Origin of the sequence: Paenirhodobacter enshiensis, assembly GCF_000740785.1 — a bacterium.
Lineage (GTDB): Bacteria > Pseudomonadota > Alphaproteobacteria > Rhodobacterales > Rhodobacteraceae > Rhodobacter > Rhodobacter enshiensis.
On the sequence record NZ_JFZB01000012.1, the window covers coordinates 57,672 to 112,626 of the forward strand.

A 54,955-nucleotide genomic window follows, 5' to 3' on the forward strand; every position below is an offset into this window, starting at 1 on the left:
CCGCTCGCGCCCTTCTCCATCGCGCGTTTCGCAAGCCAAGATGCCAGCACAACACATTGATTTCTCAACGCTTCAACCAACCTGAAAAGGAGACTCGGAATGACCGAGATCAAGCGTCATCTGCCCACCCGCATCAATCATCGCGTCGTCGAGGTGAACGGAATGCTGCATTTCGGCGGCCTCGTCGCCGATGATTTCAGCCTCGACATGAAGGGGCAGACCGAACAGATCTGCGCCAAGATCGACGCGATCCTCGCGGGCCTTGGGTCGAGCAAGGACAAGCTCGTCACCGCGATGATCTACATCACCGATTTCGACCAGAAAGAGGGGATGAACGAGGCCTGGCTGAACTGGCTGCCGGCCGATCGGCTGCCGACCCGCGCCACCATCGGTGTCGCCGAACTCGGCAAGGGCGTGCTGATCGAGGTCGTGGTCTCGGCCGTGCGCTGAGGCCGCCGCCCTGCCCCGAGGATCTGTATCGCGCCGCCCGGTCCCCGCGCAGGGACCGGGCGGCTGTCTGTAATCCCCCCTCCCCCCGCAAAACGGCGTTGACCGATATGAGTAAATATATTTACTTATATCGGGGAGGAGACAATCATGCGGGCGATTACCCTGACCACACGCGGCGCGGCGGGTGTCGCACTGCGCGAAATTCCCCGGCCCGCGGAGCTGCCGGGCCATGTGCGGGTGCGGATGCTGACGGCCTCGGTCAACCGGGTCGACCTGTACATGCGCGACAGCGGGGCGGGTATCACACACAGGCTGCCGCAGGTGATGGGAGTCGATGGCGCGGGCGAGGTGATCTCCGCGCCCGCGGACAGCGGGCTTGCGCCGGGCACACGGGTTGTCCTCTATCCGGCGGTCTTCTGCGGTCTGTGCCGGGCCTGCCTCTCGGGCGAACAGGCGCTGTGTCATCACGTCCGCATTCTGGGCGAGCATCGTGACGGCACTTTCGCCGAGGAAATCTCCGTCCCGGTGCGGGCCGTGCTGCCTGTTCCCCCCGAAGCGGATCCCGTGCAGGCCGCGGTTCTGGGCGTGGCCTATCTGACCGCCTGGCGCATGGTCTTCGGCCCGGGCGCCGCGGCCGGGCCGGGCCGGACGGTGCTGGCGATGACGGGGGGCGAAGGGGCCGATCTGGTGGTCGATTCGGTGGGCGAGCGCAGCTGGCCCGCCTCGCTTCGCGCGGCCGCGCGCGGCGGCCATGTCGTCACCTGCGGCGCCACCACCGGCGGCCATCCCTCGGCCGAGATCCAGCGCCTCTTCGTGCGTCAGCTGAGCGTGCGCGGCTCGACCCTCGGCAGTGTCGAGGAGTTCCGCCGCCTGCTGCGCTGCTGGCTCGACGGTCGTCTGCTGCCGCGCATCGACAGTTGCTTTTCCCTGGCCGAGGTGCCGCGTGCCTTCGACCGTCTCGACGATCCGGCCCGTCTGGGCAAGATCGCGATCCGTATCGCCTGAGAGGTTCCATGCCCGATTTCATCCTGACCGAGACGCACGGCTCCGTGGGGCTGATCACCCTCAACCGCCCCGAGGCGCTGAACGCGCTGAGCCGGCAGATGACGGCAGAGCTGTCGCAGGCCGTCGCGGCGTTCGACGCCGACCCCGCGATCGCGGCGCTGGTCGTCACCGGCTCCGAGCGCGCCTTTGCCGCCGGGGCCGATATCCGCGAGATCAAGGACAAGACCTTTGCACAAGTCTGGGATGAAGAGTTCATCACCGCCACCTGGGAAGGGATCGCCCGGGTGCGCAAGCCGGTGATCGCCGCGGTCTCGGGCCATGCCATCGGCGGCGGCTGCGAGATCGCGCTGATGTGCGATATCGTCATCGCCTCGGAGACCGCGCGCTTCGCCCTGCCCGAGGCCACCATCGGCATCATCCCGGGCGCCGGCGGCACCCAGCGGCTGACCCGCATCGTCGGCAAGGCGGTGGCGATGGACATGATCCTCACCGGACGCAGCCTGAGCGCGGCCGAGGCGCTGGCGCTTGGCGTGGTCAGCCGCGTGGTGCCTGCGGGCAGCCAGGTCGAGACCGCTCTGGAGATCGCCACCCGCCTCGCGGCGCAGTCGCGCCCGATCCTGCGCATCGCCAAGGAGGCGGTGAACCACGCCTACGAAACCCATCTTCAGGAGGGGATCTACCTCGAACGGCGGTTGCTGTGGTCGACCTTCGCGCTCGAGGACCGGCACGAGGGCCTGACCGCTTTCGCCGAGCGCCGCGCGCCGCAATTCCGCAACCGCTGATCGTCAGCCTTTTGCGTCATCGGCGTCGTGATCGGGGTCGATGGCGCGGAAATTGCCGATCATCTTGTCGAGGTAATGGATCATGTGGATCTTGTCCTCGGTCGAGAAGCCCTTCATCGCGTCATCGTAGTAATCCGCAATTACCGGGCGCATGTTCTCGTCCCACAGCGCCCGGCCCTTGGCCGTCAGCCGGATCAGCCGCGACCGGCTGTCGCTTTCGGAAACCGTGCGCTCGACGTAATTCATCGCTTCGAGGCGTGACAGAACACCCGCCAGATTCTGCCGGCTGACCAGCAGAAATGCCGCGAGATCGCCGACCGCCACCCCGCCCTGAGCCGAGCGCCGCGTCAGCGCCCCCAGCACCGCCCATTGCTGCGTGGTGATGCCGTGATCTTCCAGTGCCCTTGTGCCAGTCTTATGCAACATATTTGCGCATTGATACAGGCGGAAGAACAGCCTGTTGCTCAGCTCCGGGGTAGAGTCGCGATAGGTTTCATCGTGTTGCGCCATGATCTGCATGGTGATCCCGCCGCGAGGCGAGGTCAAGACCCGATGCGATGCTTTGTATGCGGGATGTGACGGAGCGGAAATTCGGAAATATAAAGGACAATATGTTGACACAACGGCGCGGTGTCTTCATCGTGATCCGCAGGGAGGCCGAACTTGGATTCGATCCCCCGGCCGGCGCGATGCGCCTCCGGGGGCGGAAGATTCGCGGCCCGCAGAACGGGAGGAAGACCAATGCGCGGTTTGCAGGGAAAAGCGGTTGTGGTGACCGGAGGCGGCGGCGGGATCGGCTCGGCCACCTGCCGGCGCTTTGCCGAGGAAGGGGCCCGCGTCGTCGTCGCCGACATCAGCGCCGAGGCCGCGGCCCGCGTCACCGACGAACTCCGTGCGAGCGGTGCCGATGCCGCTCAGATGGTCGTCGATCTGACCGATGCGGCCGCGACCGAGGCTGCCATCGCCCGTCTCGAGGCCGGCTTCGGCCCGGTCGACGTGCTGGTGAACAACGCCGGCTGGGATCTGTTCGTGCCGTTCCTGAAATCGGACCCGGATTACTGGACGAAGATCATCGACATCAACCTGCGCTCGGTGCTGAACATCACGCGCCCGGTGCTGGCCTCGATGGTGGCGCGCGGTGTCGCGGGGCGGGTGGTGTCGGTCGCCTCGGATGCGGGGCGGGTCGGATCCTCGGGCGAGTCGGTCTATGCCGCGTGCAAGGCCGGGGTCATCGCCTTCATGAAGACCCTCGCGCGCGAGCATTCGCGCCAGGGCATCCGCTTCAACGCGGTCTGCCCCGGGGTGACGGAAACCGCGATGCTGGAGGATTTCATGGCCGCGGCGGGCGACAAGGAAAAGCTGCGCACGGCCTTCGCGAAGGCCGTGCCGATGGGGCGCCTCGGCCGGCCCGAGGATCTGCCGGGCGCGATTGCCTTTCTTGCCAGCGACGACGCGGCCTTCATCACCGGGCAGGTGATTTCGGTCTCGGGCGGGCTGACGATGCACGGCTGAGGAGAGCGCCATGACCTACGAAGACATCCTCTACGAGATCCGCGGCGGCGCCGCCTGGATCACCATCAACCGCCCCGAGAAATACAACGCCTTCCGCGGCCAGACCGTGGACGAGCTGATCCACGCCTTCCAGACCGCGGGCTGGGACCGCAAGGTCGGGGTGATCGTGCTGACCGGGGCGGGCGACAAGGCCTTCTGCACCGGCGGCGACCAGTCGGCCCACGATGGCCAGTATGACGGGCGCGGCGTCATCGGCCTGCCGATTGACGAGCTGCAATCGCTGATCCGCGACGTGCCGAAGCCGGTGATCGCGCGCATCAACGGCTTTGCCATCGGCGGCGGCAACGTGCTGGCGACGGTGTGCGATCTGAGCATCGCCGCCGAGAGCGCGCAGCTCGGTCAGGTCGGGCCGAAGGTGGGCTCGGTCGATCCGGGCTTCGGCACGGCTTATCTCGCCCGCGTCGTCGGAGAGAAGCGCGCCCGCGAGATCTGGTATCTGAACAAGCGCTACTCGGCGCGGCAGGCGCTCGACTGGGGGCTTGTGAACGCGGTCGTGCCGCTGGCCGATCTGGACGCCGAGGTCGACCGCTGGGTCGCCGAGCTGATGGAGCGTTCGCCGACCGCGCTTGCGCTGGCCAAGGTGTCGTTCAATGCCGACAGCGAGGCGATCCGCGGCATTTCGGCGATCGGGATGCGGGCGCTGAGCCTGTATTACGACACCGATGAAAGCAAAGAGGGCGGCATCGCGTTCCGCGAGAAGCGCCGGCCCGATTTCCGCCGCTTCGGCAAATAGCCCGCCGCTTCGCGCGGGAGGGACCGCCCCTTGGGAGGGGGGCCACCCGCCCGCGCGCCACGACGATCGCGATCAGGGAGGAGAGCGATGTATCCGACGATTTTCGACACCGAGGAGCTGAGTGCGCTGCGCGCCACCGCGCGCCGCTTCGCCATCGGGAGACTGGCCCCGGGGGCACGGGCACGCGAACAGGCCGGCGTCTTCGGCCGCGAGATTCTGGCCGAGATGGGCGGCCTCGGCCTCATCGCGCCGGAACTGCCCGAGGAGGTCGGCGGCCTCGGCGCCGGGGCGCTGTATTCCGGCGTCATCATCGAGGAAATCGCGCGCGGCGATTTCAACATGGGCTATGTGAATGTCCTCGGCTCGCTGAACGGGCAGATCCTCGCACGGTTCGGCAACCCCGCGATCCGTGCGCACTGGCTGCCCGGACTGACCTCGGGGCAGCTGATGGTCGCCATCGCCCTGACCGAGCCGCGCGGCGGATCGGATGCGGCGAACCTCGGACTGCGGATGGAGCGGGCGGGCGATCACTATATCCTGAACGGCGAGAAGACCTCGATCTCGGCGGCCGATCAGGCGGCGGGCGCTGTGGTCTTCGCCCGCACCGGCCGGGCCGAGGACCGCGCCCGCGGCATCTCGGCGATCTTCGTGCCGATGGACACGCCCGGGATCTCGACGACGCGGTTTCACGACCTCGGCCAGCACGCGATCGGGCGCGGCTCGATCTTCTTCGACAATGTGCGGGTGCCGGCGGAAAATCTGCTCGGCGAAGAGGGCAAGGGCTTCGTGCAGGTGATGCAGGGGTTCGATTTTTCGCGCTCGCTGATCGGGCTGCAATGCCTTGGCACGGCGCGGCAATCGCTTGACGAGACCTGGGCCTACATCGGCGGGCGCAAGGCGTTCGGCAAGCCTCTGGCGGCGTTTCAGGGCATCACCCATCAGCTGGCGGATTTCGACACGAAGATCGAGGCGGCGCGGCTGATGTGCCTCAACGCGTTGTGGCTGAAGGACAGCGGCCTGCCCCATGTCGCCGAGGCGGCGATGGCGAAATGGTGGCCGCCGCTGCTGGCCTATGAGGCGATCCACGCCTGCCTGCTGATCCACGGCCATGCCGCCTATTCGACCGAGCTGCCGTTCGAACAGCGCCTGCGCGATGTGCTGGGCCTGCAGATCGGCGACGGCACGGCGCATATCATGAAGAACATCATCGCCCGCGAACGCGCGGGCCGCGACGCCGTATCCGGCTGAGCGCGCACCGCGAAGAGGGAGGACCCCATGCAATTCGATGCCATCCTGATCGAACCGAGACGGGCCCGGATGCTGGCCGAAGGGCTGTGGCCGGGAAAGACGCTGCTCGATTACTTCGAGGCGGCGCTGCACCGCGCCCCGGACGCGCTGGCGCTGACCAGCATCGCCACCGCCACCGGCGCACGCCGTGACATGAGCTGGGCCGAGATCGACCGGCTGTCCTGGCGCGCCGCGGTGGGGCTGCATCGGCTCGGCCTCGGCAAGGACGACGTGCTGGCCTGTCAGCTGTCGAACAGCTGGGAGTTCGTGGTGCTTTACGTCGCCTGCCGCAAGCTCGGGATCGTGTTCAATCCCGTCATGCCGATCTTTCGCGAACGCGAGCTGCGCTTCATGCTGCGCCACGGCGAGGCGCAGGCCTTCGTCGTGCCGCGTGAATTCCGCGGCTTCGATCACGAGGCAATGGCGGCCGGGCTGCGCGCCGATCTGCCCGATCTGCGCCACGTCATTGTTGCGGGGGGCACGGGCGCCGACAGTTTCGACGCGCTGCTGATGGATCCGGCGCTCGATGCCGGGGTGGCGGCGCTCGGTCCGGTGTCGCGCCACGACCGGGGCGATGCCGATGACGTGTGCCAGCTGATCTATACCTCGGGCACGACCGGAGAGCCGAAGGGCGTGATGCACACCGCCAACACCATGTATTCGAACCTCGTCGCCTATGCCGACAGGTTGCACCTCGGGGCGTGGGACGTGGTGCTGATGGCCTCGCCGATGGCGCATCAGACCGGGTTCATGTACGGCTTTCTGATGCCCGTCATGCTCGGGGCGCGGATGGTGCTGATGGACAGCTGGGACCGGCTGATGGCGGCGCGGCTGATCGCCTCGGAGGCCGTGACCTTCACCATGGCCTCGACCCCGTTCCTGATGGATCTGACCAATGCGGTCGAGGAAACCGGCGCCGACATGGCCTCACTGCGGATCTTCCTGTGTGCCGGCACCGCGATCCCGGGGCCGCTGGTCGAACGCGCGACCCGGGGCCTCGGGGCGAAGATCCTCTCGGCCTGGGGCATGACCGAGAATGGCGCGGTCACCGTCGTCGCGCCGGAAGATCCGCTCGAACGCTCGGTCCATTCGGACGGGTTCGCGCTGCGCGGCATGGAGGTGCAGGTGCGCGCCCCCGATGGCAGTCCCGCCCCGCCCGGCCACGAGGGCGAGCTTTACGTGCGCGGCTGCTCGAACTTCGGCGGCTACCTGAAACGGCCCGATCTGAATGCCACCGATGCCGGAGGCTGGTTCGACACCGGCGATATCGCGCGGATGGATGCACAGGGCTATATCCGGATCTGCGGCCGCTCGAAGGACGTCATCATCCGCGGCGCCGAGAACATCCCGGTAATCGAGGTCGAGGCACTGCTGTACAAGCATCCCGCGGTGCTTCAGGTCGCCATCGTCGCTTATCCCGATGCCCGCCTCGGCGAACGCGCCTGCGCCTTCATCGTGCCGCGCGAGGGGACCGCGATCGACTTCGCCGCAATGACCGCCTTTCTCGACGGCCAGCAGCTTGCCCGGCAGTATTTCCCCGAACGGCTGGAGATCCGCAACGCCCTGCCCGCCACCGCTTCGGGCAAGATCCAGAAGTTCGCCCTGCGCAACGAGCTGCGTGCCGAATACGAAGCCCTGCAGGGCTGAGGCGGGCGAAACCTTCGCCTCCGGGGGCGTGTCCTTTATGTTCCGGTCAGCGGAAAAGTGTTTCGCATTCTTGCCGTCTGACCGGACCGGATGCTATCTCCGGCTTGACCCAACCGGAGACATGTCATGCGCCCGCGCAAATCCCTCGACAGCGAAGAGGGGCCGAACAGCGCCTTCGTCAGCGCCCTCGCGCGCGGGCTCGATATTCTGGGCGCTTTCCGGCGCGGTGAAAGCTCGCTGGGAAACAAGGACCTGGCCGAGCGAACGGGGCTGAGCAAATCGACCGTCTCGCGGCTGACCTATACGTTGCAGCGCACCGGACATCTGTCTTACGACCCGCTGACCTCGCGCTACAGTCTGGCGCCGCCGGTGCTGTCTTTGGGGTTTTCCTGTCTTTCGGGGATGAGCGTTCTGGCGCTGGCCAGACCGAAGATCGAGGCGCTGGCGAACGAGATCGGCGCCCCCGTCGCCATCGCCGGGCGCGACCGGACCTCGATGGTCTATCTCGAATGCGCCAAGGGCAGCAATGCGGTCATTCTGGCGATCGAGGTGGGGGTGCATATCAAACTCGCAACCTCGGCGCTCGGTCGGGCCTATATCGCCGCTCAGTCCGAACGTCAGCGCGAGGAGATCTTCGCCGCTCTCGCCGATCACGAAGCCGAGCGCTGGCCCGAAATCCGCCAGGGCATCGACACCGAGATCGCCCGTTACCGCGAGCTGGGCTACTGCCTGTCGCTGCGCGACTGGAAGCCCGACGTGAATTCGGTTGCCGTGCCTTATATCCCGGGCGATGGCGGGCCGGTTCTGGCGTTCAACTGCGGCGGCCCGTCGCAGATCCTGACCGAGGAGCGGATCCGCGACGAGGTCGGCCCGAAGCTGATCGCGCTGGTGCGCGATCTGAACCGGATCACCCGCTGAGCCTACCTTCTACCCGTCGCGGCCGAGCTTCTCGCGCAGCACCTCGGCGGTGTGCTGGCCCACGGTGGGCGGCGCGCGGTCGTAGCTGACGGGCGACTCCGACAGCCGCAGCGGGCTTGCGCCGACCGGCAGCTCTGCGGCCAGCGGATGGGCGACGGTGCGTTTCATCCCGCGATGGCGGACCTGGGGTTCGTCGAACACCTTGTCGATGGTATTGATCTGGCCACAAGGCACGACACAGGCTTCGAGCGTCGCCTGCAACGCGGCCGAGGGGTGCTTCACCGTCTCGGCCTCGATCATCGGGATCAGCTCGGCGCGGTTGGCGACGCGGGCGGCATTGGTGACATAGCGCGCATCGCTGCCCCATTCGGGATGGCCGAGCGCGGCCGCCAGCCGGGCGAACTGGCCGTCATTGCCGACCGCGATTACCAGATGGCCATCGGCGGTCGGGAAACTCTGATAGGGCACGATCGTCGCGTGGCCGTTGCCAAGCCGGCCCGGCACCTTGCCTGACAGGAAATAGGACGCGGCGTGGTTCGACAGCATCGCCACCTGGGTATCCAGAAGCGCCATGTCGATATACTGCCCGCGCCCGGTGCGTTCGCGCTGATGCAGCGCGCCGAGGATACCGATCGTCGCATAAAGCCCGGTCGTCAGATCGGCGAGGGCGATCCCCGCCTTCTGCGGCCCGCTGCCGGGCAGGCCATCGCGTTCGCCGGTGATGCTCATCATCCCGCCCATCGCCTGGATCATGAAATCATAGCCCGCCTTGCCGGCGAGCGGACCGTCCTGCCCGAAGCCGGTGATCGAGCAATAGATCAGCCGCGGGTTGATCTGCGACAGGCTGGCGTAATCGAGACCGTATTTCTTCAGCCCGCCGACCTTGTAATTCTCGACCAGCACATCGGCCCTGGCGGCAAGCGCGCGGATCGTCTCCTGTCCCTCGGGCGTCGCGATATCGAGCGCGATGGAGCGCTTGTTGCGGTTGGCGCACAGGAAATAGCTGGCATCTCCGATGGCGCCGGTTTCGGGATCGGTCAGGAAGGGCGGGCCCCAGCCGCGGGTGTCGTCACCGCGCCCGGGCCGTTCCACCTTGACCACATCCGCCCCGAGGTCGCCCAGGATCTGCGTCGCCCAGGGGCCGGCCAGAACCCGGCTCAGATCCAGAACGAAAATGTCGTCGAGTGCCTTCATGCAATGCTCCTCCTCATGCACGAACGGGGCTCAGCGCGCCCCGGTGCCGTCTCCGGCCGTGTCTTCGGTGCCGGGGCTGGCGCGGTAGCGGAAGCTGCCCTCGCCCATCCCGATCAGCCGCCCGGCCGCATCCGTCACCTCGGCCGAGCAAAATACGATCCGCCGCCCGCCGCCGCGCAGACGGGCCGTCGCGCGCACCCGTCCCCCGGCGGCCTGCCCGGCAAACGAGACCGCGAGCGATAACGTGACACACAGCCGCGGCGGCGCCCCTTCGGGCGCCCAGGTGGCGGCCAGCCCACAGGCGGTGTCGATCAACGTCGCCAGCGCGCCGCCATGCAGCACCCCCGCGCGGTTCATGTGCCGTTCGTCGAGATCCATCTCCAGCACCGCATGGCCCTCTCGCCACTCGGCGGTGCGATAGCCGAGAAGCCGGCGAAAGCCGGTGGCCGCCGCCGGGTCCTCGGCCGGGCCGGGCTCAGGTATTTGCTGTGTCATGACGGTCCTCCCGGGCGACATTCAGATCGTTCAGCCGGTCCGGTTCGACACCGCCGGCGGGTCCGGATGGCATCGCACCCCGTCTGCCCTCTCCGCCCCAGCCTTCCCGGGCGGGATTCGCGACCTCTCCGGCGGACCGGCTCCCCCCGATACCGCCTGCGTTTTGGGGCGGGTCAATGATGCCAGACTCAATCCCTGCGACGGCGGCGAACCCGCCTGCCGAAAGGCGTTCGGCAACCGCTGCGACAGTCCCGGCGGCGGGCGCGATCCCGGATCCGAACGGCAGCTCTCGTGCCTCGGCCGCAGTCAGCGCTGCGGCAAGCGCAAGCCACGATGCGGCCAGAAGACTCCTCACGCTTCTTTCCTCCCTGTCGCGATGCGCGCGCCGGCTCCCGCCTGGTCAGGCCGGGCCGCGGGCGCGGGCTCCCATCCCGCACCGGCCGGTGAGCACGCACGCCCTCTGCTGTCGTCCGAAGACGTCCCTGTTCCTGCATGGCACGAGCGCGGCGCGGCTGTCAATAATGCGGAATAAAATCTCGCATAACGGAATATTCAGTCGTGCATCGACGACGACGGCGGGTCTGCGATGACGGTCCGTCACGCAGGCGGACAGGCGGCGAGCGAACATTTTTCCGTTTGACAGACGATGCGATTGCCGCATCTAATTCCACTATACGAGCATATATTCCGCTATGTGGGATATTGTGGGGGGGAGAGACATGGCAAAGCAAACAGGCGGCGTCGCGATGGCACCCGATTCTGCAATCGATGTGCCGCGGGACGACAAAACCGGTCCCGTCGGATATGACGTCCGCGACGGCGTGGCCGTGCTGACGCTGGATGCGCCGCCGGTCAATGCTCTGTCGGCTGCATTGCGCGCGGCATTGCGCGCGGCGCTGGCCCGGGCCAACGCCGATCCGGCGGTGCGCGCCGTCGTCGTCACCGGGGCGGGGAAGCTGTTCAGCGCGGGTGCCGACATCACCGAATTCGGCAAACCGGCGCGCGATCCCGCGCTGCCCGAGGTTCTGGCGGCGATCGAAGCCTCGGCGAAGCCGGTGGTCGCGGCGGTGACCGGTGCGGCGCTTGGCGGCGGCTGCGAACTCACACTCGCCTGTCATGCCCGCGTCGCCGGCCGGCGCGCGTCCTTCGGTCTGCCAGAGGTGCGTCTCGGCCTGATCCCGGGGGCCGGCGGAACGCAGCGGCTGCCGCGGCTGATCGGTCCGGTCGCGGCTTTCGAGACGATGCTGAGCGGGCGCAGCCTCGATGCCGGGGCGGCCAAAACGGCGGGCCTCGCCGAGGCGGTGGCCGACGATCCGCTGCCGCGCGCCTGCGCCCTTGCCCGCGATCTGGCGGCGGCCGGCACCTGGCCCGTCACCTCCGCCCACCCCGTCGCGGCGGACGCCGGGACCCGCGCGGCGCTGTCGCGCGCGACCGAAGAGGCGATGCGCCGTCACGGCGCGCTGAGCAATACCGCCGCGCTGATCCGCGCGACCGAGGCCGCGCTCGCCCTGCCCTTCGCCGAGGGCCTCGCGCTTGAACGTGCCGAATTCGCGGCGCTGATCTCATCGCCGCAGGCGCGGGCGCTGCGCCATGTGTTCTTCGCAGAGCGTCAGGCGGCGAAAGTGCCGGGGCTCGACGCCGCGACGCCCACGCGCCCGGTCGCGCGCGTCGCGGTGATCGGCGCGGGCACGATGGGCGGCGGCATCGCCACCGCTTTCGCCAATGCCGGCATCGCCGTCACGCTGATCGAGACCTCGGACGAGCTGCTCAGCCGCGGGATCGAGCGGATCCGGGCGGGCTACGCGACCTCGGTCCGGCGCGGCTCGGTCTCCGAGAACAGCGCCGAAGCGGCGCTGGCGCAGATTTCCGGCGCGGTCGGGCTTCAGGCCGTCGCCGGTGCCGATCTGGTGATCGAGGCCGCTTTCGAGGACATGGCGGTCAAGCGCGCGATCTTCGCCGAGATCGGCCGCGCCGCCGGCCCCGGTGCGATCCTCGCGACCAATACCTCTTATCTCGATGTCGACGAGATCGCCGCCGCCTCGGGCCGGGCGGGCGATGTGCTGGGGCTGCATTTCTTCTCGCCGGCCAATGTGATGCGTCTGCTGGAGGTGGTGCGCGGCGGCGCGACCCGGCCCGAGGTTCTGGCGACCGCGATGGCGCTCGCGAAGCGGATCGGCAAGCTCGCGGTGGTGTCGGGGGTGGGCTTCGGCTTCATCGGCAACCGGATGCTGGCCGCGCGCACCCGCGCCGCCGAGCGGCTGCTGCTCGCCGGCAACCCGCCCGGTCGGATCGACGCGGCGGTGACCGGCTTCGGCTTCCGGATGGGGTCTTTCGCGATGACGGATCTGGCCGGGCTCGATATCGGGTGGCGCGCGCGCAAGGCGTTCGGCGGCTTCGCCCCGGTGGCGGACCGGCTGGCCGAAATGGGGCGGCTCGGCCAGAAGACCGGGCGCGGCTTCTATCTTTACCCTGAGGGCGCACGCACCGGCACCGCGGATCCGGAGGTCGCCGATCTGGCCATGACCCTCGGCCGCGAGCTGGGCATCGCACCCGAAACGCTCGACGCGGCCGCGATGACCGAACGGCTGTTCCTGCCGATGGTGAACGAGGCGGCGCGGATCCTCGACGAGGGGATCGCGGCGCGGGCCTCGGATATCGATCTCGTGTGGATCAACGGTTACGGCTGGCCGGTCTGGACCGGGGGGCCGATGGCCTGGGCTGACGACATCGGGCTGCGCACGGTGGTGGCGAAGCTCGACGCGCAGGCGCGGCAGCTGAACCTGCCGGAACTTGCCCCTGCGCCGCTGTTGCGCCGCCTCGCGGCCGAGGGCCGGGGCTTCGCCGGTTTCGACGCCGAACGCCGTGCGGAGGGTCGCGCATGAGCGCCGCACGTCCCCCCCATGTCGCATCCCATGCCGTCATCGTCTCGACCGCGCGCACGCCGATCGGCAAGGCGCATCGCGGCGCGCTGAACCTTACCCGCGGCGCCGACATGGCGGCACACGCCATCCGCGCCGCGCTGGCGAAGGCCGATACCCCCGCCGATGCGGTCGAGGAGGTCGTGCTCGGCTGCGGCTATCCCGAGGCCGCGACCGGCGGCAATGTCGCACGTCACGGCGCGATCATGGCGGGGATTCCGGTCTCGGCCTCGGGGGTGACGGTCAGCCGGTTCTGCGCCTCGGGGCTGGAGGCGGTGGCCGATGCGGCCGCGCGGATCAGCCGCGACGGCGTGCCCGTCGCGGTGGCGGGCGGGGTCGAATCGATCAGCCTCGTGCAGCCGGCGGTGCGCCGCGATCTGGTGCAGAACCCCTGGCTTCAGGAGCATCTGCCCGCGATCTACACGCCGATGATCGAGACCGCCGATATCGTGGCGCGCCGCTATGGCATCAGCCGCGAGGATCAGGACCGCTTCGCCCTCGAAAGCCAGCGCCGCACCGCCGCCGCGCAGGCCGCCGGCCGGTTCGACGCCGAGATCGTGCCGATGGAGGTGACCCAGGCCGTCACCGACAAGGCGAGCGGCATCGTCACCCACCGCGCCGTCCGCATCGAGAAGGACGAAGGCAACCGCCCCGATACCACCTATGAGGCGCTTGCCGCCCTGTCCCCGGTGCGCGGCGCGGAGGAATTCGTCACCGCCGGCAATGCAAGCCAGCTGTCGGACGGCGCTTCGGCCCTCGTGCTGATGAGCGAGACCGAGGCGCACAACCGTGGCCTCGCCCCGCTCGGCCGGTTCCTCGCCTATGCGACGGCGGGCTGCGCGCCCGACGAGATGGGCATCGGCGCGGTCCTCGCGGTGCCGCGGCTTTTGCAGCGGGCCGGGCTCAGCGTCGGGGACATCGACCTGTGGGAGCTGAACGAAGCCTTCGCCTCGCAGTCGCTTCACTGCATCCGCCGGCTCGGGCTCGATCCCGGGAAGGTCAACGTCAACGGCGGCGCCATCGCGCTCGGTCATCCGTTCGGCATGTCGGGAGCGCGTCTCGCCGGCCATGTGCTGATCGAGGGCGCCCGGCGCGGCGCGCGTCTGGCCGTCGTCACCATGTGCATCGCCGGCGGCATGGGCGCCGCTGGCCTGTTCGAGATCGGAGACTGATCATGGATCTGCGTTTCACGCCCGAGGAAACCGCTTTCCGCGCCGAGGTCCGCGCCTTCCTGCGCAGCGAAATCCCCGCCGGGATCCGGCGCAAGGTCTCCGAGGGCCGTAAGCTCGAGCGCGAGGATATCGTCGCCTCGCAGCGCATCCTGAACGCGAAAGGCTGGGCGGTGCCGCACTGGCCCGTCGAATGGGGCGGTCAGGACTGGAGCGCGATCCAGCGCTACATCTTCACCGAGGAGTTGCAGCAGGCCGCGGTGCCGCTGCCGCTGCAGTTCAACTGCTACATGGTCGGCCCGGTGATCGCGGCCTTCGGCTCCGAGGCGCAGAAGCGCCGGTTTCTGGCCCCGACGGCGAATCTCGACATCTGGTGGTGTCAGGGCTTCTCCGAGCCGGGCGCGGGATCGGATCTCGCCTCGCTCAAGACCCGGGCGGTGCGTGACGGCGACAGCTATGTCGTCAACGGTCAGAAGACCTGGACGACGCTCGGCCAATATGCCGACTGGATCTTCTGCCTCGTGCGCACCGATCCCGAGGCGAAGAAGCAGGCCGGGATCTCGTTTTTGCTGATCGACATGAAGACGCCGGGCATCACCGTGCGCCCGATCGTCACCCTCGAAGGCCATCACGAGGTCAACGAGGTGTTCTTCGATGACGTGCGGGTGCCGGCGGAAAACCTCGTCGGGACCGAGAACAAGGGCTGGGATTACGCGAAATTCCTGCTCGCGAACGAGCGGTCCGGCATCGCCCGGATCGGCATGACGAAAGAGCGCATCGCCCGCATCAAGCGCCTGGCGCGAGAGCTGCCCTCGGGCGCGGGCACGATGTGGGACGACATCGGCTTTCGCACCCGCCTCGCTCAGCTGGAGATCGAGCTGAAGGCACTGGAGATCACCCAGATGCGGGTGATCGCGGCGCAGATGAAGGCCGGATCCGACCGGCCGGACCCGGCGTCCTCGATCCTCAAGATCAAGGGATCGGAGTTGCAGCAGACCTCGACGGAGCTGCTTCTGGAACTGGCCGGGCCTTATGGCGCGGTGGGGGCCGGGCGCGTAACGGGGCCGGAGAGCGCGGCCTTCGGCTGGGCCGATGCGGCGGCGGCGCTTTACTTCAACAATCGCAAAGTCTCGATCTACGGCGGCTCGAACGAGATCCAGCACAACGTGATCGCGAAGGCGATCCTCGGTCTTTGAGGGGGCGATGATGGATTTCGATCTGACGAGCGAACAGGGCCAGCTGAAGGACAGCATCGGGCGCTATCTGGCCGGGCGCTACAGCGGGCTCGAGGCGCGCGAGGCGATGCGCCGGCGACCCGAGGGGCGCGATCCGGCGCTGTGGCAGGGGCTGGCGGAGCTGGGCCTTCTGGGAATGCCCTTCGCCGAGGAAGACGGCGGCTATGGCGGCGGCCCGGTCGAGACGATGATCGCGATGGAGGCCATCGGGCGCAGCCTCGCGCTCGAACCCTTCCTCGCGACCGGGGTTCTTGGGGCGGCGGCGCTGCGCTTCGGCGCGAGTGCCGCTCAGAAGGCACGGCTGATCCCCGAGATCGCTGCGGGCGATCTGTGCCTGAGCGTCGCGCTGACCGAACCCGGCGCGCGCCATGACCTCGGCCATGTCGCGACGCGGGCCGAGGAGACGCCCGCGGGTCCGGTGCTCAGCGGGCGCAAGGATCTGATCGTGTGGGGCGAGAGCGCGGATGCCATCGTCGTGCCGGCGCGGCTGGACACGGGCGGGGTGGGTCTGTTCCTCGTCGATCCCCGCGGCGCGGGGGCGCAGCTTTCGGGCTACGCGGCGCAGGATGGCAGCCGCCTCGCCGATCTGGTGCTCGACCGTGCCCCGGCGGAGCGGCTTGACCCGGTGGAGGGCTCTGCCGAGGATGCCGACGGGCTGACGGTGATCGAGCGCATCGCCGAGGCCGGCATCGCCGCACTCGCCGCCGAAGCGGTCGGCGCGATGGAAGAGCTGCACCGGCTGACCGTCGATTACCTCAAGACCCGGCGCCAGTTCGGCGTGCCGATCGGCAGCTTTCAGGCGTTGCAGCACAAGGCCGTCGACATGCTGCTGATGGTGGAACAGGCGCGCTCGATGGCGTGTTACGGTGCGATGATGGTCGAGGCGGACGATCCGGCCGAGCGGCGCGCGGCGCTGTCGGCGGTGAAGGTGCAGATCAACCGCTCGGCCCGGTTCGTCGGCCAGACGGCGGTGCAGCTGCATGGCGGCATCGGCATGACGATGGAATATATCGGTGCGCATTACTTCAAGCGCCTGACGGTGATCGAAACGCAGCTTGGCGATACTGCCTTCCATCTGGCCCGCGTCGCCGATGCCGGCGGCCTGATCGCCGCGGAATGAGGAAGGACGCAATGAGGCCCCGGACACGCCAGCCACGGCGATCTGCCGGTTCTGTCCACCGCGGACCGGAAAGCCGCAGCCCCCTTGCCCCCGATTCCGGCGCGGACATCGCGCCTTTTTCTGAGAAACACCCGCCGGTTTCCGGCGCCTGATCCCAACACGATGGAGGAGCACATGAACGACAAACCCAGCCTGAAGGCCAAGGATGCCCCCGATCTCGGCCGGTTCGACTGGCAAGATCCGTTCCGCATGGACCTTGAGCTGACCGAGGAAGAGCGGATGCTGCGCGACGCCGCCCGGGCCTATGCGCAGGAGAAGCTGCAACCGCGCGCCATCGAGGCCTTCGAGACCGAGCACACCGACCCCGAGATTTTCCGCGAGATGGGCGGGATGGGGCTTCTGGGCGTCACCATCCCTGAGGAATACGGCGGCCTCGGTGCGGGTTATGTCTCCTATGGCCTCGTCGCGCGCGAGATCGAGCGCGTCGATTCCGGCTATCGCAGCATGATGTCGGTGCAGAGCTCGCTGGTGATGTATCCGATCTATGCCTACGGATCGGAGGCGCAGCGGCGGAAATACCTGCCGAAGCTCGCCTCGGGCGAATGGATCGGCTGTTTCGGCCTGACCGAGCCCGACGCGGGATCGGACCCCGGCAGCATGAAGACCGTGGCGCGCAAGACCGCCGACGGCTACGTGCTGAGCGGCACCAAGATGTGGATCTCGAACGCGCCGATCGCCGATGTCTTCGTGGTCTGGGCGAAATCCGAGGCACATGGCGGCAAGATCCGCGGCTTCGTGCTGGAAAGGGGCATGAAGGGCCTCTCGGCGCCGAAGATCGGCAACAAGCTGAGCCTGCGCGCCTCGATCACCGGCGAGATCGTGATGCAGGACGTCGCGGTGGGCGAAGACGCTCTGCTGCCCCATGTCGAGGGGCTGAAGGGGCCGTTCGGCTGTCTCAACCGGGCGCGTTACGGCATCGCCTGGGGGGTGCTCGGTGCGGCCGAATTCTGCCTCAATGCCGCGCGGCAATACGGGCTCGACCGCAAGCAGTTCGGCAGGCCTTTGGCCCAGACCCAGCTATACCAGCTCAAGCTTGCCAACATGCTGACCGAGATCAGCCTCGGCACGCAAAGCTGTCTGCGCGTCGGGCGGCTGATGGACGAGGCCAATGCCGCGCCCGAGATGATCTCGATCCTCAAGCGCAACAATTGCGGCAAGGCGCTCGATGCGGCGCGGCTGGCGCGCGACATGCACGGTGGCAACGGCATCTCGGGCGAATTCCAGGTGATCCGCCACATGGTCAATCTGGAGACGGTGAACACCTACGAGGGCACGCATGACATTCATGCACTGATCCTCGGCCGCGCGATTACCGGGCTTCAGGCCTTCCAGTAAGGCCGCGGAATGGGGCCGGGGGCAGGTCACGCCCCCGGCCGATCCCCCGGAGCGGGCGGCATTCTCGCTCCTGCGCTGTCCGGACCGGGGGACGGGGGGCCATGCGCGGGGAGGCGGGGATCCGCCTTCCGGTGGCGCGCATGGCCCCCACCTTTGCGAAGCGGCGCCGCTAGATCGCCGGCGGAGCCGGGAAAACCAGCGTAGCGCACAGCCCGTCGGCGGTGTTTTCCAGCCGCAGCCGCGCACCGTGCAGCGCCGCGATGGCATCGACGAGGCTCAGCCCCAGACCGTTGCCCGCCGTGGCGCGGCTGCGGTCGAGGCGCACGAACCGTTCGCGCACGCGCGACAGATCGGCCTCGGGGATCCCCGGGCCGGTATCGCACACGCTCAGGCTCCACCCCCGCCCGTCCCGATGCAGCGACAAGGTGATCCGCGCCGGCGCCGGACAATGACGCATCGCGTTGTCGAGCAGGTTGACCAGCGCCTGCGCCAGAAGGCCGCGGTCTCCGGCCACCAGGGCCGCGCCCGCCGGAAGATCGAGGACCAGCCTGTGGCCCATGTCTTCGGCACTCGCGAGCATCATCTCGTGGACCTCGCGGCCGAGTTCTGTCAGATCGACCGGCACCGGCGCGATGGCCACCATCCCCGCCTGCATCCGCGCGAGCCGCAGGATCGTGTCGAACGTGGCCGAGATCTGATCGAGATCGGCGAGCGCGCTGCCCACCTCGCGCCGCGCCGCAGCCGGAAGCCCCGGGTCGAGCGCCACCGGCTCCAGCCGCAACCGCAGCCGGCCGAGCGGCGCACGCAGATCGTGGGCGACATCGGTCGAGACCTGACGGATCGCGTCGATCCCCGCCTCCAGCCGGTCGAGTGCAGCATCGACGCTTTGTGCCAGCCGCGCCACGTCGTCGCTGCCACCGTCGTGGATACGCAGCCCGTGCCGTCCGGCACCGACGGCTTCCAGAACCCGCTCCATCCGGCCGATCCGGGCCTCGGTCCGGCGCGCGATGAAGATCGCGAAGCCCGTCGCGAACACCAGCGCAAGCCCCAGCCCCCAGCCGAAACTGTCGAGCAGTATCTCTGTCTGTTCGCGCGGCCAGGCGTCGTCGTGGCCGGTCATCAGCCAGCCCTGCGGCAAGCGCAGGCCGTAGGCCACATAGCCTTCGGGAATGTCGGCCGCGGGCGGCAGATGCAGGTGAAGCCCGTCTCCGGGCACCAGTTGACGCACCCCCTCGAACGGAACATCGACCGTCGCGTTGCCCAGAACCGCCCCCCCGTCCGAGGGAACGAAAGCCACGATCCGCGCATCGTCACCGCTGACCGCGACCCGCGCCGCGATCTGATCCGCCAGATCCTCCATGTCGCCGTCACGCACCGCGAGCGCGAGGCTTTCGGCATCGGCGCGCACCTCGTTGCGCAAGGCGCGGATCATCTCGTCCGATTGCAGCCGCCACGACACGCCCCCCGCCACCAGAGCCGCCACCGCGAACACCGCCGAGATCGCCAGCGCGAAGCGCATCGACCAGGTGAGAGTGACCTTCATCCCGGTTTTCATGACGGATCGAACACGTAGCCGATGCCGTGCAGCGTGTTCAGATAGGGCCGCGCGAAGGGCTTGTCGATCTTGGCACGCAACCGGCTGATATGGGTCTCGACGACACTGGTCTTCGGATCGAAATGGATGTCCCACACCGCTTCCAGCAGCAAGGTGCGGGTCTGCACCCGGCCAGGGCGTTCCATGAAATGACGCAGCAGCAGGAATTCGCGCGGTTGCAGCTCGATGCGCCGGCCCTCGCGCCAGGCTTCGCGCGACAACAGATCGAGGCGCAGATCGCCCTGCACCAGTTCCGTCACCTCGGGGCGCAGCGTCGGGCGGCGCGCGATGGTGTCGATGCGCGCCAACAGCTCGACGAAGGCGAAGGGCTTGACCATGTAATCGTCTGCGCCCGCGCGCAGCCCCTCCACCCGGTCCTCGACGCTGCCCATGGCGGTCAGCAAGATCGCCGGCGTCGCGATCCGCGCCGCCCGCAACGCACGCAGCAGCGCCAGACCGTCGAGCCCCGGCATCATCCGGTCGAGCACGAACAGATCGTAATCCCGCGCCGTCGCCTGAGCGAGCGCCTCGCGCCCGTCGCGCAGCAGATCGACGGAATGGCCCTCCCGCTCCAGCCCCTGGCGCAGGTAGGTTCCGGTCTCGGCATCGTCTTCGGCGATCAGGATCTTCATGGCCGCACTGTCGTGCGAATGGCCGGCGCTGTCACGGGGGAACAGCGGACTTGGCGCGGGGTTTACCAATTTGTATGACAGTCCCAGCTTTGCGCCCGGTGCCGCGATGCCTATCTGGGGTCGCGCCCCTCCCCGAGGCGGCGCTGTCCCGCCACCCGCGTTCCAGATCGGAAAGACCGCCAGATGTTCGATTCGATGACCCAGATCCTTCCCTCTCTCGCCGCGCTCGGGGGGCTGGCCTATTGGGGGATCGGCCTCGCAGCGGGTCTGGAGGCCTTCGTGCTGACCGGGATCTTCCTGCCGGGCACGCTGTTCGTCGATGCGGGCGGGGTGATGGTGCAGCGCGGTCTGCTCGATTTCCTCGATCTGGTCTGGTTCGTGGCCATCGGCTCTGTTCTCGGCGGCGAGGCGACCTTCTGGGTCGGCCGTCACCTGCGCCAGCGGCTGAGCGCGCGCTGGAAGGTCGAGGACATGGCCCCCTATGCCCGCGCCCGACAGCTGTTCGCACGCCATGGCGGCGCGGCGCTGGTGATCGGGCGGTTCCTCGGCCCGGTCGCGGCTTTCGTGCCGCTGGTCGCCGCGCTCTCGGGGATGGAGACGCGCCGGTTCCGGCTGTGGAACATCGCGAGCGGCCTGCCCTATGCGATCGGCCATGTGGGCTTCGGCTATGTGCTCGGACTCGGGGTGACGCAGCTGCCGCCGGTGCTGATGCGCGAGGCGCTGGTGGGGCTCGCGCTCGGCGCGGCGGCGCTCGGGCTGTGGTGGAGCCTGCGCCGGCTGGACCGCGCCCTGCCGGTGGTTCTGGAAATGCTCGGCGGGCTGATGGACCGGATCGCCGGGATGCCCAGGGCGGACGCCTTCGGCGCGCGCCATCCCCGACTTGCCCGTCTGATCGCCAGCCGGATGGACCGCAGCCATTTCCTCGGCCTGCCGGCGACGCTTCTGGGGATCGGGTTCGTCTATCTGCTCGGGCTCGGTGCGGGGATCGCCTTCGATTTCGCCCATTCGGCGCCGATCGTGCAGATTGACGCGCGGCTCGCACAGCTGATGCACGCGCTGTGGACGCCCGGTCTCGTCGCCGGGTTCACGGTGTTCACCGCGCTTGGCGATGTGCGGGTGGTGGCGGCGCTGCTGGTGCTGGCGCTGATGTGGCTCGCACTCGCGCGGCGATGGGCGCTGATCGCGGGATTGCTGAGTGCGCTCGGCGCCGATCTGGTCTCGGTCGGGCTGCTGAAACTCGCGTTCGAGCGACCGCGCTCGGCGCTTGGCTATTTCGTCGAGACCTCGGGCAGCTTTCCATCGGGCCATGCCACGGTCAGCGTCGCCTTTTATGCGATGCTGTTCTACATCCTGTGGCGGGTGCGCCGCCTCGGTCCGGTGACGGCGGCGTTCTGGGCGGTGGCGGTGGCCTTCCTGATCGGGCTGAGCCGGCTGTTCCTCGTCGAACATTACCTGAGCGATGTCCTCGCCGGGTGGGTGCTCGGCGCGCTGTGCCTGATGAGCGGCATCGCGGTGACGGAATGGCGCCAGCTGCGCCACCCGCCCGCGCCGCGCCCGGTGCGGGGGATGGCTGCCGCGGCGGCCGCGCTGGCCTCGGTGCTGCTGATCGGGGGGGCGGGGCTGCGGCTGGCCGATTACAGCAAGGCGCTGAACCCGCGTCCGCCCGAAACCGCCCCCATCGCGCTGAGCGCGCCCGAGGAGATCTTCACCCGCTACCGCGAGCCCGATGCCGCCGTGACGCTGAGCGGCGAGCATCGCTTCGCACTGAACATCGCCTTTGCCGCACCTTCGCGCGCCGCCCTCGAATCCGCGCTTCACGCCCGGGGCTGGACGGTGGCGCGCCCGGTCACGGTGCCGGGGCTCGCGCGCAGTGCCCTCGATGCGCTGAGCGAGGACAGCGCCCCCGATGCCGCGCCCGTGCCGCTGTTCTGGAACGAACGCGCCAACGATCTGGCCCTGAGCCTGACCCAGCCTGCCCCGGATCAGACTGCGGGCAAGACACCGCGGATGCGGCTGTGGCAAAGCCGGTTCGTGCTGGCCGACGGGCGGCGACTGTGGCTGGGCGTGCTGCGCCGTGACGACGGGCTCGATCTCGACGAGGGCAGCGACGGGACGGATGTCGCCGAAGCTCTGGCGCAGGCGATGGGGGCCGGAACACGGCAGATCGCACCCGGAACGGCCCCGCTGCCGCTGATCGGGGTCGATACGCCCGCGCCGGAGGCAGTTCTCACCAAACCGTAAGAATTGGGACAGCCGGGAGCGGGACCGGACGGGCATCGTTGCGCGCCGATGCGGCTGAGCATCGCTGCCCGAGACTGTCCCGATGAAGAGCCTGCCGCTCCGCTCCGTTCCGCCTGCCCCGTCCGGACTTCCCCTGCCCGCCCCAGTTCCCGCCCGACCGCGCCGGGCCGTGGCGTTTTGCTGCGACGACCGCTACCTGCCCTATGCGCTGTTCGCCGCGAGCCAGATCGCCGGACAGGCGCCGCAGCGCGATTTCGACATCTGCCTGTGCGGCACCGAGAAGCCGGTCATTCCCGACAGCCTTGCCGGCCTCGGGCTGCGGGCCATCGCGCTTTCGCCGGAACCGGCGCTCGCGGGGTTCGGCCTCGATGCGCGGCGCAGCGAAAGTGCCTATCACCGTCTGCTCCTGCCGGGCCAGCTTGCGGCGGATTACGACCGCATCCTGTATCTCGATTCCGACATTTTCGTGCAGGGCGGCGATATCGCGGCGCTGCTCGGCGCCGATCTGGGGGGCCATGCGGTCGCGGCGGTGCGCGACAACCCGCAGTGGCGCACCCCCGGGCGGATGCCCGAGGAGTTCCGCACCTTCCGCCTCGGTCCGGCGCGCTATCTGAATTCCGGAGTCCTGCTGATCGACGTGCCACGCTGGCAGAAACTTGGCCTGACCGAGCGGATGCTGGCCTTCGGTCAGTCCCGCGGCGGGCAGCTGAAACGCCACGACCAGACCTTGCTGAACTGCGTCCTGCACGGAGACTGGGCCGAACTGTCGCCGAAATGGAACTGGCAATACAGCCGCGCCGCCCGCCTGCACGAGGCGATGCTGGGCGCGAATATCGTGCATTTCATCGGGCCGGAAAAGCCGTGGAACGCGCCGGCGGGTGCGCTGCCGCCGCGCTTCGGGGCCGAGCTTTCCCGCTTTCTGCGCCAGCATTTCCCGCAACGCGCGACCGCGCTGCCGCCCGAAGGCACTGGACCCGGTTCGCGCAGGATGTTGTCGATGCTGCTGCGCCATCTGCTGAACCGGCGCAAGATGGCGCGCTATCTGGCCAGGTTTCCGACCGATCTGACGCTGCGGCCCTGAGACCATCCGATGGAAACCGGCCGGCCACATGCTGCGGCCGGCCGGCGGATCGTCAGGCCTTTTGCCGAAGCACCCGGGTCAGGCTCAGCGCGACAGCTCCGAGGAAGCCCACCAGCGCGAAGATGTAGAACCCCCAGGGATGCCCGAGGCCGAGCGACACCAGCGTGCCGCCGAGCAGCGGCCCCGAGATCGCCCCAAGACGCCCCACCCCGGCCGACATGCCGAGCGCCGTCGCCCGCACCCCCGGCGGATGGTTCGAGGCGGTATAGGCATAGACCAGCACCTGCGCCGAGAACACGAAGCAGCCGGTCAGAAACACCGCCGGATAGAGCAGCACCGGCGACATCTTCACCGACAACAGCCCCAGCAGCACCGCGCCGCACAGGAACCACAGCACCGCCGCCGGCTTCAGCCCGATCCGGTCGCCGACCTGCCCCGCGACCAGCAGACCGCACACCGCGCCCACGTTGAGCATCAAGAGCAGCCACAGCCCTCCGCTCAGCCCGTAGCCCGCCGACATCATCAGCTTCGGCAGCCAGGTGTTCAGCCCGTAGACCAGCAGCAGCCCCATGAACGAGGTCACCCAGATCAGCACCGAATTGCGCAGGAACGGCGCGCGGAACAACGATCCGGTCGAGGCCTTTTCTTCCGCCGGCGCAGGCGGGGCGAGCGTCACGCCATAGGCCGCGGCGATTGTCTCGGCCTCGGCCCGGCGGCCCTTCGCCACCAGGAAAGACGGCGATTCCGGCAGCAGACGCAGCATCGCCGGCAGCAAGATCAGCCCCGGCACCGCGCCTGCGACGAACATCGCACGCCAGCCGAAGGCCGGCATCAGCACCAGCCCAAGAAGCGCCGTCGCAACCGCACCCACGTGGTAGCCGGTCATCACCCGGGTCGAGGCCTTGCCCGTCATCCCGCGGGCGAATTCGGTCACCATCGCGATCGCGGTCGGCAGACAGCCGCCAAGCCCGATCCCGGCGAAGAAGCGCAGCACGCCAAGCTGCGTCGCATCGGAAACGAAGGCGCAAGCGAGGGTCAGCACCGAAAAGCTGCCCACGGCCCACAGCATCGCCTTGCGACGGCCGATCTTGTCGGTGGCGATGCCGATCGACAGCGCGCCGAGGGTCATGCCGACAAGGCTGATGGTCGAGACGAAAGTCGCCTCGGCCGCAGTCATCCACGGGGTCGCACCGCCGGTGAGAACCGGGATCAGCGCGCCGAGAACGACGAGGTCGAAACCGTCCAGAATGACGGCAATCCAGCACAGCACCGCAACGGTGCGTGCAGATCCTGCAACGGGGATCTGTGACACGAATGGAACTCCTTCCTGGGGGGACGGTGCAGGGATCCTCCATCCCGGGCCGAAATCCTCCTTGCGGCCCGACCGTCCTTGCCTCGACGCTAGCGGCAGATCGCCACGCTCGCAACTGTCGCAAGTCCTTGAAAATATGACATTTGCATGTTTATTCATATATCGCAGGTTATGGATTGCGCGGGCAACGCCCCTCCCGGGGCTATGGCCCGCCGGATCAGCACGGCTCGCCCATCCGCGTGATCTGCGCACACAGATCGAGGCCCGCGCTCAGCGCGCGCCCCGTCGCCTCCGCCATCTGCGGCAACACCATCCATTCGAGTGCCCAGGCGGCACCGGAGCGCTCCTGTTCATGCCCCATCGCCTGATGCAGCGCCGAGACCTGCACCGCGTTGAACCGGGCGAGCGTCACCAGAAGCTCGGCGAGCACCGGGTTTTGCTTGTGCGCCATCGCCGAGGAGGTCCCGCCCCCGGACAGGGAAATCTCGCCGATGCCTTGCTGCGCCATCAGCGCGATGTCCTGCCCGATCTTGCCGAGCGTCCCCGAGATCAGCGACAGAACCGAGGCGAACTCGGCCACTCCGTCGCGCATCGCGTGCCAGGCGCGCACCGGATTGCCGAGGCCGAGCGCCCCCGCCACATCGGCCGCGACCCGATCCGCCGCCGGACCGAGCGCGGCGCGGTCGCCCGAGGCGCCGCCGATCTGCACCTTCGCGACCCGCGGCGTCAGCGCGGCCAGACGCGCGCGGTGATCGGCAAGCGGCAGCCGCCAGGGCGCGACCCGGTCCGCCACGGTCACCATCGTCGCCGCCTGCATCCGCGTGCGCCCCATCAGCGGCGCGGCACCGAAGCGCGCATCCAGATCGGAAAGCGCGACATCGAGTGCCGCAACCCTCTGCTCCAGAACGGAAATCGTGTCACGCATCGCCAGCGCGAGCGCGGTGTCGATCACGTCTTGCGAGGTGGCACCGCGATGCACCGCGCCTTTCGCCACCCCCGCCGCCGCCTTCATCTGCGCGACCAGCCGCGGCACGACGACGCCGTCCTGCCCGGTGCCGCGGCGCAGATCGTCGAGATCGAAGTGCATCGCCCCGATGGCGAGCGCCGCCTGTTCGGCCTCGGCCTCAGGCACCAGACCCGCACGGCCGAGCGCCCGGCTCCAGGCGATTTCGAATGCCTGCATCGCGGCGAGCTGCGCCTCGGGCCGCCAGAGCGCGGCAATCTCGTCATCGGCGAACAGCCCGCCGAGCCAGGGATGGGTGAACACGTCGCTCATGATCCGCCTTCAGAAAGACCCGGGCCGAAAGAACCGGACAGAAAACCCGGGGCGGCGCGCAGGACCGCGCGCCGCCCGTTCGTCGAAGCACGATAGCCCGCGATCACAGATCGAGGAACACCGTCTCGCCCGCGCCCTGCAGGCGGATGTCGAAGCGATAGCGGTTCTCGCCGATCTTCTTCGCGATCAGCGTCTCGACGCGCGGGCGCTGCTCGATCCGGGCGAGGAGCGGATCGTCGGAATTGTCCTCGTCCTCGAAATAGATCCGGGTCTGCAGCCCGATGTTGATGCCGCGCGCCACGACCCAGAGCGAGATATGCGGCGCAAAGGCCTTGCCATAGCGCGAGGGAACCGGCCCGGGCTTGACCGTGCGAAGGGTGAATTCGCCGCTGACCGCATCGGCGGCGAAGCGGCACAGCCCGCTGACCGCCGGATCGGCACCGGGCTGGCCCGGAAAGATCCCTGCCGCATCCGGCTGCCAGCTTTCGATCAGCGCATCGCGCAGCGCCCAGCCGGTGCCGTCATAGACGGAGCCGACGATCTCGATCACCGTGCCCTGCGCGCCCTCGGCGATCGGCGAGGTGCCGATTTCCTCGGCATAGGCGCCGGGATTGCCGGCATAGGTCGGCATCAGGCCGATGTGGACATAAGGCCCCGCGGTCTGCGACGGGGATTCGGGCAGAACGGTCAGCGGCTGCACCATGTCAAAGGCCCTCCAGCTTGTTCTCGAACATCGTCTGACGGCGGCCGCGCAGCACGATGTCGAACTTGTAGGCAAGGAAATCCAGCGGCCGCGAGGCCGCCATGTCGAGCGGCGCGACCAGACGGTCGAGCTGCGAGCGGTTGCGGATCGTCGCGGCGATCGGACAGCGCTCGATCAGCGGATCGCCCTCGAAATACATCTGGGTGATCAGCCGCTGGCCGAAGCTGTGGCCGTAGACCGAGATATGGATGTGCATCGGCCGCCAGTCGTTGCCGCGGTTCGGCCACGGATAGGCGCCGGGGCGGATCGTCAGAAACTGGTAACAGCCGTTCGCATCGGTCAGCGTGCGCCCGCAGCCGCCGAAATTCGGATCGAGCGGCGCGAGATAGCCGTCCTTCTTGTGGCGATAGCGCCCGCCGGCATTGGCCTGCCAGATCTCGATCAGCGTCTCCGGCACGGCGCGGCCGTTCTCGTCGAGCACGCGGCCGTGCATCAGGATCCGCTCGCCCACCGCGGGCGCGGCGCCCTTGGTCCAGTTCAGGATCAGGTTGTTGTCGAGCGCGCCGATCTGATCATGGCCGAAGGTGGGGCCGGTTTCCTCGGACGGGCCGCTTTCCATCGACAACAGCGGCAGGCTCGGCGAGCGGGCGACGGAGGTCTTGTAATCGGGGTAATAGGGAACCGGGTGCATCTCCCGGTTGCGCGGTATCAGGGGTCCCTGGTCGATCATTGCTGTGCCGCCTCCATCTCGGCATAGGTCTGCCTGGCCAGCTTGATGGCATGGTTCGCCCGCGGCACACCCGCGTAGACCGCCACATGCTGGAACGCCTCCATCACATCGCGCTTCGACGCGCCGGTGCGGGCGGTCGCGCGGATATGCATCGGAATCTCCTCGAAATTTCCGGTCGCGGCCAGCAACGCCAGCGTCAGCATCGAGCGCTCGCGCCGCGAGATCGCATCCGACGCCCAGACCGTGCCCCAGGCCGAGACCGTGATCAGCTCCTGAAATGGCAGGTCGATGTCGGTCTTCGCCGCCTCGGCCCGGTCGACATGCGCGTCGCCCAGCACCGCGCGGCGCACCTCCATCCCCTTGTCGAAACGCGCGTCGCTCATGGTGTGGTCCTTTCGAGAAAATCGCAAATCAATCGGGCCGTGGCCGCGGGGGCCTCGACACAGGGCAGATGCCCCGCCCCGGCAATCAGGTGAAACGCCGCGCCGCACAGCGCGGCCGTGGCCCGCACGAGGTCCGGCGGGCTCGATCCGTCTTCGGCACCGCACAGCGCCAGAACCGGCAGACTCAGGGTGCGGGTCGTGGCGCTCAGATCGGCGCCGGCGATCGCGGCGCAACAGCCGACATAGCCCTCGACCGGCGTGCGGCGCAGCATGTTGGCCCAAAGGCGGAAATCGGGATCGGCCGCGCGAAACGGCGCAGTGAACCAGCGTTCGAGGATCGGAGCCGCAAGCGCGGCGATGCCCTGCGCGCGGATCGCCGTGATCCGGTCTCGCCACATGTCCGCCGAGCCCATCTTCGCCGCCGTATCCATCAGCACCAGCGCGCGCAGCAGATCCGGCCGGCGCGCCGCCAGCCCCTGCCCGATCATGCCGCCGATCGACAGCCCGACGAAGGTGATGTCATGCAGATCGAGCGCCGTGCAGATCGCCTCGGCATCGCCGATCAGCGTGTCCATGTCATAGGGCGCGGGCGTCGCATCGCTCAGCCCGTGGCCGCGCTTGTCGAACCGCACCAGCCGCAACCCCGCCGGCAGCAGCGGCACGAGCGCATCCCACACCCGCAGATCCGTCCCGAGCGAATTCGCGAACATCACCACGCGGCCATCGCGCGGTCCCTCGTCGCGGACATGAAAGGCCGCGCCGGCATGGATCACCACCTGCATCTGTCCTCCTCCCCCGTGAACCGGGGCTCCCTGGCGGAATATGGCATGACAAAACCGGCGTGGAAATTATAATGATGCGCAATCGTGTTAACTTCAGGGTTATGATATGCTCAGCCCCCACCTGCGCCTGCGCCATCTGCGCTGCTTTCTGGAGATCGCCCGCCTCGGCTCGCTGTCGGCGGCGGCAGAGGCACTGCATGTCAGCCAGCCCGCCGCCTCGAAGACCATCCGCGAGCTCGAGGAGATCCTCGGCACCGCGCTGTTCGACCGCTCGGGCCGGCGGCTGGTGCTGACGGCGGCGGGACGGATCTACCAAAACCACGCCGGCGCCGCGATCGCCGATCTCGAACGCGCCCAGCATCTGGTCCTGTCGCCGCCGCGCGAACGGCCCAAGATCAGCGCGGGCGTGCTGCCGACGGCGGGCACCGGCCTCGCCCCGCGCGCCGCGCTGGCGTTTCGCGAGACCCACCCGGATGTGCTGCTCGACGTGATGACCGGGCCGAACTGGCTGCTGCATTCGCTGTTGCGCGAAGGTCAGCTCGATATCGTCATAGGCCGGATCCCCCCGCCAGGCGCAAGCGAGGGGCTGCATTTCCAGCGCCTCTACTGGGAGCGCGTGGTCCCCGTCGTCCATGCCCGACACCCGCTCCTCGGCAAGGACTGGGAGTATCGCGCGCTCGCCGATTACCCGCTGATGTTGCCGCCGCCAGGCGCGCTGATCTCGGTCGCGGTGCGCACCTGGCTGCATTCCGTCGGCCTCACCGATCCCGCCCCGGCCTATGAGAACGTCTCTCTCGCCTTCGGCCGCGAGGTGGTGCTGCATTCCGAAACCGTATGGTTCATCTCCGAAGGCGTCGTGCGCCCCGAGATCGAGGCCGGCACCCTCGCCGTCCTGCCGATCCGCAACGAGCTTCTCGGCGGCCCGGTCGGCATCACCCTGCGCGACGGAAACGCCCCCTCGGCCGAGACCGCCGCCCTGATCGCCGCCCTCGAAGAGGCCGCCACCGGCTTCGGCGGCTGAACCGCTCCCTCTTTCGGCTTTCTCCAAATATCCCGGGGGAGTCTCCGCAGGAGACGGGGGCAGAGCCCCCATCTCCCCTCTCCGCCTCAATACGGCAGGCCGACGTAATTCTCCGCCAGATCGCGGCGCGCGGTCTCCGATTCCGCCAGATGGCGCAGCGAGGCCCGCCGCATCTGCGCGGCGAAACTGTCCTCGCCGTCGAAACGATGCAGCATCGTCGTCATCTGCCAGCTGAACCGCATCGCCTTCCAGATCCGGTTCAGCGCGCGCGCGGAATAGCCGTCGATGCCCGTCTCATCGCCGGTCTTCAGCGCCGCGCTCAGCGCCTGATGCAGGTAAAACACGTCCGAAACCGCCAGGTTCAGCCCCTTCGCCCCGGTCGGCGGCACGATATGCGCCGCATCTCCCACCAGGAACAGCCGGCCCCACCGCAGCGGCTCGGAGACGAAGCTGCGCAGCGGCGCGATGGATTTCTCGATCGAGGGGCCGGTGACCAGCCGCTCAGCCGCCTGTGCCGGCAGCCGGCGCGAGAATTCCTCCCAGAACCGCGCGTCCGACCAGTCCTCGACCTTGTCGCTCAGCGGCACCTGCACGTAACAGCGCACCAGATTGGCGTTGCGCATCGAGGCGAGCGCGAAGCCGCGCGGCGAATTCGCATAGATCAGCTCGTCGCTCACCGGCGGCGTGTGCGACAGAATCCCGAGCCAGCCGAACGGATAGACCCGCTCGAATTCGCGGCGCCGGTCCTCGGGGATGGTCTTGCGGCTGACGCCGTGGAACCCGTCGCAGCCCGCGACATAGGCGCAGCTCAGCCGCTTCCTCTCGCCGTTCAGCACATATTCGACCGAGGCCTGCGCGCCGTCGAGATCGAGGATCCGCACATCTTCGACGCCATGAACGATGGTCGTGCCCATCGCATCCTGCGCCCGATACAGATCCTGCGTCACCTCGGTCTGGCCATAGACCATGACCCGCTTGCCGGTCAGCGCGTGAAAGTCGATATGCACCATCTGATCTTCATCGGTCAGATATGTGCCGTCGTGCACAAAGCCCTCGCGGTCCATCCGCGCCCCGACGCCGGCCTCGCGCAGCATCTCGACCGATCCCCATTCGAGGATCCCGGCCCGGATCCGCGACAGCACATGCGCGCGGCCAGAGCGTTCCAGAATGACCGTCGCGATCCCCTCCCGGTTCAGCAACTGCGACAGCAGCAGACCCGAAGGCCCGCCGCCGATGATGACGACCTGAGTGTCCATGATGATGTTCCGATTGTTCTCCCTGAGATGAACCTTATGCCGTTCCGCGCCGTGGCGAGAATGGACAGGACCGGCATAGTCTGGTATTTTTCAGGCATGGTCAGTCCGTCGCAAATCCCGGTCTTCAATCTGTTCGGCGAAACCGGGGCCTTCCCGGACATCATCCATTGCGAACGGATCCGCGACCGGGCCGGCCTGCATGACTGGACCATCTCGCCGCATCGTCACCACGAGATGGCACAGGTGTTCTACATGCGCGCCGGCACCGCGCAGGTCCGTGTCGATGGCCGGCAAATCGCTTTCGACAATGGAGAAATCATCTTCATCCCGGCGGGAATCGTGCATGGATTCGCCTTTTCCCGGGGCAGCGAGGGGCTGGTTCTGTCCTTTCCGCTGACGGTCGTGCCCACCGGGGGAAGCGATGCCGCCCTCGCCCGCATTCTGGCGCGTCCGCATTGCGCAAGCGCGGATCCGACCGCACTCTGCCTGATGGAGCAGATCGCGGACGCATTTTCCACGACTGGCACTTTCCGCGCAAATCTTCTCGTCGCACTGTCACAGGCGCTGTTCGCCGCCATCGCCCGTCTGGCCGAGCGTCAGGCCGCCGCCACCGCCCCCCCGGAGCGTCGCCGCATGGACGATTTCGGCCAGCTGATCGCGCGGCACATGGCCGAAGGCTGGGGGGTGGCGGACTATGCCTCGGCGCTGTCGGTGACGGCGGGGCATCTCAACCGGATCTGCCGCGCGGCGACCGGAACCAGCGCCGGACGACATATCGAGATCGCGGTGATGACCGAGGCGAGCCGCCTTCTCGCCTTCACCCAGTTGCCGGTGGCCGAGGTCGGCTATCGTCTGGGCTTCGACGATCCGTCGTATTTCTCGCGCCGGTTCCGCGCCCTGCGCGGCGAAGCACCCTCGGACTACCGGCGCCGGTTCGCGACCTGAGGCCGCGAACCGGCCTGTCACAGACGGCCGGTCACACCCGTTCGAGCGCGATGGCGATGCCCTGCCCGACGCCGATGCACATCGTGCTCAGCGACAGCCGGCCGCCGGTCTTCGCCAGCTCCAGCGCCGCCGTGCCGGTGATCCGCGCCCCCGACATGCCAAGCGGATGGCCAAGCGCGATGGCGCCGCCGTTCGGGTTCACCCGCGCGTCGTCCTCGGCGATGCCCAGCTCGCGCAGCACCGCGATGCCCTGCGCGGCGAAGGCCTCGTTCAGCTCGATCACGTCGAACTGCGCCTGCGTCAGCCCCAGCCGCGCCATCAGCTTTTGCGCCACGGGCGCCGGGCCCATCCCCATGATCCTGGGCGGCACGCCCGCGACGGCGCCACCCAGAACCCGCGCGATCGGGGTCAGCCCCTGCGCCTTCACCGCCGCCCCGGACGCCAGGATCAGCGCCGCCGCCCCGTCATTCACCCCCGAGGCATTGCCCGCCGTGACCGAGCCGCCCGCGAACAGCGGCCGCAGCTTGCCGAGGCTCTCCATCGTGGTCGCGCGGGGGTGCTCGTCGCGCGCGACGATCAGCGGATCGCCCTTGCGTGCGGGGGTGGTGACGGGGGTGATTTCCGCCGCCAGACGGCCGTTCGCCTGGGCGGCCGCCGCGCGCTCCTGCGAGCGCAGGGCGAAGGCATCCTGCGCCTCGCGGCTCACGCCGAACTCGTCGGCGACGTTCTGCCCGGTCTGCGGCATCGAATCGACGCCATAGAGCCGTTCCATCTCCGGGTTGACGAAGCGCCAGCCGATGGTGGTGTCATAGACCGCATTCGTCCGGCTGTAGGCGCTTTCGGCCTTGGGCATCACGAAGGGGGCGCGCGACATGCTTTCGACACCGCCCGCGACGATGATCTCGGCCTCGCCCGTGCGGATGGTGCGCGCCGCCGTCAGCACCGCATCCATCCCCGAGCCGCACAGCCGGTTGATCGTCGTGCCCGGCACCGCGACCGGCAGCCCGGCCAGCAGCGCCGCCATGCGCGCGACGTTGCGGTTGTCCTCGCCCGCCTGATTGGCGCAGCCGAAGATCACGTCATCGACCGCCTCCCAGTCGAGCGTTTCATGGCGCGCGATCAGCGCACGCAGCGGCACCGCGCCGAGATCGTCCGCCCGCACCGGGGCCAGCGCACCGCCGAACCGCCCGATGGGGGTGCGGATATAGTCGCAGATATAAACGTCGCGCATCTTACACCTCCGGCACGATCAGGTCGCTCACCGGCCCGTCGAGGTGCAGCTTCGCCCCCGTCACGGCCTGCAATTCGTCAAAGCTCATCGACGGCAGCTTCTCGCGCAGCACGAGCCGGCCGCCCTCGATGTCGATCACCGCGAGCGAGGTATAGACCCGCGTCACGCAGCCGACGCCGGTCAGCGGCAGGGTGCAACGCTCGACCAGCTTCGGCGCGCCGGTCTTGGTCACATGATCGGTGATGACCGCGACGCGCTTCGCGCCGTGCACCAGATCCATCGCGCCGCCGACCGCCGGAACCCCCTTCGGCCCGGTCGACCAGTTCGCGAGATCGCCGGTCTCGGCAACCTCATAGGCGCCAAGGATCGCCACATCGAGATGCCCGCCGCGCACCATGGCGAAGCTGTCGGCATGGTGAAAGAACGCCGCCCCCGGCTTCAGCGTGATCGCCTTCTTGCCGGCATTGATGAGGTCCCAGTCCTCTTCCCCCGGCGCCGGCGCCTCGCCGAAGCCGAGAACGCCGTTCTCGGTATGGAACACCGCCTGACGGCCGGGGGGCTGGAACTTCGCCACCATCTCGGGGAAACCGATGCCGAGGTTGACATAGGCGCCATCGTGGATGTCCTGCGCCGCGCGCCAGGCGATCTGTGCATTCGACAGCTTGGTCATGCCGTCACCTCCGGGTAGTGCGCACCGGCACGGTTGAGGGCCTCTTCCTGCGCCGGATCCGCCACCTCGACGATGGTGTCGACGAAGATGCCGGGGGTGATGACGGCCTCGGGGTCGATGGTGCCCGGTTCGACCGCGCGGCTCACCTGAACGACGGTGCGCGCCGCCGCCATCGCCATGATCGGGGCGAAATTGCGCGCCGCCATCCGGTAGGTGAGATTGCCGTAGAAGTCGCCGAGTTCCGCCTTCAGCAGCGCGAAATCGGCCTTCAGCCAGCGCTCCATCACGTAAGAGCGGCCCTCGAACACCTCGACGGGCTTGCCCTTCGCCAGATCGGTGCCGAAGGAGGTGGGCGTGAAGAACGCCGGGATGCCCGCCCCGCCGGCGCGGATACGCTCGGCCAGCGTGCCCTGCGGCACCAGTTCCAGCTCGATCTCGCCCGAGAGGTATTTCTCGGTGAACACCCGCGGATCGGCCGAGCGCGGGAACGAGCACACCATCTTGCGCACCATCCCCTGCTCGATCAGCGCGGCGATGCCGACGTGACCGTTGCCGGCGTTGTTGTTGATGACCGTCAGGTTCTTCGGGCTGCCGGTGGCCAGAAAGCGGCCGATCAGCGCGTGGATCAGCTCGATCGGGGCGCCCGATCCGCCGAAGCCTCCGATCATGACCGTGGCGCCGTCGGGAATATCCGCGACCGCGCCCTCCACCGAGGCGATGCGTTTGTCCATGAACTCCTCCGTTGTTCCGGGCGACGCTAGGACCCGTCGGGCGACCGGGCCAGATGATTTGTGCGCATGTTGACTTTTGTTCATATCGCGGAAAATACTGTGCGCATGGTGAACAAAACCGATTTCATCGCCTCACTGGCCAAGGGGCTGAGCGTGATCGAGGCCTTCCGGGCCGAGCATCCGCGACTCGCCATCGCCGAGGTGGCCGAGCGGACCGGCCTTGACCGGGCGACGGCGCGGCGCTGCCTGCTGACGCTGCACGAGCTTGGCTATGCCGATTACGACGGCAAGTTCTTCACCCTGACGCCCCGGGTGCTGCGGCTGGGGATGGGCACGCTTGCGGCGCTGCCGCTTGCACAGCTGGTGCAGCCCTGGCTGGATCAGCTGTCGGAACAGATCGGACAGTCGACCTCGGTCGCGATCCTCGACGAGACCGAGATCGTCTATCTCGCACGTGCGGCGCAGCGCCGGGTGATGTCGATCGGGCTGTTGCCGGGATCGCGGCTGCCGGCGCATTGCACCTCGCTCGGCCGGGTGCTGCTGGCGGCGCTGCCCGAGGCCGAAGCCCGCGCCCGCGTCGAACGCGCGGACCTGAGCCCGCGCACCCCGTTCAGCCTGACCTCGCCCGACGAGATCATGCTCCGCATCGCCAAGGCGCGCACCGGCGGCCATGCGCTGATCGACCAGGAGGTCGAACTGGGCCTGCGCTCCATCGCCGTGCCGATCCTTGGCAGTTCCGGGCGGGTGGTGGCGGCGCTGAACACCGGCGTCGCGGCCGTGCAAAATGCCGCGACGGATCTGGAGGCACTGTATCTGCCGGCCCTTCTGAAGGTTCAGGACGGCTTGCGCCGGGTGCTGCACTGAGCGGCGCGTCAGCCGCGCCGCAACAGCAAGATCGCCGCCAGAAGCGCCACCCCCACCGCCATCGCCGCCGCGGCCGGCGGCAAGATCGCGCCATAGCTGGTGCTGCCCTCGGCCAGGTAACCCGCCAGTGCCGGGGTCACGATCTGCGCCAGACTGTAGCCGATGGTCATCCGCGCCATCGCCCGCGCCGGATTGCCGGGCGCAAGCCGCCCCGCCAGCGACAGCGTGAGATTGACGATGCCGACGAAGGTGCCGCCATAGCACAGCGCCGCGATCAGGCTGGCCGCGGCCGAGCCGGTCATCAGCAACCCGATCGACAGGATCTGTAACCCGAAGGCCAGCATCAGCGCGACGATACTACCCCACAGCATCGCGATCCGGTCCCACACGAATGCCGAGGGGATCGCCGCCAGACCGACCGCAACCCAGACCAGCGTCGCGCTGCCACCGAAGACCGGAAGCTGTGCGGCGATGTCGACGATGAAGGTCGCCAGCACCACATACCCCACCCCGGCACAGCAATAGGCGCCGTTGAGCAGCCACAGCCACAGGCTGGTGCGCCCCGCCGGCGCGGCCCGGGCGGCCCCGGCGGGGCGTCGCGGCTCTGGCATCCAGCGCCAGGCCGGCACGATCAGGAACAGGCTGAGCACGCCGAACAGCTTCCACTGCGCGTCCCAGCCCAGCCAGTCCTGCGTCAGCCGCACACCGAGCCCCGTCGCCACGATGCCAATCCCCATCCCGGCGAAATGCAGCCCCAGAACGGGGGGCCGGCGGGTCTCGATCAGCCAGTTCAGGATCAGCCCCGAAGCAAGCAGAAGCCCAGCCGTGCTCGACATGCCCGACAGAAAACGCAGCACGCCCCACAGCGTCACGTCGCGCGTCAGCCCCATGCCAAGCGTGGTCAGGCACGCCAGCACCAGCGCCGCGCGATAAAGCCGCGCCTTCACGTGCAACTCGTGCACCCAGGAAGCGATCAGCGTGCCGCACAGATAGCCGCAGTAATTCCACGTCGCCAGAAGCCCGCCGTCGAGCACGCTCAGCCCCGCCTGGCTGCGCATCGCCGGCAACAACGGCGTATAGGCGAAGCGCGCCATCCCCACCGTCGCGATCAGCGCGCAGATCCCGGCCAGAATGACCTTCGGATAGGGCATTGCGGCGGTCCCTGCGGCAGCGGGCGCAGAGGTGGCGGGCAGTGCCTGCCCCCGATGCGGCTGAAATTCCTCCCGGGTCATGAGCTGTGCCTCCCTGCACTCCTCCGCCTCCGGAGTCGATTATGGGAGGCAGAAGATCGTCAGTCTTGCGACACTTTGCCAATTGATGTCGAATATCGGTCATCGGCCGAAATCTCTGCCCGAAAGCCCCTGCCCGAAAGAGCTGCCCATGGATCGCCACAGCTGGACCGAGATCGCCGTGCCCGGCATCGAGACACTCGAAACCAGCGTGCAGCTGCGCGCACAGAACATGGCCCGGGGCGAGCTGTTCGCGCTGCACGATCACCCCTGGCATCAGCTTGTCCACGCCAGCGCCGGGACGCTGACGATCCGGCTGGAAGAGGCCTGGCACGTGGTGGCGCCCGGTCAGGCCGCCTGGCTGCCGCGCGGGATCCGCCACGCGACCGGAGCCCTGAGCGATGCCGCGTTCCGCTCGCTCTACATTGCGGAAAACGCGATCGAGATGCCGGGGACGGTGCAGATCCTGCGGGTCTCGGGCCTGCTGCGCGAGCTGATCGGGGCACTGGAACAGCTGCCTGCCCCGGGCAGCGATGACCCGGGGCAGGCGCGCTACCGGCTGGCGCTGCAAGGCTGCATCGTGGCGCATCTGCCCCGGCTGCCGCCGCAGGACGCGGCGCTGCGCTGGCCCGACCATCCGGCGTTGCGCGCACTGTGCCGCGCGCTTTACGACCGGCCCGACGACAGACGCACCGCCCGTGACCTCGCCCGGGCCCATGGCATGTCCGAGCGCACCCTCGCGCGCCGGTTCCGCGACGATCTGGACATGCCGTTCGGCGCGTGGCGTCAGCGGATGCAGCTGTTTCGCGCCTATGAATGGCTCGGCCAGGGACGGCCGGTCACCGCCATCGCGCTGGACCTCGGCTATGCCACGCCTTCGGCGTTCATTCACATGTTCCGCTCCGCGACGGGGCTGTCGCCGTCGCAATGGCTGCGCCTCAGGGCAGCAGACGCCCGTCTGGCATGAGGCGCACCGGGAAATCGTCGCCGGGCGGCACGGTCTGACGCTCGATCAGGCGATGCACCCGAAGCGCCTCGGCCCCACCTCGGTTGAGCGCCACCAGCGCATCGAAATTCCGCCCGTCAGAGCGGGTCCGGCGCTCGTTGTGGCGCAGATAGTCGCTCCAGGTCGGAACATGGTAGCTCTCGAACCAGCGCTGCGGCCGTTCGGCATCGCGCATCAGCGCCCAGTTGTGTGCCCCGTCGCGCAACCGGATCTTGCGCCGCTCGCGCATCAGCGCGAGAAATGCCGGCACATCGGCCTCGGCGATATCGTATTCGACGAGGATCATGAACGGCCCCGAGCGATAGCGGATATCGAGCGCGAGCTTCGGCACAACGAACCCTCCCACAGGGGCCAGGTCGACCTCCTCGAAATCGGATTGCCGCATCCACAGGCCCAGAACCGCCCCCACCAGCAAAAGCGCCGCCGCAGCGCACAGCGATCCGCCCTCGCCGATGCGATCGGCCAGATAGCCCCACAGCCACGCCCCCGCCGCCATTCCGCCATAAGCCGTGGTCTGGAACAGCGACAGCGCCCGTCCGACAACCCATCGCGGTGTCGACAGCTGCACCGCTACGGTGAACAGCGACAGCGCGATCACCCAGAACGGCCCCATCGCCAGCAGCGCCACGCAGCTGAGCAGCAGCGACGACGACAGCGCCAGCACCACCATCCCCGCCGCGAAGCCCAGAAACGAGATCCGCACGATGGTCTCGTTGCGGCAGCGCGCATAAAGCGGGCGGTTCAGCAGAACGCCACCGATCGCGCCGAAGCCGAAAGCGCCCAGAAGCAACCCGTAGGTCATCGCCGTGCCCTGCAACTGGTCGCGCGCGATCAGCGGCAGCAGGCCAAGCACGCTGACCGCGGCGAAGCCGAAGATCCCGCCGCGCAGGATCACCCGCACCAGCGCCGGCGACAGCAGCGCGTAACGCAGCCCCGCCGCCAGCGCCGCACCGAGCGTCTCGCGCGGCAGATCGGATTTCGGCACCTCCGGATGCCAGCGCAGCAACACCGCGATCAGCGGCAGACAGCTGAGCGCATTCAGCGCGAAGGCCGCCGCCGCCCCGACCCAGGCGACGATGGCGCCACCGATGGCCGGGCCGATGCCACGCATCAGATTGTAGCTCATGCTGTTCAGGCTGACCGCCGAAGGCAGGTCCTCGCGCGGCAGTATATCGCCCATCGAGGCCTGCCACGACGGCAGGAAGATCACCCCTCCGCCGGCGATCAGAAAGGTGAACCCGAGCAGAAGCCAGGGCGTCACCAGCCCCATGAAGGCCAGCACCGCCAGCACCGCCGAGGCCGCGACGACGAAGGATTGCGACCATATCAGGACGGTCCGGCGTTCGAAATTGTCGGCCAGCGCCCCCGCGACGAGGGCGAGCAGCATGAACGGCAGCGTATTGGCCGACTGCACCAGCGAGACCATGCTGGGCGAATTGGTCAGGCTTGCCATCATCCAGCCCGCCGCGGTGACCTGAACCAGCGCGCCGAGATTGGTGAAAAGCGTCGCGCTCCACAACGCGCGAAAGTCCGGATTGCGGAACGGGGCGAGGAAAGAGGGCTGTGTCACGGGGACCGCTGCAAGGTGGGAAAGGCGCGTAACCTGCGCGCCAGATTGCACGGATCCCTCGCGTCGGGGAAGCCACAAAGCGGCCGGGCGCAACGATTTCCGCCACACCGGCGGCCGAAACCCGCCCCACGCCGCGACGGGTGGGGCGGGCTGAGCGAACGGCCGGGGCTCAGGCGACCGCGAGCATCTGCGCGAGGTCTTGCTGTGCGTCGCCCGTCGGGCGGATGTCGAACTTATCGACCAGCACCGCCAGCACTTCGGGCGTCAGGAACTGCGGCAGCGTCGGGCCGAGGTAGATCTTCTTCAGACCGAGGTGCAGCATGGTCAGCAAGACCGCGGTCGCCTTCTGCTCGAACCAGCTGATCGCGTAATGCAGCGGCAGATCGTTGACCCCGCAGCCAAGTGCGCCCGCCACCGCGACCGCGACCTGAATGGCCGAGAAGGCATCGTTGCACTGCCCCACGTCGAGAACCCGCGGCACGCCCTTGATGTCGCCCAGATCCTCGCGGTTGAAGCGGTACTTGCCGCAACCGAGCGTCAGGATCAGGCTGTCCTTCGGCGTGGCGACCGCCAGATCGTGGAAGTAGTTGCGCCCCATCCGCGCGCCGTCGCACCCGCCGATCAGGAACAGGTTCTTGACATCGCCCTCGCGGATCATGCCCAGAAGCGTATCGGCCACGCCCATAACGGTGTTGCGCGCGAAGCCCGTCGGGATACGCTTTTCCTCGGCGTCCTCGGCGAAGCCGGGCTGCGCCAGCGCCGCGGCGATCACCGGCGAGAAGTCGTGGTTCTCGATATGCACCAGACCCTTCCAGCCCACCGGGCCGGAGGTGAAGATGCGATCCGCGTAGCCCTTCAGCTCGGGGTTGATGAGGCAGTTCGAGGTGACGACGATCGCCCCCGGAAAGGCTGCGAATTCCTGCATCTGGTCTTGCCAGGCGCCGCCATAATTGCCAACGAGGTGCGGATAGGCCTTGAACCCGGGATAGGCATTCGCCGGCAGCAACTCACCATGCGTATAGACGTTGATCCCCTTGCCCGCGGTCTGCTGCAAGATCGCCTCGAGATCGCCCATGTCGTGGCCCGAGACCAGGATCGCCTTGCCCGCGACCGGGCTGATGCGGGTCATGGTGACTTCGGGATGGCCGAAACGGCCGGTGTTGGCGGCGTCGAGCAGCTCCATCACCCGGAAGTTCAGCGCGCCGATGGCGAGGGATTCGGTCAGCAGCGCGTCGACCCCGGTCGGGTCGGTAGCGAGGAAGGCCGCGATGCGGTGGAATTCGGCGCTGATCGAGGCCTCTTCCTTGCCCAGCACGCGGGCGTGCTCGGAATAGGCGGCGGTGCCCTTCAGACCGTAGAGAACCAGATTGCGCAGGCCGACCACGGTCGGACCGTCGCGGTCCATGAAGCGGTGGATGCCGGCGAAGGGCGCGGCCGCGGCGATGTCGTCCGCGGTGCGGCCCGGCGTCCAGGTCGCCGCCTCGGGCAGATCCGACAGATCGGCGCCCGCCGCCTCGGCCAGCGCGCGCGCCTTGTCGCGGATGTCGAGCGCCTGCCCGATCAGCGTCACGAACCGCGTCGGATCGAAGTTCACGTTGGTCAGCGTGGTGAACCAGGCATGAGGCACGAAGGCGTCGACGGCCGCATCGCGCGCACCCACCCGCGCCGCGCGGTCGGCATAGACCGACACGCCCTGCATCACGCGCAGCAGCACGTCCTGCATCTCGGCAACCTCGGCGGTCTTGCCGCAGGTGCCGATTTTCACGGCACAGCCACCCTTTTTCGACTGTTCACATTGCACGCAATACATGGCTTCGCTCCAAAGTGGATATTTGAAGTCTACTTATCTTGCACGCCGGGGCGATTCCTTGACGTATATCAATCTCCATCGCGCCCCATGACGTTTCAGAGGATGTTCCATGCAGCTCAGCCGTCACACTGACCTCGCGATCCGGCTGCTCGTTCAGCTCGCGGCCGAGCCGGGGGCGCAGATGACCATCGCGCAGGTGGCGCAAGATCAGGCGGTTCCCCAGCCCTACCTGATGAAGATCGCCAATGCGCTGGCCCATGCCGGGTTCATCGCCACGACCCGGGGCCGCGGCGGCGGGGTCAGTCTGGCGCGGCCGGCCGCCGAGATCCGGATCGGCGACGTGGTGCGCGCGATGGAGCCGCAATCCGAGATCGTGCGCTGCAGCGAATGCCTTCTGGCGCCACGCTGCAAGTTGCCACGCCACCTCGGCCGGGCGATGCAGGCGTTTTATCGGGTGCTGGACGAGCAGACGCTCGAAGATGTGATCTGACACCCGCCCGGATCGCCCGGGCGGGTGTCATGGCTCATGACAAGTGCGGGGCGCGGATCGTCGCCGCACGCGCTCTGCCCGGTATCAGAACCGATAGTTCAGACCGACCTGAAACTGCTTGAGCTCTGCCTTGACGTCGCCGGACGGCCCCGCGATCGTGCCGAAATCGGTATAGGTATATTCGCCATAGGCCGACCAGTTCCGGTCGAAGGCATAGGCAACTCCGAGGCCCATCGTCAGACCGTCGAGCGTCTTGCTGTCGCTGCCGCCATAGCCGGACGCCTTGCCATCGGCCCGGCTGTATCCCAGCAGGCCATAAGCCATCCAGTTGTCCGCGAAGGCATAGCCGGCGCGGGTGTAGACCGTCGCGACGTTGCCGAACTTGACCTCGGCGCCCGGATATTCGCCCTTGTAGACCCCGGCGAGGCCGCTCTTGTACTGGCCCAGACTGTATTCGCCGCCCAGACCGGCGACGACCCGACCGAACTGCCAGTCATAGCCCGCGCGCAGGCCCAATGCGCCGCCATCGGGCTTGGCGAGGTTGCGGTTGAGACCATCGGCCGCCAGGCTCTTGCCGAAATCGCCCGTCGCGACCGCCTTTCCCGCGCCGTAATTCAGATTGCCGCCGGCATAGGCGCCGGACCAGTCCGGCACAGAGGCGGTGTCGGCAGGCTGAACCGGCGCAGCCTCGACGACCGGAGTGGTGAAGCCGCCCGCATGGGCCAACCCCGCCAGGCTGACGGCACCCGTGGCGATCAGCAGGATTTTCATCATGAGATGTCCTCTCGAAAGTTCGTGATCATCAGAAAGCCGGGCGTCGGGACCGGCCAGATCCGGGATCTCCACCCGGCCGCAGGCCCGCCCGGCTTCCCCCGGCGTGCGAATCCCCCCCCCCCGCGCGGGGGAGGTCTTCATGTCTCGGCCCGGTGAAGAGCCGGCGGCATTGCCGCAGTTTCAGGCGCGGCAACGGCCGCGCTGCGGTGTCGAAACCCCGAAGCGAGCCGCGAAACCGACGTCCCGAAAACGAATCACCCCCAAGGGGGGCACCGTCGATGCAGGCTGAATCTGCCTCCTCGCGACAGGGAATACGACCAGCGGCCTCGCGGCGCAGGGCCTTGCATGGCCGCGCAAGATTACGGATTCCTGACGAATTCCGGGGCGTTGCGCATCACGCGCCGGCGCGGGTCCCGCAAACCCGCACCTCCCGGTCGCCGCCCCGTCCCGCTCCGGAAACCGTCACGGAGCTGTGAAGCTGCCCCGGATGGACCCGTCAGGAAAGCGTAAGGAATAAAACAGTATCTGGCGAAGAAATCTCCAATGTGGTGCTGATTTGCAACATTCATTCCCGAGGGCCAGGGGCTCCAAAGACAGGCGGACCGCACGATGAAAATCGAGTGCTATCCGGTCTTCGATCCGCGCCGGACCGAGATCGAGACCTATATCCGCGATGAATTCCGTCGTGTCTTCGGCGCCGACATCCAGCCCGCTCAGGTGCCGATGATCGCCGCCCGCAATGGCGACGGCGCACCGATCGCCGCGGCCGGCCTACGGATCAGCGAGGACGGCTTCTTTTCGGAAATCTACCTCGATCAACCGATCGAGACGGCGCTGAGCGACGCGTTCGGCGCCGCTGTCGAGCGCAACGACATCGTGGAGGTGGTCTCGCTCGCGTCTTCGGCGCCGCTTGCCGTCCTGCCGCTGATCGAGGCGATCACCGAGGCCGGGCGCCGGATGGGCAAGCGCTGCGCCGTATTCACCGCGACGACGCCGTTGTTCCGGCTGCTGACCCGCACCGGGGTGCCGCTGCAGCGCCTGACGCCTGCGCGCAGCGACCGGATCGACCGGCCGGATCGCTGGGGCACCTACTACGAGACGGACCCCTGGGTCTGCGCCCTTCCCGACTTCCGCCGCCCGCTGGCCTTCCTGCCGCCGCGGGCGCTGCACCGTTTCACGGAGATCTGTCCATGTCGCTGATATTCGACGCGCTGAAGCGCCACGCCACCGAACGCCCCGAGGCGACCGCGCTCCGCCTCGCGGACCGGCGGCTGAGCTGGGCGGAGCTTGCCCGCATGGTCGCGCGCGCCGCGGCGGGCTTCGCGGCCGGGCCGCATTGCGTCGGGCTGCGCCTCGACGGGCTTGATGCGGTGGTGGCCGAGCTTGCCGCCATGCAGGCCGGCTGCCGGATCGTGCCGGTTCCCGCCTTCTTCTCTCAGGGGCAGGTCGCGCATCTGCTGAACCTGTCAGGCGCCGCGCTGGTCACCCGTCTGCCCGAGGGCAAAGGCCCGGTTCCGGACGCCTCCGGCCGCTCTGACCGGGTGATCTTCACCTCGGGCACCACGGGAACGCCGAAGGGCGTCGTGCTGGGGGCCGGGCAGATCATGGCCTCGGTCGGGGCCCTCGCCGGGGCACTGCAGCCCGGACCGACCGATCGCTACCTCTCGGTGCTGCCGCTGTCGCAGCTTCTGGAACAGATCTGCGGCATCCTGCTGCCCGTTCTCGCCGGGGCGGAGACGATCCTGTGCCCCGAGGGGCAGGCACTTCTTTGGGGCAAGGGTGACACCGCGGCCTTCGCCCGGGCCGCGATGGCGGCACAGCCGACGGTGACCGTTCTGGCGCCGCGCCAGCTCGCGCTTTGGGTCGCGGCGGCACGCGCCGGGGCACCCATCCCGTCGAGCCTGCGCCACGTCGCGGTGGGCGGTGCGCCGACCGCGCAAAAGCTGATGGCCGAGGCGCGCAGCTTCGGCATTCCGGCCCATCCGGGCTACGGGCTGTCCGAGGCCTGCTCGGTGGTCGCGCTCTCGCGTCCGGGCGATGCGCTCGACGGCAGCGCCGGGCGGATTCTCGACGGTGTCCGGGTCGATATCGTGGAAGGCGAGGTCGTGGTCTCGGGTCCGACGGTGATGGCGGGCTATCTCGGCCGCGAGGCGCAGACCGGCCCCTGGGCCACCGGCGATCTCGGCCGGATCGAGAACGGCCGGCTGTGGATCGAGGGGCGCAAGGATGCGCTGATCGTGCTGGCGAACGGGCGCAAGGTCTCGCCGGAATGGGTGGAGGCCGAGGCGCTCGCCGATCCGGCGATCCTCGCGGCCGCCCTCGTGTGCAGCGATGACCGGCTGGTGCTGGCCCTCGCGCCCGGAGCCCCGTTCGACAGCGATGCACTCGGCCGCAGGCTCGCGACGTTGCCCGATTACGCGCGCCCCGAACGGATCGCCGTGCTGGACCCGAGAACGCCCGGGCTGATCCGGCCCTCGGGCACCGCAGACCGCAAGGTCGCGCTGCAGGCCGTTTCGGGCAGCGGCGCGGCACGGCAGGAGGTGCCGACAGCATGACCGAACCCCTGAAGGACAGCATCGTTCTGATCACCGGCGCCGGATCCGGCATCGGCCGCGCCCTCGCCCAGGAAGCGTCCCGGCACGGTCACCGGCTGATCCTCGTCGGTCGCCGGCCGGGTCCGCTCCAGGACACCGCGGATCTGCTGGCCCGGCCCGACACGCTGTGCCTGAGCGCGGACATCGCCACCGCCGAGGGACGCGCCGCCATCGTCGCGGCGGTGGCACTCGCGGGCGGTCTCGACATCCTGATCAACAACGCCGGAAGCGTCGCTTCGGGGCCGATCTCGGCCGTGGGCGATGCCGAGCTGGAGCAGCTGATCCGCACCAACGTGATCGCCCCCATCGCGCTGAGCCGCGAGTTGCTGCCCTTCCTGGCCGAACGGCACGGGCAGGTGGTCAATGTCGGATCGGTGTTCGGCGACATCGCCTTCCCGTTCTTCGGCCTCTATTCCACCAGCAAATTCGCCATGCGCGGGTTTTCCGAGGCGATGCGGCGCGAACTCGCCCCGAAAGGCATCGCAGTGACCTATCTCGCACCGCGCGGCACGAAAACCGGGGCGGCGGACAATTTCGGCGCGCTGGTCGGACCGATGGGCATGAAGCTCGACACCCCCGAGGCCGTCGCCGCCCGCGCCTGGCAGGCGATCGGCCGCCGCGCCCGCAGCCAGTATCCCAAAAGCGCCGAGCGGTTCTTCGTCGCCCTGCAACGGCTGTGTCCGGGGCTGATCGACCGTGCGCTGACGAAACTCGCCGCCGATCCGAAGGTGGTGAACGCCGCGACGCGGCGAGACTGAACGAAAGGAATTTCAATGCCTTACAATATCCTTCGCCGGGCGGATTTCGCCGGCGGGCTGACCGATGACGCGCTGGTGCCGCGGATCATGGACGATCTCGGCCGCGATGGCTGGACGCTGCTGCGCGGCTTCGATCCGGACATGGCGGGCTTTGGCGAGCTGGTGGGGCGGATGTGCCGGCGCGTCACCTTCGACCCGGCGCGCAGCCACACCACCGAGCGCACCCAGATGGTCGATGCCGGCCTCGGCCGGATCGGGCTGCATATCGAGAACGGCAATACCCCGCGCTGCCCCGATCTCGTCACCTTCTTCGCCGAACGCGCGGCCTTCGAGGGCTCGCAGACCACGATCTGCGATGGCGTGGCGCTGCACGACAGCCTGCCCGAGGCCGACAAGATCCGCTGGTCGCAGCCGATGACGGTCGAACGGCGCCTGCCCGAACCCCTGTGGAAGCGCTATCTGGCGAACGAACATCCGGCGATCTCGCGCCCCGAGGAGGTGCGGATGGAGCACGTCCTGCAATTCCAGGCGGCCGTTCCGGGACAGAGCTTCGAGCTGCACGAGGACGGATCGCTCACCTATCGGTTGCAGGTCATGCCGGTGCGCCGCTCGGTCTTCGGCGACCCGCGTCCGGCCTTCGCGAATGCCGTGCTCGGCCCGTCGCACAATTACGAGCCGCCCCGCTACACCCTGGCCGACGGCTCGGCCGTGACCGAGGCCGAAATCGAGGCCCTGCGCGAACGCGCCGAGGCGGTCACCACCGAAATCAACTGGCAGGACGGCGACATCGCCGTTCTCGACAACACCCGCGTGATGCACGGGCGCCGCGCCATCGTCGATGCCGCGCGCACGCTGTTCATCGGCATGGGTTCGATCTGAAACCGAGGAGACTGCACATGAAACATCTGACCTCGCGCCGCCTTGCGGCCCTGACCCTCGCGCTGACGCTCGGCGCGCCGATGGTCGCGAGCGCGGCCCTGCCCTCGGGCATTCCGGCGAGCGGCACGCTCTCCTATGACGTGATCCGCAAGGGCGACAAGATCGGCACAGAGACGATCCGCTTCCATCCGAACGGCGACGCGCTGAGCGTCGAGCTGAGCACCGACATCAGCGTCAAGCTGCCGGTCGTGCGGGTCGAGGCCTATCGCTTCCACCAGAAGAGCACCGAAAGCTGGAAGGGCGAGACACTCGTCTCCATCGCCTCGAAGACCGACGACAACGGCAAGCCGCATGACATCAGCATGGCCGGAAACGGTCTGGTTCCGGCCAGCCTGTGGAACCCCGCCACCGTGCGCGCCGGCACCGTGATGAACACCATCGACGGCCATGCGATGAAGCTCCCGGTCCAGAAGATCGGCGAGGAGATGGTGAGCGTGGGCGGCAGCCAGCAACATGCCACACATTACCGGACCTCGGGGGAACTCGCGCGCGATCTGTGGTACGGGATGGACGGCGAGCTTCTGAAGGTGACGCTGAAGGCCGACGACGGTTCCGAGGTCGAATACGACCTGCACTGAGCACCGATCGGCCACGCTCCCGCATCGGCGAGAGCGTGGCGGCTTCAGGCGGAAGCCGGCTGCCCTACGAGGGCATGAGGCGCCGCCGCCTCCCAGAACAGGCTCAGCACATCGCCGCACCGGATCGTTCCGGCCAGGCCCCGGTCTGGGCGTCCTGGGTGGTGTCGCCCCAGCGGGTGAAGACCATGTCGGCCAGCACCGGCTGGATAGCAAGGGGCTGCACGGCCGGCGCGATCAGCGCTGCCGTCCGTTTCAGAACGGTCATCGTGAAGCGCCGCTGTTGTGCCGGTTTCGCGCCATGTTGCATCTCTCCCGTCCGGCGGCGCCGCGACGGGGATTAGGGGGTGCCTTAGAAAGGGCGTCAGGCCTTTCGGCCTAGCGCATCACGAACGGGTCCGGGATCGGCGCGTCCGAGGTTCTCAGCCAGACGGTCTTGACCGTGGTGTAATCGAGCGCCGCCGCCAGACCGCCCTCGCGGCCATGACCCGACAGCCCGTGCCCGCCGAACGGCGCGATGGGCGAGACCGCGCGATAGGTGTTGACCCAGACGATACCCGCCCGGATCGCCCGGATCATCCGATGAGCCCGCGTCAGATCGCGGGTGAACACGCCCGAGGCGAGACCGTAGGCGGTATCGTTGGCGATGCGGATCGCATCGGCCTCGTCGCGAAAGGCGGTAACGGCGAGGACCGGGCCGAACATCTCCTCCTTCACGCAGGGCGCGTCGGGCACATCGGTGCAGTCGAGGACGGTCGGCGGGTAGTAGTTGCCCGGCCCCTCCGGCACGACGCCGCCGCAGATCAGCTTCGCCCCCGCGGCGACCGAGGCCGCGACGATGGCGTGCAGCCGGTCGCGCTGGTGGCGGGTGCACAGCGGGCCGATCTCGGTCTCCATCTCGCAAGGCGCGCCGATGGCGATGCGGGCGGCACGCTCGGCCAGCGTCGCGAGCATCCGTTCCCGGATCGGTTCATGCACCACAAGGCGCGAGCCCGCGACGCAGCTTTGCCCGGTCGCGGCGAAGATCCCGGCGATCTGCGCATTCACCGCGCTGTCGAGATCGGCATCCTCGAACACGATGAACGGCGACTTGCCACCGAGTTCCAGCGAGGTCGAGGCGAGGTTCTCGGCCGAACCGCGCACGACGTGACGCGCCGTCTCCGGCCCGCCGGTGAAGGCGATGTGGTCGATGCCGGGATGCGCGGTCAGCACCGCGCCGCACTCCGGCCCGAAACCGGTGATGACGTTGACCACGCCCGGCGGAAAGCCCGCCCGCTCGATCAGCTTCGCGAAGGCCAGCAGCGGCGCCGGCCCGTCCTCGGACGCCTTCAGCACCACCGTGCAGCCTGCCGCGAGCGCCGGGCCGAGCTTCACCGCGCTGAGGAACAACTGGCTGTTCCACGGCACGATCGCGGCGACCACGCCGATCGGCTCGCGGCGCAACCAGACCTCCATGTCGGGCTTGTCGATCGGCAGATGCGCGCCCTCGATCTTGTCGGCAAGACCGGCGTAATAGCGGTAATACTCCGCCACATAGGCGATCTGGGCCGAGGTCTCGCGGATGATCTTGCCGGTGTCGCGGGTCTCGATCCGGGCGAGCTCGGGCGCGGCCTCCTGCACCAGATCGGCGAGGCGCAGCAACAGCTTGCCGCGCGCCGAAGCGGTCATCGCGGGCCAGGCCCCGGTCTCGAAAGCACGCCGCGCCGCGCGGACCGCGAGGTCGACCTCGGCCGCGCGGGCCTCGGCGATCGAGGCCCATGGCGCATCCGTCGCGGGATCGCGGCTGTCGAAACGCGCGGCGCCCGGATGAAACGCCCCGTCGATATACAGGTCGAACTGTTCCATCATCCCCTCACGCGAAAGCCGGCATCACGTCGCGGATGAACCGTTCGAGCGAGGCCTTCTTGCGCTCGAACGACATGCCGGTGTCAATCCAGAACGAATATTCGTCATAGCCCATCTCCTCGTAACGCTTCAGCCGTTCGATCACCTCGGAGACCGGGCCGATCACGTTGTTCGCGCGCATCGCCTCGGGGCTGTAGAACGGATGGGCGGCGATCTCCTCCTCGGTCAGCGGCGCGATCAGCCCCATCGAGATCTCGCGCTCGTTTTTGAACCAGGCGCCGAAGTAATTGTAGAACCGGTTCACCTCGACCGCGCCGAGCCGGGCATCGGCCTCGTCCGCAGCGACATAGGTGTGACGCAGCAGCATGATCTTCGGGCGCGGCACCTCGGGGAATTTCTCGCAGGCGGCGGTGAAACGGCCCATCAGGGTCTCGACTTCCTCATCGTCCAGATGCAGCGGCGTGACCTGCACGTTGTAGCCATGCGAGACCGCGAATTCGTGGCTGTTCGGATCGCGCGCAGCCACCCAGATCGGCGGATGCGGCTGTTGCACCGGCAAGGGCGCCGAGGTCGATTTCGGGAATTTCCAGAACGCGCCGTCATGGGTGTAATCGCCTTGCCACAGCTTCTCGACCGCGGGGATCAGCTCGCGCATCATCTGCCCGCCGGTCCAGGCGTCGAGGCCGGGCATCATCCGTTCGTATTCGAACATGTAGGCGCCGCGCGCCACGCCGATTTCCAGCCGCCCGCCGGTCATGATGTCGGCCATCGCCGCCTCGCCCGCCAGACGGATCGGGTGCCACAGCGGCGCCATCACCGTGCCGGTGCCGAGGCGCACGTTCTTCGTGCGCCGCGCCAGATCGACCAGCGTCAGGAACGGGTTCGGCGCGATGGTGAAGTTCATCGCATGATGCTCGCCCGACCAGATGGCGTGCATCCCACCCTCGTCGGCGATGCGACACAGCTCCATCATCTCTTCGTAAAGCTGCTGCTGATCCTCGTCGGGATTGACCCGCTCCATATGTATGAACAGCGAGAACTTCATCTCGTCACCCCCGTGCAAAGGAAAGAATGTCCCCGGCTTCGTGCGAGCCGGCATATTGCCCGAAATTGCCCATCCGGTATTCCGCGGCGAAGCGCGCGAGCATACTGTGCTGGGCCGGATCGGTGACGTCGCCGAGCGCGGTCTCGTCGAGCGAGACGAAGGCGCCGCGGGTGCATCTGGTGTCGCGCGCCGGGCACAGATGCGCGATGAACTGCAACCCGCGCCCGTTGTCGTCATAGATCGCGTAGACGAGGCCCGGCTCGGCCGTGGTGCCGGTTTCAGCGATCAGCTTCGAAAGTGCCGCGCGCGCGCCCGAACGATCCACCCGGATCTCCGGCAGCTGGATGCCGCCGGTGCCGTCGTCGGTCATGTAGACGCGGCCCTCGTTCTCGATGATCGCGGTGATGACGACGCGCGGGCCGGCCTCGGCGCTCAGCGCGGTGATCGCGGGGGTCATGTAGGCGCCGCGGTAATAGCCCAGACCCGGCGCGGTGCCGGCCTCGAACCCCTCGACCCGACCCAGCAAGATAGTGTGATCGCCCGCCTCGATGGCGCGTTCGAGGCTGCAATCGAACCAGGCCGAGGCGCCCGACAGAACCGGCGCCCCATAAGGCCCCGCCGACCAGTCGATGCCGTCGAAACGATCCTCGCTCGGCCGGGCGAAGGTGTTCGAGAGCGCCTTCTGCCCCTCGGACAGGATGTTGACCGCAAAGCCCCGCCCCCTGGTGAAATGGTCGAGGCTCGCCGAGCGGTTCGACACCGAGACCAGCAGCAGCGGCGGATCGAGCGACACCGAGGAGAACGAATTCGCGGTGAAGCCGATGGGCGTGCCGTCTTCGGCCACCGTCGTGACCACGGTGACCCCGGTCATGAAACAGCCGAAAGCGTCGCGCAACAGGCGGATATCGTCGAGGCTCATGCCGCTTTCCTCCGGTCTTCCAGCCACTGGCGCATCTCGGCATTGACGGCCGCGGGCGCGGTGAGCGTCACCATGTGCCGTTCGGCCGGGATCACCACGGCGCGCGCACCGGGGGTGGCGCGGGCGATTTCCTGCGTCATCGCCGGGCTCGAATTGTGATCGAACTCGCTGGTCAGCACCAGCATCGGGCAGCGCACCTCCTGCAGCCGCCCGGCATAGACCGCATCGCCCGCGGCGAAGGCGGCATAGGTGCGGGCATAGCCCTCCGGGTTCACCGTGCGCAGCCAATGCGCGACCTTGGCACGGGCGTCCGGCGCCTCGCCGGGCAGGAACCAGCGCGCGAGCGGCGCCTCGGGATCGCCGCCGCGCTCGGCCAGATCGCGGGCACGGGCGAGGACCGCTTCGCGCGCCTCGGGGGCGCGGCGATGGACCGGGTTGAGCAGGCAGACCCGCTCGACCAGATCCGGGAACTCGACCGCCAGCCCCATGGCGATCAGCGCACCCATCGAATGCCCCGCGACCGCGGCCGGCGCGACGCCAAGCGCCCCGATCACCCCCGACGCCCACCGCACGTAATCGGGCAGCATCGGCGCGCCGGGCAGCACATCGCTGTGCCCGTGGCCCGGCAGATCGACCGCCAGCACCCGGTGATCGGTCGCAAACGCCGCGATCTGCGGCTCCCAGGCCTCGGCACACAGCCCGACGCCGTGGAACAGCACCAGCGGCGGGCCCTCGCCGGCCTCGATCAGCCCGAAGCGGCTGCCGTCAGAGGCCGGCAGGGTTTTCGACATCATGGCCCAGTTCCTTCAGATCCTGATAGCGGTCGCCGATGCGGTGATGCGGACGCCCGCCGATCGAGGCGCCGAGCGCCACGACGATCTCGTCCGCCGCCGGCGCATCCGGGATCGAGAACTGGATCGTCAGGTAATGCGAGCGGCGGCCGGCGTCATTCTTGTCCATCAGCGGTATCATGACCGGCGCATCGGCCCCGCCGCGGGTGTTGCAAAACGACAGGTAGCTCTTCGCGCCCACCGCATCTCGGTAGAAATTGCCGAAGCGCAGCGTGTGGATCAGCGCCGAGGCATGTTCGACCTCGCCGTCTAGGCCGACCACCGCCGCCTTGCCGTAACCCTCGACCTTGTCGCCGCCGCCGGCCGCCTCGATCACCATGTCGGTCAGCAGCTTGCCGAGTTCGGGCGCCACGGCGTGGATCTCGGGCTTCAGATCCTCGACGAAGCCGCGCCCGGCCCAAGGGTTCTTCAGCACCGCCGCCGCCGCGATCAGCTTCAGCGGCACCGGCGCGGCCTTGCCGCCTTCGATATAGGTCGTCTCGATGTGGAGAAGCGTCTTGCGCAGGGAGGTAAGCATTCTCGAATCCTCTTCATACTCAAGTCGAGTTTTGGTATACCATAATACCATCAGTCAAACGGTTTTGGCCGTCGCCGCGCCGTTTCCGAAAGAACGCCACAAATATAAGCACAGAGGATGTGATGCCTGTTTTCCGGATCGCCCATGTCACCGTCACCGATCCGCTTGCCTACGCGGCCTACCAGCGTGCGGCTCAGGGTGTGTTCGAGGCCCATGGCGGGCGCTTTCTGGCGCGCGGCGGCCACTCCGAAACCGTCGAGGGCCCGCCGGACGAACGCCACGTGATCGTTGAATTCCCGACGTTCGAGGCCGCACGGGCGTGCTATGCCTCGCCGCATTATGCGGCCGCGCGCCAAAAGCGCGAAGGCGCCGCCATGGTCCGCATCGTGCTGGTCGAGGGACTGGCCGGTTGATTGAATACTGCCGTCAGATCAGATACCAAGGGCCCTCGGCGAAGGATCATGCGAGGGCAAGCACCTGATGGAGGAATTCACGTCCACGGACCTGCGGATCAGCCAGCCCCCCAAGACGCTGCGCGCCATCGTGACGGGCAAGATGCGCGATGCCATTCTCAGCGGATACTTCAAGCCCGGCGAACGTCTGGTCGAGCGCACACTGTGCGATCAGCTGGGCGTATCGAGAACCGTGGTGCGCGAAACCCTGCGGTATCTGGAAGCCGAGGGGCTGATAGAGTTCAGGAACAATCGCGGGCCGGTCGTCGCGCGGCTCGACTGGCCTCAGGCCCGGCAGATTTACCGGATCCGCCAGTTGCTCGAGGCCGATGCGGCCGCGGATTGCGCGCGCGTCGCCGACGACACGATCAAGGCGGCACTCCGCTCCGCCCTGTCGGCGCTTGAAGCCGCTTACGAAAGCACGTCGCAGAACACGCTTTTCGAAGCCTCGCTGGAATTCTACCACTGCATCTTCTCGGCCGCAGGTCACGATGTCGCCTGGGATGTCGTCAACAGGCTGAATGGACGAATCAGCCGGCTGCGGGGCATGACCCTGTCGACCGCCGACCGGCACCGTTCCGGCTTCGCCCGGATGAAGGCGATCTGTGAGGCGATCACGGCGAACGATCCCGCCGCGGCTGCGGCCGCGGTCCGGGAACACCTTGACGAAGCGTCGGAAATCGCCCGCCATCAACTCGAAGCGAATAGCTGAGCCAGCGCACCCGGCCGGGTGCGACTCCGCTATCTCGACAAGGCCACAACCGGATCGAGCTTCGAGGCGCTGCGCGCGGGCAGATAGCCGAAGACGACACCGATGGCCGTCGAACTGAGGAAAGCGTAGACAATCGACGTCACGGAATAGACGAACGTGTATTTTTGCTGAAACAGACCCAGGATCGGGCCCGCTCCGAGAGCGATCAGCACGCCGATGACACCTCCGAAAAGGCAAACGAGGACGGCTTCGAGCAGGAACTGGATGAGGATATCGCCCTGCCGGGCCCCGACGGCCATGCGCACGCCGATCTCGCCCACCCGTTCGGAAACCGTCACCAGCATGATGTTCATCACGCCGATGCCCCCGACCACCAGTGAGATGATGGCAATCGCCGCGATCAGCAGGGTCATGGTTTCGGTGGTCGACGTGATCGTCTGGCGAATATCGTCGGTATTCAGGATGAAGAAGTCCTTCGTTCCGTGGCGCAGGATCAACAGCCGCGTCAAAGCCTGTTCAGCCAGCGAGGGATCGACATCGTCCGCCACCCGCACGTTGACGGAACGCAACGCGGTATTGCCGAGGAAACGGACCTCGACCGTGGTGTAGGGCAGATAGAGCTGAAGGTTGCTGCTCGCTCCGAAGCCGCCCTGCTGGGTTTGCGTGACACCGATGACCTGGAGTGCCACGCTCCCGACCATGATGACCTTGCCAAGCGGGTCGATCCCGTTGCCGAACAGCGATTTGCGCGTGTTCTCGTCGATCACCACATCCTGCGCATAATTGTCGACCGCCGCCTGATCGAAGAACCGGCCGGATGCAAGCTTCGTTCCCCTGACGTCGAAATACCGGACACCGACGCCATTCACGAGGGCGTTGGCCTCCTTGTTTGCGAACCGCACCACGCCCGAGGTCGAGACCGTCGGCGTCACCGCCGCGACATAGGGCTGCTTCGCCAGCGCGTCGGCATCGTCGGAGACAAGCGTCGTGATCTTGCCCGACCGGGTATCGCCGAAACTTGTCCCGGCGAATATCTCAAGCGTATTGGTGCCAAGACTGGAGATATTCGCCAGCACCGTCTTGCGCGATCCCGCACCGAGCGCCACGACGCAGACGACGGAGGCGATCCCGATGATGATGCCGAGCATCGTCAGAAGCGTTCTCAGACGGTGCGCGTTCATCGAGCGCAAGGCCATGAAGAATGCTTCGCGAATGCGGTCCTGGGTCATGCTCAGGCGGCCCATCGGGCGTTGCGCCGCACTCTCTGGCGCAGTCTTCGCCGCGGCGGCCGGAGGCGGTGGCGCCATCGGCATGAAATCGGGATTCGGCTTGTCCGCGACGACATGGCCATCGCGGATTTCGATGATCCTCTGGGCCTTGCGTGCGACGGACATGTCATGCGTGACGATGATGACGGTCCTGCCCTCGGCATGTAGTTCGCGAAGGATGTTCAGAACCTCTTCGCCGCTGTGACTGTCGAGAGCGCCGGTAGGCTCG

At 68.1% G+C, this 54,955-nt stretch carries 54 protein-coding genes (2 of these 54 only partly in view); 28 read left to right on the forward strand and 26 right to left on the reverse strand.

What is annotated here, in order from left to right; genetic code table 11:
• From CG50_RS08225 to CG50_RS08240, 4 genes are all read left to right on the forward strand, one after another.
• A protein-coding gene (locus CG50_RS08225) for an NAD(P)/FAD-dependent oxidoreductase (protein ID WP_036637011.1) crosses the window boundary here: on the forward strand, positions 1-60 show its end. Its footprint begins 1,089 nt before the window's first position; the window shows 60 of its 1,149 coding nt (coding positions 1,090-1,149); its start codon lies beyond the left edge, outside the window; its stop codon occupies positions 58-60.
• Positions 61-99: 39 nt separating this feature from the next.
• Positions 100-450, forward strand: a complete 351-nt coding sequence (locus CG50_RS08230; RefSeq protein ID WP_036637013.1) for a RidA family protein — start codon at positions 100-102, stop codon at positions 448-450.
• A 147-nt stretch (positions 451-597) separates the two neighbouring features.
• Positions 598-1,455, forward strand: a complete 858-nt coding sequence (locus CG50_RS08235; RefSeq protein ID WP_036637015.1) for an alcohol dehydrogenase catalytic domain-containing protein — start codon at positions 598-600, stop codon at positions 1,453-1,455.
• 8 nt (positions 1,456-1,463) lie between these two features.
• On the forward strand, positions 1,464-2,237 hold the full coding sequence (locus CG50_RS08240) for an enoyl-CoA hydratase-related protein (RefSeq protein ID WP_036637017.1): 774 nt from the start codon (positions 1,464-1,466) through the stop codon (positions 2,235-2,237).
• 3 nt (positions 2,238-2,240) lie between these two features.
• Here the strand turns inward: CG50_RS08240 and CG50_RS08245 are convergent, their stop codons facing one another.
• On the reverse strand, positions 2,241-2,663 hold the full coding sequence (locus tag CG50_RS08245; protein WP_245615644.1) for a MarR family winged helix-turn-helix transcriptional regulator: 423 nt from the start codon (positions 2,661-2,663) through the stop codon (positions 2,241-2,243).
• A gap of 315 nt (positions 2,664-2,978) precedes the next feature.
• On the opposite strand from CG50_RS08245, the gene CG50_RS08250 reads away from it, so the two are divergent.
• The 5 genes from CG50_RS08250 (at position 2,979) to CG50_RS08270 (ending at position 8,394) form a co-directional block, all read left to right on the forward strand.
• Positions 2,979-3,749, forward strand: coding sequence for an SDR family NAD(P)-dependent oxidoreductase (locus CG50_RS08250; RefSeq protein WP_169743351.1), 771 nt, complete (start codon positions 2,979-2,981; stop codon positions 3,747-3,749).
• Positions 3,750-3,759: 10 nt separating this feature from the next.
• Positions 3,760-4,542: an enoyl-CoA hydratase-related protein gene (locus CG50_RS08255; RefSeq protein ID WP_036637020.1), complete on the forward strand. Its 783-nt coding sequence runs from the start codon at positions 3,760-3,762 to the stop codon at positions 4,540-4,542.
• Positions 4,543-4,629: 87 nt separating this feature from the next.
• Positions 4,630-5,790 (forward strand): cyclohexanecarboxyl-CoA dehydrogenase, encoded by a 1,161-nt coding sequence (gene aliB, locus CG50_RS08260; RefSeq protein WP_036637022.1) that lies wholly within the window; start codon positions 4,630-4,632, stop codon positions 5,788-5,790.
• Positions 5,791-5,817: 27 nt separating this feature from the next.
• The gene (gene aliA / locus CG50_RS08265; RefSeq protein WP_036637024.1) at positions 5,818-7,476 is read left to right on the forward strand and encodes a cyclohexanecarboxylate-CoA ligase; all 1,659 of its coding nucleotides are present in this window, start codon (positions 5,818-5,820) and stop codon (positions 7,474-7,476) included.
• A gap of 126 nt (positions 7,477-7,602) precedes the next feature.
• Entirely contained in the window at positions 7,603-8,394 is a 792-nt protein-coding gene (locus CG50_RS08270) for an IclR family transcriptional regulator (RefSeq protein ID WP_036637026.1), read from the forward strand.
• Between the two features lie 9 nt (positions 8,395-8,403).
• Here CG50_RS08270 and CG50_RS08275 read toward each other — a convergent pair whose 3' ends face one another.
• Positions 8,404-9,588: a CaiB/BaiF CoA transferase family protein gene (locus CG50_RS08275; protein WP_036637028.1), complete on the reverse strand. Its 1,185-nt coding sequence runs from the start codon at positions 9,586-9,588 to the stop codon at positions 8,404-8,406.
• 30 nt (positions 9,589-9,618) lie between these two features.
• Entirely contained in the window at positions 9,619-10,083 is a 465-nt protein-coding gene (locus tag CG50_RS08280; protein WP_036637030.1) for a PaaI family thioesterase, read from the reverse strand.
• A gap of 719 nt (positions 10,084-10,802) precedes the next feature.
• Between CG50_RS08280 and CG50_RS08285 the strand changes: the two genes are divergently transcribed.
• The 5 genes from CG50_RS08285 (at position 10,803) to CG50_RS08305 (ending at position 17,920) form a co-directional block, all read left to right on the forward strand.
• Complete coding sequence (locus CG50_RS08285) at positions 10,803-12,965, forward strand: 3-hydroxyacyl-CoA dehydrogenase NAD-binding domain-containing protein (RefSeq protein WP_211248585.1); 2,163 nt, start codon at positions 10,803-10,805, stop codon at positions 12,963-12,965.
• The gene (locus CG50_RS08290; RefSeq protein ID WP_036637032.1) at positions 12,962-14,173 is read left to right on the forward strand and encodes an acetyl-CoA C-acyltransferase; all 1,212 of its coding nucleotides are present in this window, start codon (positions 12,962-12,964) and stop codon (positions 14,171-14,173) included. The genes CG50_RS08285 and CG50_RS08290 overlap by 4 nt, the downstream gene beginning before the upstream one ends.
• A 2-nt stretch (positions 14,174-14,175) precedes the next feature.
• Positions 14,176-15,366, forward strand: a complete 1,191-nt coding sequence (locus tag CG50_RS08295; protein ID WP_036637034.1) for an acyl-CoA dehydrogenase family protein — start codon at positions 14,176-14,178, stop codon at positions 15,364-15,366.
• A 10-nt stretch (positions 15,367-15,376) separates the two neighbouring features.
• Positions 15,377-16,525: an acyl-CoA dehydrogenase family protein gene (locus CG50_RS08300; protein ID WP_036637037.1), complete on the forward strand. Its 1,149-nt coding sequence runs from the start codon at positions 15,377-15,379 to the stop codon at positions 16,523-16,525.
• A gap of 174 nt (positions 16,526-16,699) precedes the next feature.
• Entirely contained in the window at positions 16,700-17,920 is a 1,221-nt protein-coding gene (locus tag CG50_RS08305; RefSeq protein ID WP_036637039.1) for an acyl-CoA dehydrogenase, read from the forward strand.
• A gap of 169 nt (positions 17,921-18,089) precedes the next feature.
• On the opposite strand, the gene CG50_RS08310 is transcribed toward CG50_RS08305, so the two are convergent.
• Both CG50_RS08310 and CG50_RS08315 read right to left on the reverse strand, forming a co-directional pair.
• A complete protein-coding gene (locus tag CG50_RS08310; RefSeq protein ID WP_051909738.1) occupies positions 18,090-19,463 on the reverse strand; it encodes a sensor histidine kinase in 1,374 nt (457 codons plus the stop codon).
• A gap of 8 nt (positions 19,464-19,471) precedes the next feature.
• The gene (locus tag CG50_RS08315) at positions 19,472-20,146 is read right to left on the reverse strand and encodes a response regulator (RefSeq protein WP_036637043.1); all 675 of its coding nucleotides are present in this window, start codon (positions 20,144-20,146) and stop codon (positions 19,472-19,474) included.
• 183 nt (positions 20,147-20,329) lie between these two features.
• Here CG50_RS08315 and CG50_RS08320 point away from each other — a divergent pair, with 183 nt between their 5' ends.
• Both CG50_RS08320 and CG50_RS08325 read left to right on the forward strand, forming a co-directional pair.
• Positions 20,330-22,387: a bifunctional DedA family/phosphatase PAP2 family protein gene (locus tag CG50_RS08320; RefSeq protein ID WP_036637045.1), complete on the forward strand. Its 2,058-nt coding sequence runs from the start codon at positions 20,330-20,332 to the stop codon at positions 22,385-22,387.
• 169 nt (positions 22,388-22,556) lie between these two features.
• Positions 22,557-23,468 (forward strand): glycosyltransferase family 8 protein, encoded by a 912-nt coding sequence (locus CG50_RS08325; RefSeq protein ID WP_245615646.1) that lies wholly within the window; start codon positions 22,557-22,559, stop codon positions 23,466-23,468.
• 52 nt (positions 23,469-23,520) lie between these two features.
• Here the strand turns inward: CG50_RS08325 and CG50_RS08330 are convergent, their stop codons facing one another.
• The 6 genes from CG50_RS08330 to pcaD form a co-directional block, all read right to left on the reverse strand.
• Complete coding sequence (locus CG50_RS08330; protein ID WP_036637046.1) at positions 23,521-24,780, reverse strand: MFS transporter; 1,260 nt, start codon at positions 24,778-24,780, stop codon at positions 23,521-23,523.
• Positions 24,781-24,997: 217 nt separating this feature from the next.
• A complete protein-coding gene (locus CG50_RS08335) occupies positions 24,998-26,056 on the reverse strand; it encodes a 3-carboxy-cis,cis-muconate cycloisomerase (RefSeq protein WP_036637048.1) in 1,059 nt (352 codons plus the stop codon).
• A 103-nt stretch (positions 26,057-26,159) separates the two neighbouring features.
• Positions 26,160-26,759, reverse strand: a complete 600-nt coding sequence (gene pcaG / locus CG50_RS08340; protein ID WP_152559471.1) for a protocatechuate 3,4-dioxygenase subunit alpha — start codon at positions 26,757-26,759, stop codon at positions 26,160-26,162.
• 1 nt (position 26,760) lies between these two features.
• Positions 26,761-27,489 carry a protocatechuate 3,4-dioxygenase subunit beta gene (gene pcaH / locus CG50_RS08345; RefSeq protein WP_036637049.1) on the reverse strand — a complete coding sequence of 243 codons (729 nt, stop codon included), beginning with the start codon at positions 27,487-27,489 and terminating at the stop codon, positions 26,761-26,763.
• Positions 27,486-27,872 (reverse strand): 4-carboxymuconolactone decarboxylase, encoded by a 387-nt coding sequence (gene pcaC, locus CG50_RS08350; RefSeq protein WP_036637050.1) that lies wholly within the window; start codon positions 27,870-27,872, stop codon positions 27,486-27,488. The genes pcaH and pcaC overlap by 4 nt, the downstream gene beginning before the upstream one ends.
• Complete coding sequence (gene pcaD / locus CG50_RS08355) at positions 27,869-28,654, reverse strand: 3-oxoadipate enol-lactonase (protein ID WP_036637051.1); 786 nt, start codon at positions 28,652-28,654, stop codon at positions 27,869-27,871. The genes pcaC and pcaD overlap by 4 nt, the downstream gene beginning before the upstream one ends.
• A 106-nt stretch (positions 28,655-28,760) precedes the next feature.
• On the opposite strand from pcaD, the gene CG50_RS08360 reads away from it, so the two are divergent.
• On the forward strand, positions 28,761-29,675 hold the full coding sequence (locus tag CG50_RS08360) for a LysR substrate-binding domain-containing protein (RefSeq protein ID WP_036637053.1): 915 nt from the start codon (positions 28,761-28,763) through the stop codon (positions 29,673-29,675).
• Positions 29,676-29,761: 86 nt separating this feature from the next.
• Here the strand turns inward: CG50_RS08360 and pobA are convergent, their stop codons facing one another.
• Positions 29,762-30,931, reverse strand: coding sequence for a 4-hydroxybenzoate 3-monooxygenase (gene pobA / locus CG50_RS08365; RefSeq protein WP_036637055.1), 1,170 nt, complete (start codon positions 30,929-30,931; stop codon positions 29,762-29,764).
• 60 nt (positions 30,932-30,991) lie between these two features.
• On the opposite strand from pobA, the gene CG50_RS08370 reads away from it, so the two are divergent.
• A complete protein-coding gene (locus CG50_RS08370; RefSeq protein ID WP_245615648.1) occupies positions 30,992-31,876 on the forward strand; it encodes a helix-turn-helix domain-containing protein in 885 nt (294 codons plus the stop codon).
• 31 nt (positions 31,877-31,907) lie between these two features.
• Here CG50_RS08370 and pcaF read toward each other — a convergent pair whose 3' ends face one another.
• From pcaF to CG50_RS08385, 3 genes are read right to left on the reverse strand one after another with little or no spacing between them, the layout of a single operon-like run.
• The gene (gene pcaF / locus CG50_RS08375) at positions 31,908-33,107 is read right to left on the reverse strand and encodes a 3-oxoadipyl-CoA thiolase (RefSeq protein ID WP_036637059.1); all 1,200 of its coding nucleotides are present in this window, start codon (positions 33,105-33,107) and stop codon (positions 31,908-31,910) included.
• 1 nt (position 33,108) lies between these two features.
• Positions 33,109-33,777, reverse strand: coding sequence for a 3-oxoacid CoA-transferase subunit B (locus CG50_RS08380; RefSeq protein WP_036637060.1), 669 nt, complete (start codon positions 33,775-33,777; stop codon positions 33,109-33,111).
• Positions 33,774-34,508 (reverse strand): 3-oxoacid CoA-transferase subunit A, encoded by a 735-nt coding sequence (locus tag CG50_RS08385; protein WP_036637061.1) that lies wholly within the window; start codon positions 34,506-34,508, stop codon positions 33,774-33,776. The genes CG50_RS08380 and CG50_RS08385 overlap by 4 nt, the downstream gene beginning before the upstream one ends.
• A 105-nt stretch (positions 34,509-34,613) precedes the next feature.
• Between CG50_RS08385 and CG50_RS08390 the strand changes: the two genes are divergently transcribed.
• Positions 34,614-35,372 (forward strand): IclR family transcriptional regulator domain-containing protein, encoded by a 759-nt coding sequence (locus CG50_RS08390; protein WP_036637195.1) that lies wholly within the window; start codon positions 34,614-34,616, stop codon positions 35,370-35,372.
• Positions 35,373-35,380: 8 nt separating this feature from the next.
• Here CG50_RS08390 and CG50_RS08395 read toward each other — a convergent pair whose 3' ends face one another.
• The gene (locus CG50_RS08395; RefSeq protein ID WP_211248586.1) at positions 35,381-36,604 is read right to left on the reverse strand and encodes a YbfB/YjiJ family MFS transporter; all 1,224 of its coding nucleotides are present in this window, start codon (positions 36,602-36,604) and stop codon (positions 35,381-35,383) included.
• A gap of 148 nt (positions 36,605-36,752) precedes the next feature.
• On the opposite strand from CG50_RS08395, the gene CG50_RS08400 reads away from it, so the two are divergent.
• Complete coding sequence (locus tag CG50_RS08400; protein ID WP_036637063.1) at positions 36,753-37,568, forward strand: AraC family transcriptional regulator; 816 nt, start codon at positions 36,753-36,755, stop codon at positions 37,566-37,568.
• Here CG50_RS08400 and CG50_RS08405 read toward each other — a convergent pair.
• Positions 37,540-39,177: an MFS transporter gene (locus CG50_RS08405; RefSeq protein WP_036637064.1), complete on the reverse strand. Its 1,638-nt coding sequence runs from the start codon at positions 39,175-39,177 to the stop codon at positions 37,540-37,542. The genes CG50_RS08400 and CG50_RS08405 overlap by 29 nt on opposite strands.
• 169 nt (positions 39,178-39,346) lie before the next feature.
• Positions 39,347-40,987, reverse strand: a complete 1,641-nt coding sequence (gene hcp / locus CG50_RS08410; RefSeq protein WP_036637065.1) for a hydroxylamine reductase — start codon at positions 40,985-40,987, stop codon at positions 39,347-39,349.
• 109 nt (positions 40,988-41,096) lie between these two features.
• On the opposite strand from hcp, the gene CG50_RS08415 reads away from it, so the two are divergent.
• A complete protein-coding gene (locus CG50_RS08415; protein ID WP_036637197.1) occupies positions 41,097-41,477 on the forward strand; it encodes an RrF2 family transcriptional regulator in 381 nt (126 codons plus the stop codon).
• A gap of 84 nt (positions 41,478-41,561) precedes the next feature.
• On the opposite strand, the gene CG50_RS08420 is transcribed toward CG50_RS08415, so the two are convergent.
• Positions 41,562-42,251, reverse strand: coding sequence for an outer membrane protein (locus tag CG50_RS08420; protein WP_051909743.1), 690 nt, complete (start codon positions 42,249-42,251; stop codon positions 41,562-41,564).
• A 609-nt stretch (positions 42,252-42,860) separates the two neighbouring features.
• On the opposite strand from CG50_RS08420, the gene CG50_RS16220 reads away from it, so the two are divergent.
• From CG50_RS16220 to CG50_RS08450, 5 genes are read left to right on the forward strand one after another with little or no spacing between them, the layout of a single operon-like run.
• Positions 42,861-43,451, forward strand: a complete 591-nt coding sequence (locus CG50_RS16220; protein WP_051909745.1) for a thermostable hemolysin — start codon at positions 42,861-42,863, stop codon at positions 43,449-43,451.
• The gene (locus CG50_RS08435) at positions 43,442-44,806 is read left to right on the forward strand and encodes a class I adenylate-forming enzyme family protein (RefSeq protein WP_051909747.1); all 1,365 of its coding nucleotides are present in this window, start codon (positions 43,442-43,444) and stop codon (positions 44,804-44,806) included. The genes CG50_RS16220 and CG50_RS08435 overlap by 10 nt, the downstream gene beginning before the upstream one ends.
• A complete protein-coding gene (locus CG50_RS08440) occupies positions 44,803-45,603 on the forward strand; it encodes an SDR family NAD(P)-dependent oxidoreductase (RefSeq protein ID WP_051909749.1) in 801 nt (266 codons plus the stop codon). Before CG50_RS08435 ends, CG50_RS08440 begins: the two co-directional genes overlap by 4 nt.
• 15 nt (positions 45,604-45,618) lie before the next feature.
• Positions 45,619-46,482 (forward strand): TauD/TfdA family dioxygenase, encoded by an 864-nt coding sequence (locus tag CG50_RS08445; RefSeq protein WP_051909751.1) that lies wholly within the window; start codon positions 45,619-45,621, stop codon positions 46,480-46,482.
• A 17-nt stretch (positions 46,483-46,499) separates the two neighbouring features.
• Positions 46,500-47,120 carry a DUF6134 family protein gene (locus CG50_RS08450; protein WP_036637069.1) on the forward strand — a complete coding sequence of 207 codons (621 nt, stop codon included), beginning with the start codon at positions 46,500-46,502 and terminating at the stop codon, positions 47,118-47,120.
• Between the two features lie 103 nt (positions 47,121-47,223).
• Here CG50_RS08450 and CG50_RS17045 read toward each other — a convergent pair whose 3' ends face one another.
• The 6 genes from CG50_RS17045 to CG50_RS08480 form a co-directional block, all read right to left on the reverse strand.
• Entirely contained in the window at positions 47,224-47,385 is a 162-nt protein-coding gene (locus CG50_RS17045) for a hypothetical protein (protein WP_161785397.1), read from the reverse strand.
• 110 nt (positions 47,386-47,495) lie between these two features.
• The gene (locus CG50_RS08460) at positions 47,496-48,962 is read right to left on the reverse strand and encodes an aldehyde dehydrogenase (RefSeq protein WP_036637072.1); all 1,467 of its coding nucleotides are present in this window, start codon (positions 48,960-48,962) and stop codon (positions 47,496-47,498) included.
• A 7-nt stretch (positions 48,963-48,969) separates the two neighbouring features.
• On the reverse strand, positions 48,970-50,007 hold the full coding sequence (locus tag CG50_RS08465) for an LLM class flavin-dependent oxidoreductase (protein ID WP_036637075.1): 1,038 nt from the start codon (positions 50,005-50,007) through the stop codon (positions 48,970-48,972).
• A 4-nt stretch (positions 50,008-50,011) separates the two neighbouring features.
• Positions 50,012-50,926: a flavin reductase family protein gene (locus CG50_RS08470; protein WP_036637078.1), complete on the reverse strand. Its 915-nt coding sequence runs from the start codon at positions 50,924-50,926 to the stop codon at positions 50,012-50,014.
• Positions 50,923-51,720, reverse strand: coding sequence for an alpha/beta fold hydrolase (locus tag CG50_RS08475; RefSeq protein ID WP_036637080.1), 798 nt, complete (start codon positions 51,718-51,720; stop codon positions 50,923-50,925). Before CG50_RS08475 ends, CG50_RS08470 begins: the two co-directional genes overlap by 4 nt.
• Positions 51,692-52,294, reverse strand: coding sequence for an amino acid synthesis family protein (locus tag CG50_RS08480; protein WP_036637081.1), 603 nt, complete (start codon positions 52,292-52,294; stop codon positions 51,692-51,694). The genes CG50_RS08475 and CG50_RS08480 overlap by 29 nt, the downstream gene beginning before the upstream one ends.
• 122 nt (positions 52,295-52,416) lie before the next feature.
• On the opposite strand from CG50_RS08480, the gene CG50_RS08485 reads away from it, so the two are divergent.
• Positions 52,417-52,707 (forward strand): DUF1330 domain-containing protein, encoded by a 291-nt coding sequence (locus CG50_RS08485; protein WP_036637084.1) that lies wholly within the window; start codon positions 52,417-52,419, stop codon positions 52,705-52,707.
• A 142-nt stretch (positions 52,708-52,849) separates the two neighbouring features.
• A complete protein-coding gene (locus CG50_RS08490; RefSeq protein ID WP_245615650.1) occupies positions 52,850-53,458 on the forward strand; it encodes a GntR family transcriptional regulator in 609 nt (202 codons plus the stop codon).
• A 29-nt stretch (positions 53,459-53,487) separates the two neighbouring features.
• On the opposite strand, the gene CG50_RS08495 is transcribed toward CG50_RS08490, so the two are convergent.
• Positions 53,488-54,955, reverse strand: partial view of a MacB family efflux pump subunit gene (locus CG50_RS08495; RefSeq protein ID WP_036637088.1) — the 3' portion only. Its footprint extends 506 nt past the window's final position; only the last 1,468 of its 1,974 coding nucleotides appear in the window; its start codon lies off the right edge, out of view — the gene reads right to left on this strand; the stop codon is at positions 53,488-53,490.

What these genes read in the sequence shown, in the direction of transcription:
- CG50_RS08305 (WP_036637039.1), top strand. Translation starts at nt 16,700, where the DNA reads ATGAACGACAAACCCAGCCTGAAGGCCAAGGATGCCCCCGATCTCGGC.
- CG50_RS08335 (WP_036637048.1), bottom strand. Translation starts at nt 26,056, where the DNA reads ATGAGCGACGTGTTCACCCATCCCTGGCTCGGCGGGCTGTTCGCCGAT.
- pcaH (WP_036637049.1), bottom strand. Translation starts at nt 27,489, where the DNA reads ATGATCGACCAGGGACCCCTGATACCGCGCAACCGGGAGATGCACCCG.
- CG50_RS08415 (WP_036637197.1), top strand. Translation starts at nt 41,097, where the DNA reads ATGCAGCTCAGCCGTCACACTGACCTCGCGATCCGGCTGCTCGTTCAG.
- CG50_RS08315 (WP_036637043.1), bottom strand. Translation starts at nt 20,146, where the DNA reads ATGAAGATCCTGATCGCCGAAGACGATGCCGAGACCGGAACCTACCTG.
- CG50_RS17045 (WP_161785397.1), bottom strand. Translation starts at nt 47,385, where the DNA reads ATGACCGTTCTGAAACGGACGGCAGCGCTGATCGCGCCGGCCGTGCAG.
- CG50_RS08245 (WP_245615644.1), bottom strand. Translation starts at nt 2,663, where the DNA reads ATGTTGCATAAGACTGGCACAAGGGCACTGGAAGATCACGGCATCACC.
- CG50_RS08230 (WP_036637013.1), top strand. Translation starts at nt 100, where the DNA reads ATGACCGAGATCAAGCGTCATCTGCCCACCCGCATCAATCATCGCGTC.
- CG50_RS08465 (WP_036637075.1), bottom strand. Translation starts at nt 50,007, where the DNA reads ATGAAGTTCTCGCTGTTCATACATATGGAGCGGGTCAATCCCGACGAG.
- CG50_RS08240 (WP_036637017.1), top strand. Translation starts at nt 1,464, where the DNA reads ATGCCCGATTTCATCCTGACCGAGACGCACGGCTCCGTGGGGCTGATC.
- CG50_RS08255 (WP_036637020.1), top strand. Translation starts at nt 3,760, where the DNA reads ATGACCTACGAAGACATCCTCTACGAGATCCGCGGCGGCGCCGCCTGG.
- CG50_RS08370 (WP_245615648.1), top strand. Translation starts at nt 30,992, where the DNA reads ATGGACAGGACCGGCATAGTCTGGTATTTTTCAGGCATGGTCAGTCCG.
- CG50_RS08290 (WP_036637032.1), top strand. Translation starts at nt 12,962, where the DNA reads ATGAGCGCCGCACGTCCCCCCCATGTCGCATCCCATGCCGTCATCGTC.
- pobA (WP_036637055.1), bottom strand. Translation starts at nt 30,931, where the DNA reads ATGGACACTCAGGTCGTCATCATCGGCGGCGGGCCTTCGGGTCTGCTG.
- CG50_RS08395 (WP_211248586.1), bottom strand. Translation starts at nt 36,604, where the DNA reads ATGACCCGGGAGGAATTTCAGCCGCATCGGGGGCAGGCACTGCCCGCC.
- CG50_RS08380 (WP_036637060.1), bottom strand. Translation starts at nt 33,777, where the DNA reads ATGACCAAGCTGTCGAATGCACAGATCGCCTGGCGCGCGGCGCAGGAC.
- CG50_RS08235 (WP_036637015.1), top strand. Translation starts at nt 598, where the DNA reads ATGCGGGCGATTACCCTGACCACACGCGGCGCGGCGGGTGTCGCACTG.
- CG50_RS08300 (WP_036637037.1), top strand. Translation starts at nt 15,377, where the DNA reads ATGGATTTCGATCTGACGAGCGAACAGGGCCAGCTGAAGGACAGCATC.
- pcaG (WP_152559471.1), bottom strand. Translation starts at nt 26,759, where the DNA reads ATGGTGCAGCCGCTGACCGTTCTGCCCGAATCCCCGTCGCAGACCGCG.
- CG50_RS08275 (WP_036637028.1), bottom strand. Translation starts at nt 9,588, where the DNA reads ATGAAGGCACTCGACGACATTTTCGTTCTGGATCTGAGCCGGGTTCTG.
- pcaF (WP_036637059.1), bottom strand. Translation starts at nt 33,107, where the DNA reads ATGCGCGACGTTTATATCTGCGACTATATCCGCACCCCCATCGGGCGG.
- aliB (WP_036637022.1), top strand. Translation starts at nt 4,630, where the DNA reads ATGTATCCGACGATTTTCGACACCGAGGAGCTGAGTGCGCTGCGCGCC.
- CG50_RS08320 (WP_036637045.1), top strand. Translation starts at nt 20,330, where the DNA reads ATGTTCGATTCGATGACCCAGATCCTTCCCTCTCTCGCCGCGCTCGGG.
- CG50_RS08390 (WP_036637195.1), top strand. Translation starts at nt 34,614, where the DNA reads ATGGTGAACAAAACCGATTTCATCGCCTCACTGGCCAAGGGGCTGAGC.
- CG50_RS08360 (WP_036637053.1), top strand. Translation starts at nt 28,761, where the DNA reads ATGCTCAGCCCCCACCTGCGCCTGCGCCATCTGCGCTGCTTTCTGGAG.
- CG50_RS08420 (WP_051909743.1), bottom strand. Translation starts at nt 42,251, where the DNA reads ATGATGAAAATCCTGCTGATCGCCACGGGTGCCGTCAGCCTGGCGGGG.
- CG50_RS08285 (WP_211248585.1), top strand. Translation starts at nt 10,803, where the DNA reads ATGGCAAAGCAAACAGGCGGCGTCGCGATGGCACCCGATTCTGCAATC.
- CG50_RS08480 (WP_036637081.1), bottom strand. Translation starts at nt 52,294, where the DNA reads ATGCTTACCTCCCTGCGCAAGACGCTTCTCCACATCGAGACGACCTAT.
- CG50_RS08270 (WP_036637026.1), top strand. Translation starts at nt 7,603, where the DNA reads ATGCGCCCGCGCAAATCCCTCGACAGCGAAGAGGGGCCGAACAGCGCC.
- aliA (WP_036637024.1), top strand. Translation starts at nt 5,818, where the DNA reads ATGCAATTCGATGCCATCCTGATCGAACCGAGACGGGCCCGGATGCTG.
- CG50_RS08450 (WP_036637069.1), top strand. Translation starts at nt 46,500, where the DNA reads ATGAAACATCTGACCTCGCGCCGCCTTGCGGCCCTGACCCTCGCGCTG.
- CG50_RS08485 (WP_036637084.1), top strand. Translation starts at nt 52,417, where the DNA reads ATGCCTGTTTTCCGGATCGCCCATGTCACCGTCACCGATCCGCTTGCC.
- CG50_RS08460 (WP_036637072.1), bottom strand. Translation starts at nt 48,962, where the DNA reads ATGGAACAGTTCGACCTGTATATCGACGGGGCGTTTCATCCGGGCGCC.
- pcaD (WP_036637051.1), bottom strand. Translation starts at nt 28,654, where the DNA reads ATGCAGGTGGTGATCCATGCCGGCGCGGCCTTTCATGTCCGCGACGAG.
- CG50_RS08400 (WP_036637063.1), top strand. Translation starts at nt 36,753, where the DNA reads ATGGATCGCCACAGCTGGACCGAGATCGCCGTGCCCGGCATCGAGACA.
- CG50_RS08475 (WP_036637080.1), bottom strand. Translation starts at nt 51,720, where the DNA reads ATGATGTCGAAAACCCTGCCGGCCTCTGACGGCAGCCGCTTCGGGCTG.
- CG50_RS08250 (WP_169743351.1), top strand. Translation starts at nt 2,979, where the DNA reads ATGCGCGGTTTGCAGGGAAAAGCGGTTGTGGTGACCGGAGGCGGCGGC.
- CG50_RS08490 (WP_245615650.1), top strand. Translation starts at nt 52,850, where the DNA reads ATGCGCGATGCCATTCTCAGCGGATACTTCAAGCCCGGCGAACGTCTG.
- CG50_RS08445 (WP_051909751.1), top strand. Translation starts at nt 45,619, where the DNA reads ATGCCTTACAATATCCTTCGCCGGGCGGATTTCGCCGGCGGGCTGACC.
- CG50_RS08440 (WP_051909749.1), top strand. Translation starts at nt 44,803, where the DNA reads ATGACCGAACCCCTGAAGGACAGCATCGTTCTGATCACCGGCGCCGGA.
- CG50_RS16220 (WP_051909745.1), top strand. Translation starts at nt 42,861, where the DNA reads ATGAAAATCGAGTGCTATCCGGTCTTCGATCCGCGCCGGACCGAGATC.
- hcp (WP_036637065.1), bottom strand. Translation starts at nt 40,987, where the DNA reads ATGTATTGCGTGCAATGTGAACAGTCGAAAAAGGGTGGCTGTGCCGTG.
- pcaC (WP_036637050.1), bottom strand. Translation starts at nt 27,872, where the DNA reads ATGAGCGACGCGCGTTTCGACAAGGGGATGGAGGTGCGCCGCGCGGTG.
- CG50_RS08295 (WP_036637034.1), top strand. Translation starts at nt 14,176, where the DNA reads ATGGATCTGCGTTTCACGCCCGAGGAAACCGCTTTCCGCGCCGAGGTC.
- CG50_RS08470 (WP_036637078.1), bottom strand. Translation starts at nt 50,926, where the DNA reads ATGAGCCTCGACGATATCCGCCTGTTGCGCGACGCTTTCGGCTGTTTC.
- CG50_RS08385 (WP_036637061.1), bottom strand. Translation starts at nt 34,508, where the DNA reads ATGGACAAACGCATCGCCTCGGTGGAGGGCGCGGTCGCGGATATTCCC.
- CG50_RS08435 (WP_051909747.1), top strand. Translation starts at nt 43,442, where the DNA reads ATGTCGCTGATATTCGACGCGCTGAAGCGCCACGCCACCGAACGCCCC.
- CG50_RS08280 (WP_036637030.1), bottom strand. Translation starts at nt 10,083, where the DNA reads ATGACACAGCAAATACCTGAGCCCGGCCCGGCCGAGGACCCGGCGGCG.
- CG50_RS08310 (WP_051909738.1), bottom strand. Translation starts at nt 19,463, where the DNA reads ATGAAGGTCACTCTCACCTGGTCGATGCGCTTCGCGCTGGCGATCTCG.